Genomic DNA, 57141 nt, shown 5'->3' on the forward strand with positions numbered 1-57141 from the left:
ACAACCGCCCCGTCGTTTTGAGCGGGCTGCAAAGCTGGTTCGAGTCCCACGAGCGGCTTCGCGTGGCGGCGTGCGTCACCGCCGTCGATCAACTCCTGCCGACGCTGAACGCCGCGAACTACGACGTCATCGTGTTGAGCTGCGCGATCGCGGGTTCGCATGCCGGCTGCCTGTCGCTGCTGCGCGAACTGCGCCGGACGTTTCCGGATACGCCTGTCGTCGCGCTCACCGATGAAATCGACGCCCACGCGCTCGCCGACATTCAACGCGCGGGCGCCGCGGGTCTCGTGAGCATGCGCGAAAACGTGCGCGAATTCGAACGCGTGTACGAGCGGGCGCTGTCGGGCGCGACGCAGATCGTCTCGCCGCGCATCGCGGCGTACTGCGACCCGGCCGGCGCCACCGTCTCGTTCGATACCGCACCCAATTATCACGGCGTGCGCGTCAGCGTGAGGGAGTTCGTCGCGCGGGGCTGATTGCCCTCTTTCACGCTGTCGACATGTACCGGTGCGATGCTTTCGGGTTTATCTCCGGAACGGGCAACCCGATCAGCCGATGAGCGTCGATTTCGCCTTACGTCTTTTCGCCGCCTTCGCGTGCGGCGTCGCCATTGGTCTCGAACGGCAGTTGCGCCAGCGCACGGCGGGACTGCGCACCATCACACTCGTCGCGAGCGGCGCGTGTCTCTTCGTCACGCTCGGCATGCTGACGGGCAACGGCGTCGCGGGCGTCACGCAAATCGCCGCGTATGTCGTGTCGGGTGTCGGCTTTCTCGGCGGCGGCGTGATCATGCGCGACAAAGGTTCGATTCAGGGCATCAACACGGCGGCGACGTTATGGTGCTCGGCGGCCGTTGGCGTGCTGTGCGGCACGGGGCACTATGGTCCGGCCATCGCGGGAACGGGCGTGGTGCTCGTCACCAACACGCTGTTGCGCGAACTGAGCCGCGTCATCAACGCGACGCCCGTCTCCAGCGCGGATCTCGTGCGCGAATACGTTCTGACGGTCGTCGGGCGCGAGGAAGACGAAATCCACATTCGCACGCTGCTCTCGAACGCGATGGAATCGCAGCCGCTCTCGTTCCTGAGTCTGACGAGCGAGGACACAGACGGCGATCCGCCGCGCATCAAGGTGATGGCCACCGTGCGCATGCATCCGAAGGATCAGGCGAAACTCGAACGCATGGCGAGCCGCATGAGCATGGAGCGCGGCGTATCGAGCATAAGCTGGTCGGCGGCGGAGGTCGAAACCGCGCCAGAGTGAGCCTGCCTTCAGCGCTTCGCTTTCGCGGCATCGGCCCACAGCGGGATATCGGCACCGCCGGAAGACGGCAAGGCATCCTCGGATTGCGGCACGGCGGGCGCCTGCGTGTCCGGCGGCGGCAGATTTTCCAGCCCCGTCGCCAAAGCGGAGCCGTCCGCCGTCACGCTCTCGGCTTGCGATGGCAGCGCCGTGTCGCTGATCGCCGGCGGCGGCGCGACGGTCGAGTCGGAACTTCCGCCGCATGCCGACATCGCGAGACTCAGCGCGATCATCGTCATCGCCGATACGGCGAGCATCCGCATACGCCGATGCGCCGGCATGTTCCCGCGCATATCGTCGGCCTGGTTCGTCATGACATCCCTCCTGCGGTTCGTTGAGCGGCGCCCATAGCATCGAAGACGATGTCACGGGCGCGGTTTCGAAACGCAGCGCGCGAACTTCAATTTTTCCACGCACAGGTCGTTCTCGATGCTAAGTCGTCCGGCGTAGCGTCAACGAGGGTTCAGCGTCGCTATGGCGGGCTCGCGGCTCGCTCTCGTTCGTCATCCGCGTCGGAGGCTACCGGGATGCGCAGGACGCCGTATCGAAGCGGCATGGCGCTGCCCGTTGCGGCGAATTCATATCCTCGATCAACCAGCAGGTGATCACGATGACGACCTTTTCTCTGAAAACACCCGCGTTCGCCGCCGCGATGGCGTTCGGCATGGCAACGACCGCGTTCGCTCAACAGGCGCAGGTTCGCGGCGCGGTGACGGAGCTGCTCGTGCCGGAGCAGGCTGCGCGAGCCGCGCCCGACTCCAGCTTCGCCACCGCCACGCCGATGCTGCTGCCCACGCCGGGATTCACGCCGCCCACGGCGTCGGAGGCATTGCCTCAGGCGCCTTCCATCGATTTCGGTGCCGCGGGTTCGTCGCGTGGCGGAGCGGGAAGCGGCGCTCAGTCGGCCGTGCGCGTCGCGCCGGAACTGAAGGCCGGACCCAGCATGCCGGACGCGCAAACCCGTGAGTTCGGGACATCGGGACAGCCGTTCAACACGGCTCGCGTCGCCGCGCAAAACAACAGCACGCAGTCGTACTATCCGTTCAGCCCGACCGGCTGGCTGACCTACAGCACTCCCAGCGGAGGAATGCGCTGCTCGGCCTCGCTCATCAAGCCGGGCGTCGTGGTGACGGCGGCGCATTGCGTCGCGCTTTTCGGCAGTTCCCGGCTCTACAGCAACTTCAGGTTCGCGCCGGCCTATAACAACGGCGTGGCGCCTTTTGGCACCTGGAACGTCGCCGGCGTCTGGCTGATGACGTCGTACTACAACGGAACCGATTCATGCGCACAGCGCGGTGTCGTCTGTCAGAACGACATCGCCGTTCTGAGAATCGCGCCTCAGAACGGCGTCTATCCCGGCGCGCGGACGGGATGGTACGGCTACGGCTGGAACGGCTGGGGCCTCAACGCCTCGAAGCAGACGATCATCTCCCAGCTCGGCTATCCGCAGGGACTCGACTACGGCGTGATCATGGAACGCAACGAATCCCAGAGCTACGTTGCCTCGACCTTCTCCAACAATACGATCATCGGCACGGCGATGAATCAGGGATCGAGCGGCGGGCCGTGGCTCGTCAATCTGGGAATCGGCGCAGTCCATAACGGCATGAGCTTCGGCTCGTTCCCGGACCGCCAGATGGTGGTCGGCGTCACGAGCTGGGGCTACAACGGCAATCCGGCGATCAAGCAGGCGGGCGCCTCGCCATTCACATCGAGCAATATCGTGCCGCTCGTGAACGCCGCCTGTTCGGGGGCCGGAAGCGCGTGCTGATCCGTCGATACGACCGCCACGCATCGGCATGATGCCGGCGCGGTCGACGCGCGATGCCGTTCCGTGCACCGATGGAACGGCATCGCGCCGCTATCGTTCGGGCGCGAGCCGCACAGGTGTTTGCTCGCCGCTGCCGGCGCTGCCCGGCGCGCCGCCCGGCACGCCGAGATCGAGGCCGCGCGCCTGTTCGCGAGAGTCGGCCTCCGATGGCGGAGCCGTGTCCGGCTGAGGCAGCGGCATCGGCTGCGCGCGGGAGAAATCGAGTGGTGCGTTCGATTGCGACGACCCCGACGCCGAATCGGACTTCACGTGCTGACCGAAACCATTCGCACTTGCAGCACTTGCACCGAGCATCAGCAGCGCGAGCGGCGCGATTCTCGCGCGTGAGCCGAATGTGGCCATTGCAGTCACCTCATGCGTCTTCGAGGTCGCGGACAGCATCGTCCGCCTTTCGATACTGCGCGCCGTGCTCGCCGAGTGCAAGCGCGATCGCGCTTCTCCGTCGGCAATCGGGAGAATTAATGATTGACGCCTTCGTGCCGAAAGGCTGAAGCTTCGGAAATACTCCGTAATCAAGCTTCCAGTTTCATTACGCACGGAAAAGAGCGGTTCCTTCCGCCATGCGCCAGTTGCATGGTCGCGATAAACGGAGAACGACATGAGAAGGATACGAGGACTACTCCTGACACTTTCTTCAGGAGTATTAATCAGTTCGTGCGGCGGCGATGCCGGCTCCGATGTCTCCACGACGAGCGCGAAGAGCGTCGCCGGACAGCCATCGACGCAAACGGAAGCCACGGTCAAGGGATACGCGCTGTCGACGGTCATCTGGCGTCGCGTACCCATCGGCGCATGCTGGGATCTGAACAACGCCGATTACGCGCGCTACTCGGCCGAGCGCAACTGGAGCCGGCTCGCGGTCGAGGAAACCTGGGAGGCGCATTCCGGCGCGCGCTTCACGGGCTGGCAGCAATGCACGAACGATCCGAATTACTACGGCATACGGATTTCCGTCGAGGACAGCCCGCAAAGCGGGCCGCATACCATCGGCCTGGGCGCGATGCTGAACAACGCGCCGGGCGGCATGACGCTCAATTTCACCTTCAGGAATTGGAGCCAGAGTTGCCAGGGGCGCGAGGAATACTGCATTCGCCGGGTCGTCGCGCATGAATTCGGTCACGCGCTGGGTTTCGCGCACGAGCAGAACCGGCCCGATACGCCTTCGACATGCAAAGAGCCCGCGCAAGGAACGAACGGCGACACGATGATCGGCGCGTGGGATCTGGCATCGATCATGAATTACTGCAATCCAGAATGGAACGGCGACGGCAAGCTGAGCGCCACCGATAACGTGATGGCGCAGCAATTCTATGGACCGCCGCCGCTCACGCAGACCGTGTACACGCTGACGCGCGCCGAGGCTCCGGCGAAGGTCACTGCGTATGATCTCGTTTCGCGCGCCGCGAAGGCGACGATCGATCTGTCGCTGACCGGCGACTACAAGCGAGTCGATCAGATGTTCGCCAGCGCCGATGGAAAGCGGCTCCACGTGCTCCTGGAAAGAAGTCCGACATCGATCGATCTCGCCACCATCGACACCACGACGAATTCGGTCGTGCATGTGACGCCCATCGGTCCCTTGTTGACGACTTCCGCCTGGTACAGCCTCCAGCCTGCGTCGTCCGGCAGTCAGGTGTATGTGTCGAGCCGGAACGTCATCAACGTCGTCGATCCGGACACCGGGGCGCTCGTGAGGCAGTTGAAACTGCCGAAGGATTTCAGCCTCATCAGGCTGGCCACCGCCGGCAACGACGCCGAACACCTCTACGCGCTGGCCAACGAGCCGGGGTCGCGGCTGGAAGTTCTGCGCATCGAGACGGCGAGCGGATATATCGTGGGCGGCTATCCGGCGGGCTCGGCGCCGAACGCGACGCGCGATCAGTTCGCCGTGACGCCCGATGCGAAAAAGGCCTATTTCGTGGGCTTCGCGTCGCCGGCTGCCGTGGGCAGGCTGACGGAAATGGATCTCGAAAGCGGCTTTACGCGCGTGCTGACCGATCTGCCGGAGAAGAACGTGCATTTCCTCGCGGCGATCAGCAACCAGCAAATCCTTTTCGCCGACGACAACTTCAACGCCCCGAGTCCGGCCATCCTTTACGACACGACGAGCCGCGCGAAGACGACCTTGATGACTTCGTCGATGTCGATCGCGCTCCTTCAATACGACCCGCTCAACAAGTCGATTTTTCTCGAGGAGAACAGCGCGTGGTCCGTCCATCAGCTGACGCAGCGGACGAACGGCACGTACCGGGACACCGATCTCGGGCTGCGGTCATACGCGAGCGGCTCGGTGTATAACGGCGTCGCACCGTTCGTTTTCGTGACGCACTGAAGTTTCCTCGATCGGTGTTTCAAGGCGGACATGGCAGTGGCATCATTGACCGACGAAACCGCGCAGCACTCGCCCGGAGGTCGCACATGTCCGTCTTTCTCGAAGTCGAACACGTCACAACCTATCGCTACGACAAGCCTGTCGAGTTCTCCCCGCATCGCGTGATGTTCCGTCCGCGCGCGGCGCACGACATCCGCGTGCTGTCAGCCACGCTGGAGGCGTCGCCGCACAGCACGCAGTACTGGATGCACGACGTGTTTTCCAATTCCGTCGCGGTCGTCGAGCCGCGCGTGCCCGCCGATGTACTGGAATTTCGCGCCCGCTTCGTGATCGAGCATTTCGGCGTCAGGAATCTCGAATTGCCGGTGGCGGCGGAAGCGGAAAACTATCCGTTTCAGTATGCCGATGAAGACCGGCTCGATCTGGCGTCGTTCCTGCCGCCGCAATATCCGGAGGATCAGCCGATGTTGCGCGACTGGGTGGCGCAGTTTCTTCCGCGGCGCGGCACCACGCACACCCGCGACATTCTGGCGAACATCAACGCCGCGATCCGCAGCGACTTCCAGTACCAGTCGCGCGACGCGATGGGCACACAGCGTCCGTCCGACACGCTGAACCGGCGCGGCGGCACCTGCCGCGACTTCGCGTTGCTGATGATGGAAGTGGTGAGGGGGCTGGGACTGGCCGCGCGTTTCGTGTCGGGTTATCTGTACGATCAGGCGCTGGACACGCCGAACGCGCCGACGCTGCGCAGCACGGGACTGCAGCAGGGCGCGCGGCAGGTCGAAAGCCGCGACGAGCCGCTCGTGCTCGGCGCCGGCGCGACCCACGCGTGGCTGCACGTTTTTTTGCCGGGCGCCGGCTGGGTGCCCTACGATCCGACCAATTCGCTCGTCGGCGGCACCGATCTGATCCGGGTGGCCTATACGCGCAAGCCCGAACAGGCCGCGCCCGTGTCGGGCTCGTGGTTCGGCGGCGCGCAGGATTTCATCGGCATGGATGTCGGCGTGAGCGTGCGGCGGATCGAGCCGCCGGGCGAGCCGGCGCCGGCCGATGAACACGTCAGTTCATGACGGCGCGGAACTCTGCCCCATCCGCTCGCGTATCGCGCCGCAATGTCTCGCCAGATTGCCCTGCGTGGCGACGAAACCCTTGAGCGGCGTATCGATGTCATAGAACCAGATGTTCGCGACGAACCCGTACAACGCGGCATCGATGCCCGCCGGCGACGCGCCGAACATGAACGGGCCGTCGCCGAGCACGTTCGCGATCGCCTGAAGACTCGCGATCCCGCGCGCGTAGGCGGCGTCGGGCTCGTATCGGCCGATTCCCTGATAGCGATAACGCTCGAAGTTGTACTTGCGCGCGCCTTCCAGCGCCTGTGCGCCGATATCCGGATGCTGCGCGAGGAGCGCATCGCGGAACTGCGGCCAATAGCGGTCGTCGCGCCAGCGCGAGTACGACATCACCCAGTAGAGATCGTCGAGCGTGCGGCGGATCAGCAGATCGAGATCGCGCTGCGCGGGGCTGAGCGCGTCGTCGAGCTTGACGGCGTGTTGGCGCTTCAGATGCGCGATGATCGCATCGCTGTCGCCGATGGTCTCGCCGTCGTCGACGAGATACGGCAACTGGCCGCGCGGCGCGGCGCTCGTGTCGAGAACGTGGCGATGCTCGAACGGCAGGCCCGCGAGCTTCAGAAACGCGAACACCTTCAATCCGAACGGATTGTTGTCTTCGAGGCCGAACAACTGAGGATACGAGTAGAGCGTGATCATCGACGTCTCCGGGCGTCGCCCTGCAAGGACGCGCCAACTTCGCTACGATTCCCGATTGGCTTGCCTCTTCCCGTCACGCGGCGCTGCGGTTCCTCGCGCCGTCACACACGAAAAATACTATGCCCACGCCGCCTCATGCCATCGGTTTTACACTCGATCCGCTCGACCGGGTTTCGGAGAAGCGCGACGACGACGCCTTCATCGCCGGCCTGCGCGACGATCCCGCCACGCGCGCGCTGCTCTTCGTGAACAACGTGCCGCTTTTCAAGCGCGCGAACGGCCACGATCCGCTTTTCGGCGCGCAGGAAGCCGCATCGCTCGGTACGCCCTTGCAGACGGTTTTTCTCGGCCGCGACGCCGATGGGCACGCGCTTTTCGCCCATTCGTTCGATGGAGAGCCGCAAAGCCTCGCCGATGTCGAAGCCGTCGAACTGCGCCCCATCGCGATGCAGGGACTCGTGCCGCCGCCGCTCGTCAGCGCGCTCGGCGAAGCGCGGTCGATGCTCGACTGGCATCGACGGCATCGCTTCTGCGCGAACTGCGGCCAGCCGACCGATTCGGCGGGCGCGGGCTGGCGACGCATTTGTCCGAACTGCAAGGCGCAGCATTTTCCGCGTGTGGACCCGGTCGTCATCATGCTCGTCACCGATGGCGAGCGCTGCCTGCTCGGCCGTCAGCCGCAGTTCGTGCCGGGCATGTATTCGGCGCTGGCGGGCTTCATCGAGCCGGGCGAGACTTTCGAGCACGCGGTGTATCGCGAGGTGCTGGAGGAAGCGGGCATTCGCTGCACGGACGTGCGGTATTACGCGTCGCAGCCGTGGCCGTTTCCATCGTCGCTGATGATCGGATGCTTCGCGCGCGCGGCCACGACGGAGATCGTCATCGACAAGAACGAGCTCGAAGACGCGCGCTGGTTCACGCGCGCTGAAATCGGCGCGATGCTGGATGGCACGCACGAGCAGGAACTCTCGGCGCCGAAGCCGTTTGCGATCGCGCATCATCTGTTGAAGGCGTTCGCCACGGGCGAGCGGGATTGAACCTTGGCACTCGGTGCAGATTTTCTTCAGACACGGTGAACGACATGAACATGAAAAGCGGCGTGCAGATCTGGCTGATCCGGCATGGCGAAACCGAATGGAGCAAGTCGGGGCAACACACGGGAACGACGGACATCCCGCTCACCGATGAAGGACGCAAGCAGGCGCAGGCGCTCGCGCCGGTCCTTGCGTCACGGTCTTTCGATCTCGTGCTGACGAGCCCGATGGGTCGCGCGATCGAGACGTGCCGGCTCGCGGGGCTGGGCGATCGCGCAACGGTTGAGCCTGAGTTGCACGAGTGGAACTACGGCATTTACGAAGGCCGGACGACGCCGGATATTCGGGCGGAAGTGCCGGACTGGTCGGTGTGGACATCGCCGATTCCGCAGGGCGAAAATCTCGCCGATGTCGGCGGGCGGGCGCAGGCGCTCATCGACAAGTTGCTTGCGACTCAGGCGACGAATATCGCGCTTTTTTCTCATGCGCATTTTTCGCGTGTGTTTGGTGCGCAGTGGGCGATGGGGTCGCCTTCGCTCGGCGCGCATCTTGTGATGGATACCGCTGCGATGAGTGTGCTCGGGTTTGAGCGCGATGTGCGCGCCATTATCAAGTGGAATCTCTTGCCTTGAGGGTGGGTTTTGCTTTTGGCTTTTAGCGCGGGTTTCTTGTCGCTGGATTCCGTTTTGTTTTTGGTTTATTAGCACTGCCCCTGTGCGGGGCGGCAGTCACTTTCTTTGCTGCTGCAAAGAAAGTAACCAAAGAAAGTAGCTCGTTAAGGCCCGCGGTCACACGTAGTTTGGGTAGTTCTCTCGTTCGAGGCGGCACTCGCCTAAAGAGTGCCCTCGTAGGCCCCATCGGGCTTGGTTCGCGCACGGTCTGTCGCTTCGCACCACATAACAAATCGGTTCAGCACGAAATGGCTCCAGCCCGCTTCGCGGCCGACCGGTCAATCTGGTCCGCGCGTGCTTCCTTGCTAACACTTCCATCTCACTGCCTGTGCTGCACGTTGGTTTCCGTCGCACACCCCACGGCAGCGCGTAGCGCTGTGCCGATGCTATTTCGTGCTGAACCAGCGCCTTAAAACGACTAGCTTGTCAGACCGTGCGCGATCCAAGCCGTATGAGGCCTATGAGGGCACTCTTTAGGCGAGTGCCACGGGGGACGAGAGAACTACCCAAATTGCGTGTGACCGCGGGCCTGAAAAGCTGCTTTCTTTGGTTACTTTCTTTGCAGCAGCAAAGAAAGTGACTGCCGCCCCGCACAGGGGCAGTGCCAATAGACCAACACGAATACGGGATCCGGCGAAAAGAGGCAGGAACACACTTCACGATTCGAGGTCAAGCGGTGTCTCCTGAACGGTGCCGCCGTGATATCCGCTACTTGATGCTGAGTTGAATCGATGCGATCAGCTCGGACAGACCGAGCCACAGAATCTGCACGCCGATGCAGAAGATGATGAACGCGAAGAGACGCATCGCGACCCGCGTGCCGACGGCGCCGAGCAGACGTTCGAGATGCCCCGCGAAGCGCACGCACACGTAGATGCTCGCGCACAGGATGAGAAGTCCGACACCCACGCCCGCGAGATGCACCGGCTGCAACCCGTGCCGCGGCGAACCCGTGCCGAGCGCGATGGCCACCGCGATCGCGCCCGGTCCGACCGTGATCGGCAGCGTCAGCGGATAGAACGCCTTCGCGCGCAGCGTCGCGCCGCTGCGCGGTTTGGGCGCGGCTTCGGCGCCATCGTCGTCATCGGGCGCCTGGAGCAGACCCCAGCCCGCCATCGCGACGACGAGACCGCCCGCCACGCGCAGCACCGGAATCGAGATGCCGAAGAACGAAAGCACGTAAGCGCCGATCGAAAGCGACGCCAGCAGAATCACGAAACTGTTGATGCAGATGCGCCGCGCGAGCTCCGTGCGGTCGGCATCGCCGATATGCGGCAGCATGCTCAACACGACGAGCGCCGTCGCGGGCGGATTGATGATCGGGAACAATGCGGCGACGATCACGAGGACCGTCTTGGCGAATTCGTTGAGCATGCGCGTCGTTGTCCGTCGTTCGTCGTTCGTTGGCCTGCTGCAAGCCCGGACATTGTGCACGCTAAGCCGGCACGCGTGCGCGGAATCGCTCGATGTGTCAGGCAAACGGCGCGGTGACGATCAGCGCGCATTCAGTGAGAAACGAACCGAGCCCGACGCCGATCAGCACGCGCGCGATCACCGTCCACACGCGGCGATCGACATTGGCCGAGCAGCGCCAGGCGAGCATGCACCACAGCAGATACAAGGCCGAGCACAGCGCGAATACGCCCAGCATGCCGGGCCAGAACCAGACGGTGAGCAGCAGGAATGTTTCGGGCGTGACGCCGCTCGCCCAGAGGTCGAGGTAGACGAACCACCATGCAAGGTGAATCGGCACGCCCAACAGCCACCAGACTTTCCAGAAGCGTTCTTCTCCGCGCCAGGCCTTGCGCAACATGCGTCGTCGTGAAAGGGAAAGAGGCACGCATTTTACTCCGCGCGTGCCCCGCTCATTCCGCCCGTTCACGCCGACAGACTGCAGCGCTTCGCCTCCATGCGCGTGATGAGCCGCTGCAGCACGTTCTCCGCCGCGCCCGAGAGCCGCACGAAGCGAAAGCCGACGACATAACGCACATCGCCGCGCGGCGTGGCCACCGTGCGCGGCGAAACGAGTTCGAGATCGACGGGCAACGCCGCGCCCGGACCAAGATGCAGCACGACGTCGTTGAAGACGGTGCCGCGCTCCGTTTCCGCGAGACGCGGCATGTCCATGCGCAGCGCGATGCCGCCGAGCGACAGATCGTGCACTTCGTAGCGGAACGATTCGCCGTCGGCGAATGCGCCTTTGGCGTAGAAGGGTTCGAGAATCGGCGCCGGCACGCGGAAGTATTCGCGGCGTTGGAACTGATAAAGCTTCTCGGGGAAGGAGACTTCGAACGCCTGGCGTCCTTGGTACGTCACGGCATGTGCGGCGAGCGTCGTGAATTCGACGCGAACGCCCTCCGGCGCGCCCTTGAAATACAACTGCCGCGCTTCGAGCAGCGCGCGGTTGTCCGACTCGACGCCGCCCCAGTCGAACACGATGCGCCCTTCGCGCACGTCGACTTCCAGCAATTGCGTGACGATCTGACCGTGCCCGCTCGTCACCGTCAGCATGTCGCGGCGCTGCACGAGCGTGCGCAGAACGACGGAAATTTCAGATGGCGTGTGACGCGCGAAGCGTTCGTGGTCTTCCGCGAATTTTTCGATGTCGGTCGTGTGCGGCAACGGTTCGGCGAGCATGATGGTCCAATCTAATTTCAGTTTGGGACAGCGAGCGACGACTACCTGATTTCCTCATATCTTGCCCGAAAAGAATCGGTTCAGTACGTCAGTAACAAGTAGATTTCCACGGCAATTCAGCGTTTTGCAAAGCAGCAAACGCATTTGTCTTACATATCGCCTTCGAAAATGAGAAGGCCGGACGTCGGCAGCCCGGCCTTCTCGTCCATCATGCCGAGTGCATCATGCGAGCGCGCGTTGTCTGATCGGCGCGAGCGCTGCGCCGAGCCGTTCGCCCTGTGCCTCGCTGATCAGGCTCGTCAGAATCTCGCCGAAGCGCGGCTCGTCGACGCCCGAAACGATGTACTGCCACCGATACGCATCGACCAGCCCCGCATGCACGCGCGCTTCTTCATCGCCGGAGAGCGCGCGATCGAGTTGCGAAACGAAGTAGTGCGCATCGGCGGCGGCTTGCGCCTGCATCATGCCGTCGATGGTCGCGACGAGATCGATCAGATCGCCGATCGCCGTATCGCGCGCGTCGTCGTCGAGTCGCGCGTCCTCGCGTATCCACTCCAGTTCGTCGATGATCGCGTGCTGCGATTCCTCCTTCCAGTGAAACAGGAAGATGTCCTTGAAAAGCGGCGACAGGCTCGCGTCGCTCTCCATGCTCTGCCGGTAATGCACCTGCGTGACGATCTCGACGCAGCACGTCAGCGCGAGAATCGACCACGTCGACTTGCCGAGCACGAACGCGGCGACTTCGTCGGCTTGCGGGATGAAGCGATAACCCGGCGGCAGCGCCTGCGCCGCGAGCGCTTCGACGCGGCGAAACAGCTCCTGATGCTTCAACTCTTCATCGGTGAAACGGACGATCGCTTCGAGCGCGGTCTGATCGCCGAGCGCGTGATCGCGGCCGACTTCCAGCATCTTCGCGCCGACGAAACGCTCGATCATGCCGAACATATTGGCGTACGTGCGACCCTGAATCTGCGACATCAGGCGGCGTTCGCGCGCGTCGAGAAACGGCAGACGATTCACTTCGGAAAGCCCGTCGGGCATGAACTTGTGTGCGGGATCGAAGTGACGGCCGCGCAGGACATCGCGATCGATATCCCAGCGGATGCGGCGCGATACTTCGATGCACTTCGCATAACGCTGTTGCGAGGCGATCTTTCTGGACTGGACTTCTTGCTGAACAGCTTCCATGTGCAAACTCCGGAACGACTCTGCGTCGATGACTGTGATGAACGGGCGCGGATTGGCCACGCCCTGCGTCGAACAGGTCGGCGTAAGAAGTCATGCGTCGCGTCACCGTTCTGAGAATGATTCTCGGGAACGGCGCGGCTTCGCACATGAGGCGCATGTCCCGGTCGAGGGCCGGGACGCTGCAATCTGGCGGCAGGAACGGGGGACATGTGTCCCGGAACGGCTCAGGCGGCGGGTGCGTCGAAGCCCGCGCGCCGCGCGAGCACGATGGCCTGCGCGCGATTTTCGACTTCGAGCTTCGCGAAGATGCTGGTGATGTGATTGCGCACGGTCTTCTCGCTCAGCGCGAGGCGCGCGGCGATCTGGGCGTTGTCGCGCCCGCCCGCGAGCAATTCGACGATATCGCGTTCGCGCGGCGTCAGCGTCGAAAACGCCGGATCGACCGCCGCCGCCGATGGCAGGAACGCCCGCACTTCCTCGCGCCAGCGCTGCCACGCGGCGTCGACTTCGAGCGTCAGATGGTTCTCGCTTTCGAGCGGCACGAAGCGCGCGCCGGGAATCTGCCCCGCGAGCAGGCGGCTTTCGTCGAAGGGCACGCGCGCATCGCCGCTCGCGTGCAGCACGAGCGTCGGACATTGCACGCGCGGCAGCAGCGCGACCACATCGATGTCATTGAACACGCGCATGATGCGCGCCGCGTTGTGCGGCGTGGTCGTCATGCGTTCGAGTTCGTTGAACCATCGATGCTGCTCGGGCGTGCCGCCGGGAATGAACTGCGTCGTGAAGAACTGGCGAAACGCCGGATTCTGCTTGCCCCAGCCGAGTTCGGCGAGCTTCACGAGCATTTCGGCTTCCTCGCGCATCGCCGGATCGCACGTGCGTTTCAGGCGGCCGCGCGCATAGCCGCCGTGCAGCACGAGATGCGTGACGCGCTCGGGATGCGCGACCGCATACGCAATCGCAATCGACGCGCCCTGCGAAATCCCCAGCAGCGGAAAGCGCTCGAGGCCGCTCGCATCGACGACGGTTTCGAGATCGCGCAGCCAGGCATCGAATGAAATATCGCCGACGTCGTGATCGGACAGGCCGCAGCCGCGCTGATCGTAGCGGATCAGCGTGTGCCGGCTGCACAGCTCGAGCATCAGATGGCTCCAGACCGGGCTCGTGAAGTCGAGTTCGAGATGACTGAGCCAGTTCGCCGCCTTGATGAGCGGCGGCCCGGAACCGCAGGTCGCATAGGCGATGCGCACGCCGTCGCTCGCCGTGCAAAGACGGATCTGCTGCCGTGGCATGGACGGGCGCGGCATCATCGCAATGATGTGTATGTAGGGACTACGTACAAAACCGATGCACGCGCGGCGGCCCCGCGCGTTCGACCATGCTCGCGCGTAATGCTTTAGAAAGTCAAGGCCGGCGCGCCCCGCGCATCTGGCTTCGCAGGTCGCCGTGATGCATCGCGAGTGCGCGCAGCGATGGCCACATATGCATGTAGTGCACCATGAAGGTGTCGCGGGACTGAAGCTGATACGGCGTGTTGATGGTCGCGCAGTCGAGAAGATCGCGGTGGTGCGCCAGCCCGTGCCGCTCCAGCACCTTGATGAACGCGTCCTGATCGCCGCCGCTCGCGTACGTCGACGATTTATCCGCGATTGCCCCGATCGTCTGTTCGATGTCCTTCAGCACGTCGAGATTCTGCTGCGTGTTGCGAAAGCCCATGATGCCCGAGTTGAACTTCCAGCTCACATCCATCGCGATGACGCGGTCGCGGTCTTTCAGTATCGGTTCGAGCGGCTGCGCCTGATCGACGACCAGCACGTCCGCATCGATCCAGAAGATCCATTCGTGTTCCGGGAGATGGCGCAGCAACACCCACGGCTTCACCCAGTTGCCGCTCGCGCCGGGGCCCGCTTCGGGCGGCACATCGCGATAGAGATGCAGCGCATAGCCGTGCCGCTCGCAATAGCGGCGCAAGTTGCGCTCGGCGATTGCGCCGTATTCTCGGATATTCGGCGTGTAGAGCATCGCGAGCGCGATGGGCGCATGAGGGTTCGATACTTCGTAGCGCGCGTCATCGACCTCCGGCTGCGGCAACGCGAGAAACGGCTGACCGCGCGTCAGACAATCGTTGACGTGCTCGGCGAGCAGGTCGCGCAGATCGGCGAACACCGGCTGATTCTTCGGCGCGTCGGGGACATCGGCCAGCGCCAGCGCGAACGCGAACCACTCGGCCCACACCGGATGCACGTGCAACGCGGCCAGTACGACCGGCACGTATCCTTCGATCACCCCGCTGAAAGGCAGCGGTCCGAGCGCCTCCAGCAACGTCGTTTCGCTCGCGAGCGCTCCGCCGAACCTCGCGCCGCTGCAGATGCGCTCCACGTGTTCGCGCGCCGCGGCCGTGTTGCGCCAGAGCTGAAACGACGCCATCACTTCGTCGCGGGCGCTATCGCGATACGTGACGATCCAGTCGCGGCTTTCGTCCCGCATGAACGTTTCACAGGGAATATCGCGCAACAACAGGCAATCCTGCGTCAGCAGCAAAACGAGATCGCCCTCGGCGCACGCGCGCAATGTCTTCAACAGCAACTGGTATTTCAGCAGCAAACGCAGATGCGGCCAGCCGATCGTGCTGGTATCGACATACTCGTGCGAGTAGGCATGACGCGCGCAATAGCGGCGATGATTTTCGAACGATGCGCGAGCGTTGTCGTCGGCGAAAAAACTGATGACGTGGGTCGTCATGGCAATGCTCCGTGGTGCCGGGTCTCGGGGATTTTGTTCCCCACATCGGCACGCAAGCAAGCACAAGCACAGTTTGTTTCATCCCGCCGGGCAGCCGCCGCGATTGTTTCGCGCAACGACGGATTTCAACGCTTCGCGCGCAGCGGCAACGTCGCGATAAATTGATCGATGGCCGCGAACAGCGCCTGGCGGCGCACGCCGTCCTGCGCCTGAATCGACAAGCCCGCGAACAGCGTCATGCACAGCGCGGCGAGCGCCTGAACATCGGTGCGGGCGTCGAGCTCGCCGTTTTCGACGCCTTGTGCGAGCCGCGCCGCGACGATCGACGCGACCTTGCGCCTGCGCTTCTGCATCTCGGCGCGCAATTGCGCGTGCTCGCCGCCGACGGACATCGCGCCCAGAAAGATCATGCAGCCGCGCGGATTCGGCTTGCAGGTGAAGAGTTCGATGCTCGCGCGGAACATCGCGCGCAGCCCGTCGCGCACGGATTCATGCGCCTGCAACTGCCTGAGCGCCGCGCCGCCTTCCTCGTCCGTATAAAGCTCGACGGCCTCGCGGTACAGCGCTTCCTTGCTGCCGAACGCGGCGTACAGACTCGGCGAATTGATGCCCATTGCGTCGACGAGATCGGCCATCGAGCACGTGTCGAAGCCTTTCGTCCAGAATACTTCCATCGCGCTTCGCAATGCGGCTTCGCGATCGAACGTGCGCGGCCGGCCGCGCGTCTTGTGCTGCGTTTCCTGCATTTCCGTCGACATGTCTCGCTCCCTGCGCGTGTCAGCGATCGATTGCCGCACGCATCGCAATTCTGAATTATGTGTCGATCGTAACAAAATGGCTGGACCTTGTCGCGATCCGATGCTTAAATATCTGTATCGATCGCCACATAAATCTCAGAATCTTCTTAGGAGTGTCATCATGAGATCGACTTTGTCCGCGCTGGCCGCAGCGCTGTTGTTGTTGAGCCCGCTGGCGTCGTTCGCGCAATCCCCGGCGACGGCGGCATCGCCCGCGCCGTATTCCGTGTTCGTCGATCAGCCGACCGGCTTCACGTTCGTGAAGCTGCCGTCGGGATGGAAGTTCGTCGGCGCGGTATCGCAGGAAGAGGCGCAGCATGTGCCCGCCGGCGTGCTGAAGTCTGTGTTGCCCGCTGAACCCGCTCGGCCGATGAAAACGGCGTCGGTAAAATAAGCCGCGTCGCGCGCGGCGGCGATTGCGCGTGGTGCAGGCGCCGTCCTACGACTCGCATCCCTTCAGATACGGCGCCGGGTCCACCGGCTTGCCGTCCTTTCTCACCTCGAACAGCAACGGCGCCTTGCCCATTTCGGCGATGGTCTGTCCGCGCTTGACGTTGTCGCCCTCCTTCGCCAGCACGCGCTGGGTAAAGCCGTAGGCCGTCAACAGATGTTCGTCATGCCTGACGATGATGACCAGTCCATATCCCTTGATGCGGTTCCCGGTATAGACCACTCGTCCGTTCTTCGAGGCCTTCACGATGTCGCCGGGCGTGCCGTCGATCCGGATGTCCGGCGCGTTCCTGCCGCCGAACGCTCGCTGCACGGCGCCGCTCACCGGCCACGCCAGTTTGCCCGGCCCGCACGCGGCGCTGTTCGCCGCGGCGCGCTGCGGCGGGATCTGCGGTGGCTTGCCGTCGTCGGGCGGAGGCGCCACACGCAGCACTTTGCCGGGCGCGAGTTTGTCCGGCTGCTCCAGCCCGTTCCAGCGCTTCAGCGACGCCGTGTCGCGCCCGAATGCCGACGCGATGCCCGCGAGCGTATCGCCTTCGTTGACGCGGTAGTAGCCCGCCACCACGCGCGCATCGGCGTTCGGGTCCGGTGCGGGCTTCGCGCTCACGCACGCTGCAAGCAGGTAACTCGAAAGACAAGCCGATAGGACGAGCGCGCGCGCGCCGGACGCGCCGCTCGGGCGATGTGGGGTGTTCATCTGGATGCCGAATGCCGAATGCTTTGGAGACCGGGCAGATTAACCGCGACCCGGCTTCAGCAGCGCGACCTGTGACTGAAGGCGACGAAAATTTGACAACTTGTTACTTCAGCGGCGAACGATGCCATACGCATCGAGCAAGCCTTTCACGAGGTCCGGCGACACGTAATGCGGCCCATCGAAGAGATACGTCTTGTAGCCGCGATAGGCGTCGATCTGCGGCTTCAGTTCATCGACGGTTGCCGGGCGAAAGCCGCCGCCCACCTGCGGCCGGAACGCCTCCGCGATGATCCGCACACGATGCCGCCCGAGCTTCGCCGCTAGCTGATCCGCATACTCGCGCGCGATCTTCGGCTCGCGCGCATACACGCCGCATCCGTCCTGCAGCAGCACGCCGACATCCCGCGGCAGCCACTGATCGAGCCACTCCGCGATCGCCGCGCCGCCCACGTTCGCCCGGTCGTACACGCTGATCCACAGCGGCCGCGGCAACGCATCCAGCAGCGTGCGCAACGCGCTCGCGTTCTGCCATGTCGGATCGATCTCGACGGGAAAGTAGTAGCCCGTCACATGCACGGGCGGATGCACCTGCGCGAGCTGCATCGATTCGATGGCCAGTTGCACCACATTCGCGCGCGCCGCCGCCTCGTCGAAGCGTCCCGCGAGCCCGACGATCACATTGCGCGCCCACGGCTCCTGCGCGATGCGCTCCCAGTCCGGCATGCGCGCGGCCGCGGGCATGCCGCTGCCCGGCACGAACGACACGCCGTCCACCGCCGTCCATTGCACGATGAGTTCGCGCGCGCCGAGCCGGTCCCAGTCGCCGCGCGGATCGGCGTGCGCGTTGTCGGGCTGCCAGACGATGCCGTCGATGAGCCGCACGCGCGACGCCTGCGCATGCGCGGCGCACGGCGCGCACGCGAGCGCGATGAACACGGCGAACGAAGCAAGAAGCGAGCGCATCATCAGTATGAGAATACCGCGCCGAAGAACACGCCTTTTGCGCGATCGTCGCCCGCGACGCGAAAACGGTACTGCACCGTCAGATCGACGAACGAGCGCGGCGCGTCGTACGGACCGCCACGAAACCCGTAACGCGCCGCCACGCCCGCGCCGATGCCCACCGGCACGCTGTGATCCACCGCCGAATCGTAGTCCATGCCGACGACCGCATGCGGAAACACCGTCAGCCGCGGACTCACCGAATCGACGCGATACGTGCGGCCCAGACGCGCGTTCGCGGTCGCGTACGTCGAGTGATTGTCGATGTAATGGCCCGCCTCGCCGTACACCGTGCCCGTCCACCAGCTCGGCACGTCGAGGCGGCGCGTGTCGCCGAAACCGTTGGAATAGGCGGCGCGCGCGAGCCAGTCGGCGTGCACGTCGGAACCGATCGGGAAAATCTTTTCGATCGCGAATATCGCATTCGCCGATGCAAACGGCTTCACGCGCGCGCCGATCGCCGCCTGCAACGTCGATGCCCCCGACGGCCCGCCGCCCTTCACGCCGAAGTTCTCGTAGCCGCGCGCGTACACCTCGAACATGCGCTCGCCGAGGCTGCCGAACGGCCGCCAGTACGCTTCCGCGCCCGCCTGCCAGTTGTTCGAGAGACCCGGCGTCGGCGCGAACGCGAAGCCTTGCTGCGCGCCGTTGCCGCGATAGTTCACGGTCGCGCTGAAACCCCAGTTGCGCGTCGCTTCGGCGTGGGCGGCGCGCGCGTCGGTGAGGGCTTGCGGCGTCAGGGTTGCGTCGTCGTGATCGATCGCCCGTTCGAGATACTTCGCGCCTTCCTCGTTGCGATACAACTGGAGCGCCGCGTAACCGGCATCGGCTTCGGCGGATGCGGGCAGCGTGCCGGCGCGTTCGGCGCGCGCGAAATAGTCGAGCGCAAGCGCGTTGTCGCCCGCGCGCCGCGCGATGAACGCGGCTTGCGTATCGGTCATCGAATTCAGCAGATTTGCGTCGATGAGCGCGCGCGCTTCGTCCGACGCCTCGCGCGTGCGATTCGTCGCCGCGAGCGCATCGATCAGCGCAAGGCGCGGCTGCGGATCGTCGGGCACTTCGGCGATCGCCGTGCGCCAGTAGCCGATGGCCGCGCCGCGATCGCCGCGATGTTCGGCCAGGCGCGCTTCGCGGGTCGCGGCGAGCGCGGGATCGTGCGCATAGACATCGCACGATGCGCCGAACCGGTCTTCGCGGCACTCGAATGTGGGACGCGCGCGCGGGTCGATCTGCGCGGTTTGCGTCGCGCCCACGCGCAGCATCGTTTGCGCGCGAAGGCGGCGCAGGATGATCGCGGCATCGGCGTCGTCGGGCGTTTGCGTCGTGACGGGCGGCAGCGCGTCGAGCGCCGCTTGCGGGTTGCCTTGCGCGAGCCGCACGTCCGCGACGATCGCGCGCGCCACGCGGGCATCGCGGCTGGCGCGTGCGTTGTGTTCGTCGCGCGTGTCGATCGATGCGAGCGCGAAATCCGCGTCCTTCCCCTGCGCCGCGCGCGCATAGCCGTGCAACGCCCGCACCAGCGCATCGTCGGGATCGATCGCGATGGCATCGCTCGTCGCCATTTCCACGCCCGCGAGATCGCCGCGCGCGAACAGTATCTCGATGAGCTGCACGCGGAAGTCCATGCGCGCCGGCGCGTACATGACTGCCTTGCGCGCGAAGCCTTGCGCCGCGTCCAGATCGCCGCGCTCGCGCGCCGCATACGCCGACTTCGATTCGGCCGGCGCGAGCCTGTCGCCGATGAAGCGCCGCCGCTCGCGCAAGGCAGCGCTGTCGCCGAAGCGTGTCGCGGCATCGACGGCGGCGTCGTATGCGGCGGCATCGTCGCCGGATGCGGCGAGCGAGTCGATCAACAGATAGCGCAAGCGCTCGGCCTGCGGCGCGAGACGCACGGCTTCGCCGCTTTCGGCCACCGCCGTCGCGAAATCCTTCTTCGCATATGCGCGATACGCGGCGCGCGCCGCCTTCGACGCCGGCTCCGGCAGATCGCCCGGCACACCGCCCGCGCCGCCCGACGCGATCAGCACGTCGATCTGCCTGCGCCGCGCGGTCAGCGCAGGCAGCGGCCCGAGTTGCGCGATGGCGTCGGAAAGCGCGCGGCTCGCGTCCTTCAGACGCCCGCGCGCCGCGAGCGCATTCGCGAGCAGAAGACGCAGATCGGCGACGTCGGGCCGCTGGCGGATCGCTTCGCGCGCGCCGGCGATGGCATCGGCATAACGATGTTCGTCGTAAGCCGCGAACGCCTGGCGCGCGACGCGATACGCCGCGCCGCTCAACGGCAGCGGCAGCGTTTCGTCCGCGCACACGGCCAGCGACGCGCACAGGCACAGCGCGGCGATCGACGCATGACGCGCGTTCATCGAATGCCGGCCCGCGCGAGATAGCGGCGGCGCTGCTCCGCGATCGCGACCGTCAGCGCATCGGGCAGGATGACTTCTTCCGCGACCATGTAATCGCCGATGCGTCCATGCCGCTCCGGCCGATAGTCGCTCATCGCGGTCTCGAACGCGCTGCGCGTGACGAGGCCCATTTCGATCATGATGTCGCCGAGCAAGGGCACGCCTTGCGCGGCGGCGGCATCGGCGAGCGATGGCGGCGCGTCGTCATCGGCGTCGCCCGGATGAACCGGCATGCCGGCCGCGCGCAGCATCCGCAGGCCCGCCGTGATCTCGCTTTCGCGCACGATCTGCAACGCGACGCCGCGGCCCGCCGCCGCGCGCAATTCGGCGAGCGAGGCATCGTCGAGCAGGCTCGCGCAGACGAACACGGCGTGCCCGTTCGCGTCGATGCCCTGCGGCAGCGCGCGCAGCCGCACGAGCGTCTCGGGCGTCGCGATGGTTGTCAGCTCGATGCGCGCCGCGTCGAAATGACCGCGCGGCAAGTCCGCCTGAAACGCGATGGCTTCGGCGAGCGTTTCCTCGTCGAGCCAGCCGCGCGTGACGAGCACGCGGCCGATCGGCGCTTCGCGCGCGTGCTCGGTGCGCCGCGCTTCCTCGAGCCGCTCGGGATCGATCGCCTGCCACGACACCAGCAGCTCGCCGAGTTCCTGGCGCGTGTCGCGCAGGCCTTCGTCGCTGGGGAAATCGTGCATCGTCTTGTCCCACGCGAGCCGCCGCCCCGTCACCACATGCACGATGAAAAGCCGCCACGCGCGCGCCACCGCCATGAAGTTGATGACGTTGCTGATCACCATGCGCGGCACCGACAGCACGCCGTGCTCCCAGCCGTAAAGCCGCGTCGTGAAGATGATGCGCTGCGTGACGCGCAGCACGAGCGCGACCGAATTCGCGGCGAGCAGAAACTGCAGCCAGTGCGAATCGATGAACGGCGACGGAAAGAATTCGGTCGCGAGCCCGAAATACGAAGCCGTCGCGAAGAGCATGAACTGCACGGCGAGCAGATACGCGAGCATGCCGACGAACGCCGTCACCACGCCCTTGCGGTCGCGCATCAGCAGATAGCGGTTGGCGAGCGAGCCGCTCCAGCCGGTCAGCGCCCAGCCTTGCAAGCCGATGCCGAGCGTCCACCGCGCGCGTTGCCGGTACGCGGTGCGGAACGTGTCGGGGAAAAACTCGCGCACGCACAGCGGCATCGTCATCTTGATCTCGCGCTCGCGGCCGAGGCCGAACCAGCCCTTGCGGCGCGTCGTGAATTCGACGGGAAAGAGCGGGAAGATCGACTGCATGCCGAGCCGCGTGATGCGCGTGCCGATGTCGTAATCCTCGGTGAGGCTTTCGGTGTTGAACGGCTGCTGCGCCGTTTCTTCGACGAGCGCCAGAATCGCGCGGCGCGAAAAGCACGTGCCCACGCCCGCCGACGGCACCGCGCCCGCGAGACTTTCGCGCACGACGAGATCCTTCGCGTGCCATTCCGCGAACTCGTCCATGTACGTGCCCGCGACGAGCTCGAACCAGTGACGCTCCAGCGACGCCACCGGCAACTGGATCATGTCCTTGCGCGGCAGCAGATAGTTGAAGAACTTCAGCTCGACGGGATGCAGCACGTCCTCGCTGTCGTGCATCACGATGCCCGCGAATTCGACCCCGGCTTCGAACTCGTAATGCAGGATCGCCTGCACGAGCCAGTTGAGGCAGTCGGCCTTGCAGGTCGGGCCGTCGTGCGGCACTTCCACGCGATGCAGATGCTTGTAGCGATGCCGCATGCGCTCCACTTCGCGAATCGTCGCGGCATCGTTCTGATAAGTGCCGACGAACACCGTGTACGCGCGATAGTCGAGCACGCGCACGAGACTTTCGATCATCGCGGCGATCACGTCGTCCTCGTGCCACGCGGGCACCATGATCGCGATGGGCTGCTCGTCGCGCGCATACAGTTGCTCGATGGTGAGCGGCGCGTAACGGCGCTCCACCGTCACGCGGCGCCAGAACTTGCGCGTCCAGTACCAGATGTCGATGAACAGATCATCCAGGCTCGAAAGCAGGATGATCGCCGCGACCGTCGCGGCCACGTACTCGAGTCCCTGGTAGTACTCGGCGAGCAGGATCTCGCCGTACCACCGGAGCATCTCGGGCATCACGCGTCATCCTCGCCGCCGTTGCCGCGACCGTTGCCGCGACCGTTGCCGTTGCGATGTCTTCGCCGCGCGTGGCCCGCGAGCGCGATCAACGCGAGCAGCAGTACGACGAGCACCGCCGGAATGCCCCAGCGCGCCCAGTGCCGCGTGACCCAGTCGGTGCTCGACGCGGACTCGTCGGTCATCTCTTCGGGGTCGACCGTATCGAACTGCTTGAGCACGCCGGTTTCATTCACCACGGCGATATTGCCGCGCGAAAGCTGAAGCTTGTCGGTGAGCACCGGCGCCGCGCCCGCCGATCGATACACGACGCCGCTCTCGCCGCCCGCGCTCGCGACACTCACCACCGCGACGCGCGAAAGCCCCGACATGTCGAGCAACGTGTCGCCCACGGGCGATGTCAGCGCGAGACGGTCGCTTGAATACACGGCGGGATTCTTCTCGTCGGCGAGTTTGACATCGGCGGCGAGGAACGGGCCGTCGGGCCGGGCGGCATCGTCCGCGCCGCTCACTGCGAATTTCGCCGATACCGGCGCGATGCCCGCCGCGCCCGTCAGCACGGCGAGGCGCGGCACGCTGTTCAGGGCATCGTCGAGATAAGCGCGCGGCACGTAGACCGTCGCCGACGACGCATAGCGCGCCGCCATGCCCGCGAAAGTATGGTCGGGCGTGGCCTTCGCGAGCCGCAGATGGCTCGACGGCAACACCGCGACCGGATACGTCTGACGCGCCTGGCAACCCGCGTCGGGCTGACGGCGGAAGGTCACGCGCAGGTCGTTGGTGCGCGCGAGCGCGTAGCGCGGAATGGGCGCGACGAGACGCTGGCGCGCGCCGTCGACATTGATGAGCTTCGCGCCGATCATCACGTCGTTGAAGTAGACGGTGGCGGTCGCGCCGCCGTTGGAGAGCGTCGGCGATGCCGCGAGATCGAGCACCACTTGCTCCGGCAGGCGGCCGTTGCCCGACGCCGCCGCGAGATCGAAGCGCGCATCCCACGACGCGGCCGTCTGCACGTCGACGCTGCGCGGATCGCCGCCGAGATCGGACAGCGCGATGGTGTCGCCGCGCGTCTGCTGCGCCACGTCGATGCGATGCACGACCACGCGATTCGACACGTCGATGGGCCGCCAGCCGTGCGCCAGCGCGCCGATGCCGCGCGTATCGCCGACGACGATCATCGCGCGTCCGCCCACGTGCGCGACGCGCACTTCGCCCGGCGCGAGCGGCGCCGTCAGTTGCGAGGCCGTGCGCTTGCGCCAGGCGTCGAAGGCGGCGAGCGCATCGGCGGATGTGCTTGCGACTTCTGCGCGCAACGCGTCGAGCGCGCTATTTATCGACGTGCGCATCGCTTCGTCGGCGATGACCACGTCGGGGCCGAACGCCGCGCGTGCGCCCAGCGCGACGAGCGCGCCGCGTTCGGCATCGTCCTTGATCGTGTGCTTGGCGCCCGCCGCCAGCGCCGCGAACGCGGGAATTCCGCGCAAAGACGCGGGCACCTCGACGCCCGCGAGATCGACCGTATCGCCCACGGCGGGCAGCGTCTGCATCACGGGGCGTTTGCCGTCGCGTTGCAGGAGTGCGTCGGTGCGCCAGGCGGTATCGAACGCGTTCGTCGACAGCTTGCGGCCCGACACCGCGAGCACCGGCGCGAACGGCAGCGCGCTCCATGCGGTGCGCAGATCCTGCACGTCGGCGGGATTGAAGCGGAACGTGAGGCGCGTGGCCGGATCGACGCGCAGCACATTGCCGATGGCCGTCTGATCGGCGCACCCGGTCTCGCTGATCACCGACGCGAAGCCGAGGCCCAGTCGCACGAAGCCCGCGCTGCGCGGCGCGCCATCGACGCCGAGATTGAGCGACACGCCGCCCGCGTCCTGCGTGAAGGCGCGTGCGAGCACCGGCGAGCCGTCGAGCGAAAGGAGCATGGTCACGCGGCCGCCGTCGCCGCGCACGTAGCCGCCGTCGACTTGCAGCGTGGCATCGGAGATCGGGACGCCGGCGGGCACCGGCAGGAAGAACTCGCGGCGCGTGTCGGGCGCGTTCAGCGTGACGCTTTCGAGCAGGCCGAGTTGCCGCAGGGTGACGGTGCGCGTCTCCTGCACATCGAGGCCGAGCCGTCCGATCGCGCCCGCGATGTCGGTATCGCTCGTGGCAGCGCCGAGGGCGGCATACTGGAAGCCCGCGAAGCACGCGGCGAACAGCGCGATTGATGCCAGGACGGCGCGCAGTCCGCGCCGCTTGATGATGTCGTTGACCAAGTTGAGTGACTCGACGTTGACGCAACGTGGCGGATTGGCCGCGAAGGCACGTGCACGTCGCGCGCGATCGCCTCGATTGCGTGAAGCTTCCTGGCCGGAATAGTCAGGCTTATGCGGCATGAACGCTTCAGCCCCAAGGTCGCGATCCGGCCGTTGGCGCGACAGGTCTTGCGCTTACAACCGAAGGACTATGCGAAAGCCTCGCGCATGACGCCGACCACATCTTTTGTTCCGCGTGCCACGACGGGTCTGAATTCCTCGAAGGGACGGCCCGCGAGCGCCGCGACGATGCGCGCCGAGGCACGTCCATCGCCGTACGGATTGACCCTGCGAGAGAACGCCGCGCGGGCGTTCGCATCGTCGAGAAGCAGATGGACCGAAGCCGCGATCGCCTCGCTGTCCGTGCCGACGAGCACCGCAGTGCCGGCGTCGATCGCTTCGGGACGTTCGGTGACATCGCGCATCACGAGCACCGGCTTGCCGAGCGCAGGCGCTTCTTCCTGCACGCCGCCGGAGTCGGTCAGCACGACGGTTGCGCGCTGCAACAGCCGCACGAATCCGAGATAGTCCTGCGGCTCGATGAGAAACACGTTCTGCGCCCCGCCGAGCGCGCTGATGACGGTCGCACGCACGTTCGGGTTCAGATGGACCGGATAGACGATCTGCACGTCGGTACGTCGCGCCAGCCGCGCCAACGCGGCGCAGATATCGCGCAGGCCGCGTCCGAAGCTCTCGCGCCGATGACCGGTGACGAGAACCAGATGCTTCGAGTGGTCGAGAAACGGGAAGCGCGCATCGAGCGTTCTGCGCAGCGCGTCGTTCGCGTCGATGCGCTTCGTCACGGACTGCAGCGCGTCGATCACCGTATTGCCGGTGATGAACGCGCGCCCTTGCAGCGTTTCCACCGCGAGGTTCGCGTGCGAGCGCGGCGTCGGGGCGAACATCAGATCACTCACGACATCGACCACGCGCCGGTTCATCTCTTCAGGCCAGGGCTTGCTCATGTCGCCCGTGCGCAAACCCGCTTCGACGTGCGCGACCGGCACCTGCCGATGAAACGCGGCAAGCGCAGCCGCCGTCGCGGTGGTCGTATCGCCGTGCACGAGCACGCGGTCCGGCTGTTCGGCCGTAATGACGTCGTCGACCGACGCGATGATCCGCGAAGCCAGCCCGTTCAGGCTCTGGTTCTCCGACATGATCGCGAGATCGTGATGCGGCGTGATGTCGAACAGATCCAGCACCTGCTGCAGCATCGAGCGATGCTGGCCGGTGACACACACGATCGAACGAACGTCCGGCTCCGCCTCCAAGGCCTTCACGAGCGGCGCCATCTTGATGGCTTCGGGCCGCGTCCCGAATATGGAAAGTATTGTTTTTGGCTTCGTGTTCATTAGTCCCGACGACCGCACAATCTTTAACAATGCGATTGTATTCAGACGTTTAGGAACACCCGCCAGCTAAAATGTAAAAAAGTCTAACGAGAGCGTCGGGCGCGGTTTTGGCCAGCTTTTGTCGAGTTTTATGCGGTGATTTTTACCTGGAAAGTTAGCTTTCCCAAGATGTGAGGCGTCTCGAGCACCGTTCAATTCGTCTTAGGAAACCTTATCGATTTCGATATCGAGCAGCGCCGAGCTCATCGACTTGCCGTGCGCGTCGAGGGCCAGCGAGCGCGTGACGCCGCCGCCGAGCGCATGGCCCATCACGAAGTTGAACGCATGCAGAAGCGGCAACTCGTAACGCACGACATCGCCTTTCACGACATCGGCAAGATGCGCCTTCACGCGCTGGGGCGTCAATTGTTCACGCACATGCGCGTAATGCTTCGCATCGAAGCAGATGACGGACACGTTCAGCGTGTTGCCCTTGTCGCCGGTGCGGCCGTGCGCCAGTTCACGCAGTTTCATCGCTTGCCTCCACGAATTCGAATACGGGCTTCACATGCTCGCGCGGCAGCAATACGGACTGCACCGCGATGACCTCGCGCGTCGCTTTCGTCACGCCGCCGCCGCCCGCCGGGCCGTTGGTATAGAGCGTTTCGATCTCGTTGCCGATGCGCGCCGCTTCCTTCGCGCTCGACGCCCGGCCCGCCACGCGCACGCGGACTTCGTACGGTTCGCTGTGATTCGATGCGAGCGCGTCGCCATAAAGCGCGTTCACGCCGATCAGATCGAGGCGCAGCTCGCTCGTGTCGACGCCGGTGATCGCGAGCCGTTCGCGCGCGATATCGAGCGCGAGCCGCGCGCGTGCGACCGCGCCCGGACCGCCGTAGGAAATCTGCCCTTCGCCGATGTAGCCATCCACATACGCAACCGACGTCTTCAGCGTGCCGGTACGCGCGTGGCCGCGTCCGCCGCTCACACGCACGCGGTCCTGCGCTTCCTGCGCGACGCGCACCTGCGTGAAATCCGCGACCACATCCGGCTGAAAGTAGCGCGCCGGATCGTGAATCTCGTAGAGCAGTTGCTCCTTGCACGTCGCTTCGGTCACGCAGCCGCCCGCGTGCGGCACTTTCGTCACGACGATGGAACCGTCCGCGCTCACCTCGCCGATCGGAAAGCCGAGGCGCGCGAGATTGCCTACGTCCTTGTAGCCCGGATCGGCGAAATAGCCGCCCGTCACCTGACCCGCGCATTCGAGCAGATGTCCGACGACGGTCGCCTGGCCGAGCGTGTTCCAGTCGTCCATCTTCCAGCCGAATTCGTGGACGAGCGGCGCCGTGAACAGCGACGGGTCCGCGACGCGCCCCGTCAGCACGATATCCGCGCCCGCCGCGAGCGCAGCGACGATCGGGGCCGCGCCGAGATACGCATTCGCCGACACGATGCGCGCCGCGTACGCGCTAACATCGTCGCCGGATTCCTCGAAACGCAGAGCTGAGCGCAGGACGACATCGAGCACGTCGTCGCCGGTGACGGCCGCGATCTTCAGTCCGGCGAGGCCGAGTTCGCGCGCGATCTGCGCCGTCTTGCGCGCCGCCGCGCGCGGATTCGCCGCGCCCATGTTCGACACGATGCGCACGCCGTTCTTCGCCGCGACCGGCAGCACCGCGCGCATGCGCGCTTCGAGCAACGGGTCATAGCCGAGTCCGGGATCGTTCCGGCGCGCTTGCTGCGCGATTGCGATGGTGCGTTCGGCCAGGCACTCGAACACGAGATAGTCGAGCGCGCCGTGCTCCGCAAGCTCGACGGCAGGCTCGATGCGATCGCCCGAGTAACCCGCGCCCGCGCCGATTCTGATGGTGTCTTTCATGATGCTTTTCCTTTACAGCGGAAACACGCCCAGCACGACGCACGCGATCGTCATGACGACCGACGCGCCGAACAGCAGCGGGAACGTGAACTTCTGATGATCCGCGAGATCGATGCCGCACAAGCCGACGACGAGAAACGTGGCGGGCGTGAGCGGACTCACGGGGAAGCCGGTCGTCATCTGGCCGAGCAGCGCGGCCTGGCCGACATGCACCGCCGGCACGCCGAGCTGCGACGCCACTTCGGCGATCACCGGCAGCACGCCGAAATAGAACGAATCGGGATCGAAGAGCATCGAGAGCGGCATCGACAGGAGGCCGAGCACGACCGGAATGTGGCCCGCAAACGCCGGCGGCACGAAGCCGACCGCCGCCTGCGCCATCGCCTTCAACATGCCGCTGCCCTGCATGACGCCGGTGAACACGCCCGCCGCGAGCAGAATGCCGGCCATCATCAGTGCCGCGCGCGCGTGCGCATCGATGCGCTTTCTCTGCATGTCGACGTTCGGGTAGTTCACCATCAGCGCGATGCACAGCCCGACCATGAACATGATCGCGGGCGGAATCTTCTCGCCCATCACGACCATCGTGCCGAGCACGACGACGGTCAGCACGATGTTGAACCAGAAATTCTTCGGCCGGCGCAGCGCCTGTTCTTCGGGCGTCAGCTCGCGCTTCGGTACGGGAATCGCGCCGTTCGCGCTCGAATAGCCGAGGCGCTTTTCCTCGCGCCGGCCGAGCCACCACGCCATGCCGAAGACGAACACGAGACCGATGATCTGCACCGGAATCAGCGGATTGAAGAGCGCGGAAATCGGCAGATGCAGCGACGCCGATGCGCGGATCATCGGCCCGGTCCACGGCAGGAAGTTGATGCCCGCCGCCATCGACACGGCCGCGGCCAGCACGCGGCGATCCATGTTCAGGCGATCGTAGAGCGGCAGCATCGCCGGAATCGTGACGAGAAAACAGACCGCGCCGGAGCCGTCGAGATGGATCAGCAACGCGAGCAGCGTCGTGCCCATCACGATGCGCGTCGGTTTCGTGCCGACCGCGCGCAGGATGCGATCGATGATCGGATCGAGCGTGCCCGCGTCCGTGATCGTGCCGAAATAGAGAATCGCGAACACGAACATGCCGACGACCGGCGCGAGGCTCTTCAGTCCGTCGATGACGAACTTGCTCGTCGAAAGGCCGAAGCCGCCGATCAACGACGCCGCGATCGGCACGATGATCAGCGCAACGAGCGGCGACATGCGTTTGGAAAGAATCGCCCCGAGCAGGACGACGATGGTGGCCAGGCCGAGCAGCGGCAGCATGAACGTGTCTCCGAATCTTGTTTTTTGATGTGACCCAGAGTAAGTTCGGAGCGGCGATTACGCAATTAAAATGATTTGATTGCAGCTATCACGAACCATAATGGATCTGAATCTTCGCGATATCCGGGCGCTCGTCGCCGTGGCCGAGGCGGGCAGTTTCACGCGGGCGGCCGAACGGCTGCATCTGTCGCAGCCGGCGCTGACCGTGCAGATACGCAGACTGGAGGAAGCGGTCGGCGCGCGGCTCTTCGACCGCAACAGCCGCAATGTCGCGCTGACACCGACCGGACGCGAGTTGCTGCCGCTGCTGCGCAAATCGTTGCGCGACATGGAGAACGTGCTGCGCGATGCACGCGCGATGGGCATCGGCGAAAGCGGCACGATCCGCATCGCCTGTCTGCCGACGTTCGCGGCGAGCGTGCTGCCCGAGTTGATCATCGGCATGAAGCGCGAGGTGCCGCGCGTGGCGTTTCACATTCGCGACGTCGTGGCGAGCACCGTGAATGCGCTCGTGCGCAGCGAGGACGTGGATATCGGGCTGACCGGCGGCGAAGTGGCCGATCCGCTCATCGAAGTGCTGCATGCGGGCGTCGACCGGCTCGTCGCCGTGTGCCCGAAAACGCATGCGCTCGCGAAGAAGCGCCGTATCGCGCTCGACGATCTCGCGCGCACGCCGCTCGTGCTCACCGCGCCGGGCACGAGCGTGCGCGCTGTCGTCGATGCCGCGCTCAGCGAAACGCGCGAAACGCTGGACATTGCGTGCGAGCCGACTTACATGATGACCGCTGTCGCGATGGTGCGCGGCGGCCTCGGCGTGACGATCCTGCCCGAGACCGCGCGCGAGGTGCGCGCGGAGCCGGGACTCGTGGCGAAGCCGATCGACCATCCGGCGTTCGTGCGGCCAATCGCCATCGTGAAGAAACGCGGCCGGACCTTGCCTGCGGTGACGGAGCGCTTCGTCGAAAGCATGCGCGAGGCGATGAAAGCGCCTCGCTAAACCTCAGACTTACTTCGTCATCGACGCCATGTCGATCACGAAGCGATACTTCACGTCGCTCTTCAACATGCGCTCGTAAGCCTGGTTGACCTCGTCCATGCGGATCATCTCGATATCCGACGTGATGCCGTGCTTGCCGCAGAAATCGAGCATCTCCTGCGTCTCTGCAATGCCGCCGATGAGCGATCCCGCGAGCGAACGGCGCTTGAAGATCATGTTCATCACCGAAGGCGACGGATGCGGATGCTCCGGCGCGCCGACGAGCGTCATCGTGCCGTCACGCTTGAGCAGCGCCATGAACTGATCGAGATCGTGCGACGCGGCCACCGTGTTCAGGATGAAATCGAAACTGTTCGCGTGCGCCGCCATCTGCTCCGGATCTTTCGAGATCACGACTTCATGCGCGCCCAGACGCTTCGCGTCCTCGATCTTGCCCGGCGATGTCGTGAAGAGCACGACGTGCGCGCCCATCGCGGCGGCGATCTTGACGCCCATGTGACCCAGTCCGCCGAGACCCACGATGCCGACCTTGTGCCCCTTCTGCACGTTCCAGTGGCGCAGCGGCGAATACGTGGTGATGCCCGCGCACAACAACGGTGCGACAGCCGCGAGTTCGAGATTCCCGGGGATGCTCAGCACGAACGCCTCGTCGACGACGATGCTCGTCGAATAGCCGCCGAAGGTCACGCCGCCCGACTTCTTGTCCGGCGAGTTGTAGGTCTGCGTGAAGCTTTCCGGGCTCTCGCAATATTGTTCGAGGCCTTCCTTGCAGGCCTCGCACACGCGGCATGAATCGACCATGCAGCCGACGCCCGCAAGCTCGCCGACCTTGAACTTCGACACGTCCGAACCGACTGCGGCGACGCGCCCGACGATCTCATGACCCGGCACGACCGGATAGTTGGTGCCGCCCCATTCGTTGCGTGCCATATGCAGATCGGAGTGACACACGCCGCAGAACAGAATGTCGATGCGCACGTCGTTCGGGCCGACATCGCGGCGCTGGATTTCGAGCGGGCCGAGCGGCTTGTCGGCGGCGGATGCTGCATAGGAATATGCCTTCAGCATGGTGTGCTTCCCTCTTTGGTTTGTATCGTGTGAACAGGACCGGTGCTTGCTCCTGGCGGGAGCAGCGCGGTGATCGAACAGGTTGGCGAGATGTTCTTCTGTGTGCGGCAGCGAACGTTCGACATCACGCGCTGCCACCCGTTGCGAGCGACTTGCCGATCGCGCCAGTATTTAGGCGGCGATGCGCAACGTCGGTACTGTATGCCTATAAAAGATTATCTGCCGAATCGACAGCGCGCCGCGCGGGTCGTCGGAGAATTTGACAATCGACGCCGTGCGGACCCATGCCCGGCGACAGCAATTCGAGAGAGCGGAAAGATGAAACCGAAAGCAATCACGGCGAGCATCGGCATGCCGGGCGGCGCGGTCAGCGCTGAGTTCCAAATCGATACGGGGAGACTCAGGATCTTCGAACGCGACCTGCTGCGCGTCGAATTGTTTCCGCCGCAATCGTGGTTCACGGTGGCGTCGGTGGCAGGCAACAGCCGCTGGGGCACGCGGCCGCGTGAGGCGGACATTCATCTCGTCGTCGAGAGCTTCATTCTGCAGCGCTTCGGCATGAAGGCGTATGAGCGCGAGCCGTCCTGCGCGCAATGAGGCGCGCTAGCGCGAACGCGCGCGCCGCGTGCGCTGATAAAAGCTGTCCGGTTTGCTCTTCACCCATTCGACGAAGCTTCGCACCGCTTCGTGCGCGAGCAGCGCATCGACGGTCGAATAGCGTTGCGCCAGTTCCTTCTCGGTGAAGAGCGCATGCAGTTGCCGATGACAGATTCGATGCAGCACCGCCGTCTGCTTTCCTCCCTGCGATTTCGGCACGAGATGGTGCAGATCGCGTTCGGACGAGGGCACGGCGCGCCCGCACAACGCGCAGACCTCTTCTTGCGGCGGGTGAAACCACGGCTCGGGTGTGCGCTTCGCCATCGCGTTCCTCGTTCGTCATGCTTCGAGTGTACGCGCCGTCTTTCGACGATGTGCCCGGCCGTCTATCCGATAAGCAATCCCTAGTTTTTTGGATTCATCGCGCGCTACGCATCGGCGGCCGATAACCCGGAATCTGATGCAGCGCGCGGTCACACGCCGCCGACACGCCCGCGAGCCGCTCTACGCTCTTGCGCATTTCGGCCTGCGTGCGCGTGATCGACTCGCGCAACGCTTCCAGCCGCGGCATGATGCGCTCCACGATCGCGCCGCCTTCTTCCTCGCTGCCGAGCAGCGCTTCCGCGTCTTCTCGCGCTTCACGCAACTCCATCACCGAAACCCTGTTCTCCGCGAGCAGCCGCGCATAGTTTTCCGCCAGCTCGCCGAGTCCGATCGATCTCATGCGTTCGACAAAATCGCGTGTCGAATGCATGGCGAGTTCGCCCGCGTCATAAGCCATGAACTGGGCGTCCGCGATAGAAAGTGAAATGCGCCCTTCGGGCGTTGCGAATTCGAGTTTGGTCGGCATGATGCTGAATTCCGTAATCGAAGAAGTGACCAGATTCTAAAAAGCCAGCCGGGACGCGAAACTCGGATCATGACGAAAGCAATATCACACGCGTGAAACTCAGCTTTGCCTGCTCACGATATTTTCGTAATCCACACGGTTGCCATGAATTTAATCCTTTGAAACAGCAGCGCGATTGATTCGAATTTCGTCACGCTCTGTGTAAATGCATCTTAATCAATCATTGCACAACTCACGCCCCGCACATCATGGTTTTCGACTCGAAAAGGCAAAATCTTTATACCAACATTAGAAGCATCTTTCGTGCTGGCCATCCCACATTGCCAACCGAGATCTGACGCGCCCATGGGCGAGAAAGATTCGCGGTCTGGTCCTATCAAATGCTGATTGGCGGCCCGCCACATCATTAACGAGTGTCGCGATTAACTCAATAAAATGGACCTCAAGCCAATAAATAGAAACGATCGTTACGCAGACATCCCTGAGCTTTCTTCCGAATACCACGTAGCAGGGATCGTTGTATACGCCTGAATAGAAGCGTTGCAACAAATCACCCACGCACTCGCGGCACTGCCCGGCGCTCAGGTTCACGTCTCGAGCGGCGTCGTCAGTACCGCGCTCGTCTATCAGCATCACGAAGCCGACGATCCGCTCACCGAGGACATCGACGATGACGCTGACTCATCGCGCGTTCATTAAGCAGACGGCCGCCACCACGGCGGCCGCGTCCGCGGGCATCACGCTGCCCGGCATGCAGGCGCTCGCCCAGAGCGACGACATCACCTGCTCGAAAGCGCCCTGCCGCTTCTGCGGCACGGGATGCGGCGTGCTCGTCGGCGTAAAAGGCAATCAGGTGGTCGTGACGCAGGCGGACCCGCAAGCCGAAGTCAATCGCGGGCTCAACTAGCCAGGTGCCGGATCTCGCGCCGTACATCGCGCAGCAGGCACAGAAGAATATCGACAAGACGCGGTCGATTTTCGCGACAGGAAGTGCGGCTTCGCTCGAAGTGCGCGTGCGTCTGAGTCCGGCGCTGACACAACGCGTGCGGCCGACCGACACGGTTTTCGTCTACGCGCTCGCCGACGATGGATCGCGCATGCCGCTCGCGGTGCAACGCCTGAGCGCGAATCAGTTTCCGGCCACCGTCTATCTCGACGATTCCATGTCGATGACGCCGAGCCGCCGTCTCTCCGATTTCGCGCACGTCAGCATCGATGCGCGCGTGTCGGCGACGGGACAGGCGCGGCCCGCACCCGGCGATCTGACGGGATCGAGCGGACCGGTATCGACGAAAGACGCGGGCGTGATCGAGGTGACGATCGGCGAATTCGTGCGTTGAGCGCGCAGCTTAACGCGATTTCGCGACGTGGGGCTCGATCGACCTGGCGTTCTCAGCAATATCGAGATCCCAGTCGCCTTGCTCGTACCAGTCTTCGCCGAGCAACTCCGCTGGATGCTGCGTCCGGCTCGAACCGTTGCCGCAACGCATCGACTCCGGCTCGCAGCGAAATACGACGTTTCAGCTTTTCAACACGCCGACCGCGATGCTTTCGTTGCGCCCGTCAGCAGCAGTTCGATGAGATCGCGCACGCTGCGGATCGCCGCGCCGAACGGCAGCTTCTCGCGTCCGCGGAAGAACAGCCCATTGCCGACATCGCCGCGCAACGCCGCAGCAAGACGTGTATCGATGCAGAAGTGGCCGAATTTCTCGATGCCATCGCGCAGACCACACGCGCTCAGACATTCGAGCGCCGACGGACACGTCTGCTTGCGCGCGCCGATCTTCGTACGGATGCGTTCCTCGTTGCGCAGATAGCGCATGAGCCAAGGCGTCTTCACGGCACGCGCAGGCAGACCCGTCACGCTGATGAATTCGACGATATCGTCCGGTGTCGCCTCGGCCAGCACGCGTTTGAACTCGGGATGCGCGTCGCCTTCCTCGGTGACGGCGAACGGCGTGCCGACCTGAACGCCGTTTGCGCCGGCCGCGAGCCACGTGCGCACGGCTTCATGACTGTTGATGCCGCCCGCGACGATCACCGGCACGTCTTCGCGTTTCAGCCCCAGCGTTGCAAACGATGCGTCGAGTTCCGTCAGCACGCGATCGAAGCCGAAGCGCTCGTCGGTCATGTCCGCGATGGCGGCAACGCCGAGATGGCCTCCCGCGTGCGCCGGATGTTCGATCACGATGGCATCGGGCAAGCGACCCTTCTTCATCCATTTCTTGAGGACGAGCGTGACGCCGCGGCTGTCGGAGAGAATCGGAATCAGCGCGATATCGCAGCCTTGCGTGAGATCGGGCAAGTCGAGCGGCAGGCCCGCGCCCATCACGATGGCATCGGCGCCCTCTTCGCACGCCACGCGTACGTAATCGGCATGCGCGCTCACGGCCTTCATCACGTTGACCGCGATCATGCCGCGCCCTTCGGACAATTCGCGCGCCGCCTTGATCTCGCGCCCGAGCGCGATCAGGTTCGCGCGCTCGAGCGTGGGCCGCGATTGATCTTCGCGGCACATCGCGAGCAAGTCTTCATGATGATGACGCAAGTCGATGCTCGCGATGGTGCCGACTGCGCCTTCGCGCGCAACGCTGCCCGCGAGCCGATGCGCCGAAATGCCGACGCCCATGCCGCCCTGCACGATCGGCAGCAGATTGCGGCCGCGAATGTTGAGCGGCGCGAAAGAATGAGCGTGAAGGGCCATGAGCAACTCAGTTTGATGTGAATTCATGATGTACTGCGTGATGTGATGCGAGCTTCGATGCAGCGCCACGAACGCTCAAACGGCTTCCGTTGCGTGTGCCGAATCGTGCCCGACCGCGTATATCGCAACCTGCACGCGGCTCGTGAGGTTGAGCTTGCGCAGAATGTTGCGCACGTGGATCTTCACCGTGCTTTCCGCAAGCATGAGCGAACGCGCGATTTCCTTGTTGCTCGCGCCATGAGACAGTTCGCGCATGATGTCGCGCTCGCGCGTGGTGAGCGGATCCGCCGCCGTTTGAGCCCGAAGCGGCGCGGGCTTCGGAGCGCGCATGCTGGCGACGAGCTTCCTCGTCATGTCGTCGGCAATGACGGGTTGGCCCGCCGCCGCCCTGCGGATCGCGCTTGCCAGCGTTTCCGTTTCGATACCGGACAGCCCAGGCATGTTGAGATCGAGCAGAATCACATCCGGACGAAACTGCTTCGCGCGCTTGAGCCCTTCGAGTCCATCGGCTGCTTCACCGACGACTTCGAAATCGGATTGCCGCTGCAAAAGCGCGTGAACGCCCGAGCGAAACAGCGCGTGATCGTCGATCAACAGAATTCGGATGCTCATGACACAACTCGAAGCAGCTCTCGAAACGAGCGCGCGGGACCATGTTCAGACAGCCTGACGCGCCTGGGCCGGCAAGACGAGTTCGACGCGCGCGCCTCGTCCTGGCGCTCCGGTCAGCCGAAGCGTGGCGCCGAGCCTGTGTGCGCGCTCGCGCATGATGTGAAAGCCGACATGCGTCTCGCCAAGGACGGCCATCTCCTCTGGATCGTAGCCCTGACCACCATCCTCGACAAGGAGGCTAAAGTCGCCATCATTGACGATCGTCACAAGAACGTGTCGTGCCAGGTCTAAGAAGCGCCGCGCAATCCGCCTATCCACCGCGCGGATGCAGCGGCGCTGTGTCGCGAGTTCATGCGGTGTAGTCCGGTCGGACTAGCGCGTTCGACTTCACGCATTCTGAGACGCCAGCGCGATGCAACTCGCCGGGCCGATCGAAAAATGAATGGTCTCCCCGACCGGCGTCTTGTGCGACGGACGCACGCGCGCCAGCACGATCTGTTCGCCGATTCTGATCTGGAAATCGAGTGTTTCCCCGAGAAACGCTTTCGCCGCGACCGTGCCGGTGTACACGTTGCGCGCGCCGACGTCATCGAGCGATTCGTGCACCATCACGTTTTCCGGGCGCACGGAGATCACGACTTCGTCGCCGGGGCGGCACGACACCGCATTGGCCACCGCGATCGGACCGGTCGACGATTCGATCAGCACGTTGCCGTCGTCGCCTTCGCAATCGCGCACGCAGCCATCGATGAAATTGGTCGTGCCCACGAAGTCCGCGACGAACTTGCAGTTCGGCAAATCGTAGATTGCGCGCGGCGCAGCCTTCTGCACGATCTGGCCGTCCTTCATCACCGCGATCTCGTGCGACAGCGCCAGCGCCTCTTCCTGATCGTGCGTCACCTAAATGGTCGTGATGCGCAAGTCGCGCTGCATGCGCGAACCGCCAACAGGCCGCTCCAGTCCGGCGATGGAGCGCAATGTCGTTGTCTTGCCGCAGCTAGCACGGCGAGCGCTCTGTGCAACGAAGCTTTTGTTGATCCGTGCGAGCGGCTTCGATCAACCGTCTGTTTATCTCGCAGGCGCTAGCGTCGTCAAAGATTGTCAAGTTATGGCCGACGGGTCAACGCCGGAAAACAGCACGCCGTTATCCGCGATGACCAAGCCTCGCGTCGCCCGATTAATTTGAGATAAAACGATGCTCAACACATTCAAACTCGCTGCTCTTGCTGCTTTTGCGCTGGCACTTAGTGGCGTCGCATCCGCCAAGGATGCCGGCCGCCACAGCAGAAAGTCGCATCATCAATCGCAGCAACATTGGGCGAAGCATCACGGCTATCGAGGCGCCCCTATTCGTCAAGATGTGTCCGCGAAGCATGATGCGTTCGCCGGAAACAACGGGAATCGCTGATCCGATTCTCTCCTGACATGGCGCGCTGATCGTGCCATCGCAACGCCCCGCTTTCCATCGCGTCGTTCACGCGACTTTCAAGACGTTCAGATGACTACTTCCTTCCACTCGCGCCGCCTGGCGTGCGCAGCGTATCTCGCCGTTGCATTCAGCTTCGTGCTTGGCGGATGCGCCAGCGAGACGTACGAGCACAGCGCGGCGCGGCCGGTTTTGCAAACGAGTCCTCTCGATATCTCCACGCCGCCCGCCGGGTTCTACCGCGTCAAATCCGGAGACACGCTCGCTTCGATCGCAGCCGCCTATGGCCGCGACGCGACAGCCATCGCAGCCTGGAACGGTCTGTCAGCCAACGCGTCCCTGACGAACGGCCAACTGCTGCATGTCGGTCCGCCGTCGACATCCCTTGCCGGTTCCGAACGTTCCGCGCAACAGAGCACGAACGCAGCGTCCTGCCGCCCCGATGCATTCTCGTGGCCGGTCAAAGGTCCAGTCCTGAAGCGTTTTGGCGCCGATGGGCTAAAGGCCGTCCTGATCGGCGGCGAAGCGGGAGACACGATCCGCGCGGCGCAAAGCGGACGCGTCGTCTACACCGGCGACAAGATCGCAGGCTACGGCAGCCTCGTGATTCTCAAGCACGGCAATCAGTACCTGACTGCGTATGGCTATAACCGAAGCATTCTCGTCAAGGAAGGCAGTGACGTCGCGAAGGGGCAGGCCATCGCTACGCTGGGCGAACAGCCGGGTGGCCGGCCCGCGCTGCTTTTCGAAGTGAGACGGGATCGTCAGCCTGTTGATCCGCTGCCCTATCTGTCCGACTGCGCCTCCTGAACCCGCACGCGCTCAGTCAGGTTCATCGCTCTCGAATAAAACGCCACACTGCAGGTAGAACATGCGTCAACTGCGCACTCAAAGCGCCCTCGTCTGTGCCCTTCTGATCGCCGGATGTGCCGCCCCTTTCTCGCAGCAAAGCAGCGCACGCACCTCGACCAATGGATTGAAGAGCGCATCGCACGGTCAGGATCAGTTCTTCAATGACGATGCGGATTCGCCCGACGAGCCGCCCGCGACACGGACGGCTCGCGGCTTTCATCAGACCGGGGTTGCATCCTGGTACGGTCGCGGATTCCAGGGTCATCGCACCGCCAGCGGCGAACGCTTCGATATGCACGCGATGACGGCCGCGCATCGCACGTTGCCGCTCGGATCGTGGGTGCGCGTCACGGTTTTGGGCGGAAAGCGGTCGGTTCTCGTTCGCATCAACGACCGCGGCCCCTTTGCAAGCAACAGGATCATCGACCTGTCATACGGCGCCGCCGCCGCGCTCGGCATTGCGCGACGCGGCTCCGCCAGAGTCGAACTGTCGCCCGCCGCCAGATCGCATATTCAGTCATAGCCCTCTCGACAGCGCCACCTCAAGCATCGGACATCATGACCCGCCGTTTCTGCATCCTGCTATTCGTGTCGACCTACCTTCTCGGTTGCTTTTTGGCGGCGAACGAGCTCAAAGAAAGTCCGGTCTATGTGATCGATGCGACGTTGTCCATCTTGAGGGCGTCGAGCCGCGACGCCATCGCCGATGCGAACCAGCATCGCCGCGACGAAATCGAGCGATTCAATCTCATCCGATATTCCCGGCCGTCGCCTGTGCTTTAACCCGAAGCGCTCGACCCGGCACGCGCCGCGCCTCAACCGCTGAAGAAGCTGACGTCGCGCACCATCAGCGCGCCTGGCGACGTGGTCGCGGCGATCCATCGGGTGCTGATCGACGGTTACGCGATCAGCGACGAGAAACTCGAACTCAGCATGCGCGCGATGGCCGTGCCGGTGAAGAACCGCATGGGCAGCGTCGAGGCGGCGGTGAGCGTGAGCGTGGAGGCGATGAAGCGCGACTTCCTGCGGGTCTTGCAACAGGTCGCCGCGCGGCTCGAACGCGCGCTCTGATCACACTTTATGACACCCGCGACGACCTTCCTTCGTTGTAGACTCCTTTACCCCTTAGGACCCAAGCCGAAAGGGTCCGATCCAGCGCGACAGTCCGTCGCATCAGCTTGATCTGAAACAAAATTTCAACCATTCGCGCCATCGCGAAAAATCGCGCATGGCATGATCACGACGCGGCGCAAAGCCGTGCAACGGCGTTCTCCCCGGGACGCTTCGATCATAGAAACCAGCGAATGCAATGAATGAAAATAGCCAACGTTTAGCAGTGCCATTGTTATCGGGGTTGATAGCCAGTCTTTGTCTTTCGGGATGCAAGCTGGAGGTTTTGGACTCGAAAGGCGTGGTCGGCGCGGCGGAATCGTCGCTGATCGCCACCGCGACTTTCGCCATGCTTCTCGTCGTCGTCCCGGTGATCCTGCTCACCCTGTTTATCGCATGGCGCTATCGCGCGTCCAACACGAAGGCCACGTATGCACCGAAGTGGGCGCATTCCACGGCCATCGAAGTCGTTGTCTGGGCGATTCCCGCAGTCATCATCCTGTACCTCGGCATCCTGACGTGGAAAACGTCGCACGAGCTCGATCCGTACAAGCCGCTGCAATCCGACGTCAAGCCGATCAACGTCGAAGTCGTGGCGCTCGACTGGAAGTGGCTGTTCATCTATCCGGACCTGGGCGTCGCGTCGGTGAACCAGCTCGCGTTCCCGGTCGGCACGCCGGTGAACTTCCGCATCACGTCGGATTCGGTGATGAACTCGTTCTTCATCCCGCAACTCGGCAGCCAGATCTACGCGATGGCCGGCATGCAGACGAAGCTGCATCTGATGGCGGATCACGCGGGCGACTTCGCGGGCATCTCGGCCAACTACAGCGGCAAAGGCTTTTCCGACATGAAGTTCCGCGCACTGGCCATGTCCAATGCCGACTTCGACGCGTGGCTGAAGAAGGTCAAAACCGCGCCCGAGAACCTGAGCATGGACGTCTATGCCGGCGTCGCGCAGCCGAGCGAGAAGGTCGCGGTGCGCTACTTCTCGACCGTCGATCCGAAGCTCTTCAACAACATCGTCGCGAAGTACAACTACGGCAACTCGGTCGTAGGCGCAAATTGTGTAACCAAGGGGTAAGCCATGTTCGGCAAACTAACGCTTGAGGCGATCCCGTATCACGAGCCAATCATCATGGGGGCGACCGTCTTCATGGCGATCCTCGCGCTCGGTACGGTCGGCCTTATCACCAAACTCGGCAAGTGGGGCTGGCTCTGGCGCGAGTATCTGACTTCGGTCGATCACAAGCGCATCGGCGTCATGTATCTCATCGTCGCCGGGCTGATGCTCGTGCGCGGCTTCGCCGACGCGGTCATGATGCGGGCGCAGCAGGCCATCGCGCTCGATTCGCCCGGCTATCTGCCGCCGCATCACTTCGACCAGATTTTCTCGGCACACGGCACCATCATGATTTTCTTCATGGCCATGGCGCTGCTGGTCGCGTTCTTCAACCTCGTCGTGCCCCTGCAGATCGGCGCGCGTGACGTGGCGTTCCCGTTCATCAACTCGCTGTCGTTCTGGATGACGGCCGTGGCCGCCATCCTGATCAACCTGTCGCTCTTCATCGGCGAGTTCTCGTCGACGGGCTGGCTCGCGTATCCGCCGCTCTCCGAGACGCAGTTCAATCCGGGCGTCGGCGTCGATTACTACATCTGGGCGTTGCAGTTGTCCGGCGTCGGCACGCTGCTGACCGGCGTGAACTTCTTCGTGACGATCGTGAAGATGCGCGCACCCGGCATGACCTGGATGAAGATGCCGGTCTTCACGTGGACGGCGTTCTGCTCGAACGTGCTGATCATGGCGACGTTCCCGATCCTGACCGTGGCGCTCGCGCTGCTGGCGCTGGACCGCTACTTCGGCATGCACTTCTTCACGAACGACGGCGGCGGCAACCCGATGGTCTACCTGAACCTGATCTGGGCCTGGGGTCACCCCGAGGTCTACATCCTGGTTCTGCCCGCGTTCGGCATCTATTCGGAAGTCGTTTCGACGTTCTCGAAGAAGCCGCTCTTCGGCTACAAGACGATGGTCTGGGCGACGTGCTGCATCATGGTGCTGTCGTTCCTCGTGTGGCTGCACCACTTCTTCACGATGGGTTCGGGCGCGAACGTCAATGCCTTCTTCGGCATTATGACGATGATCATTTCCATCCCGACCGGCGTGAAGATCTTCAACTGGCTCTTCACGATGTACCGTGGCCGCGTGACCTTCACCACGCCGGTGCTGTGGACGGTCGGCTTCATCATCACCTTCACGCTCGGCGGCATGACCGGCGTCATGATGGCGATTCCGGGCGCGGACTTCGTGCTGCACAACAGCCTGTTCCTGATCGCGCACTTCCATAACGCGATCATCGGCGGCGTGGTGTTCGGCTACTTCGCGGGCGTGCAGTACTGGTGGCCGAAGGTGTTCGGCTTCAAGCTCGACGAAAAGCTCGGCCGCAACGCGTTCATCTGCTGGTTCGTAGGCTTCTTCGTAGCCTTCGTGCCGATCTACATCCTCGGCTTCATGGGCGCGACGCGCCGCCTGAATCACTACGACAATCCGGCATGGCAGCCGTTCTTCATCGTGGCCGCTGTCGGCGTGGGCATCATCGCGCTGGGCGTGGTGTTCCAGGTCCTGCAGATCGTCGTCAGTGTCATTCGCCGCAATCAGCCTGCCTATCGCGACGTCACCGGCGATCCGTGGGATGCCCGCACGCTCGAGTGGACGATCAGCTCGCCGCCGCCGGTCTATAACTTCGCGAATACTCCGGCTGTGCGCGAACTCGACGATTTCGCCGATGCCAAGGAACACGGCCGCATCGATACGCGTCCGTACCGCGACATCCACATGCCGTCGAATACGAGCGCGGGTCTGGTGATCGGCGTGTTCGCGCTGGCCTTCGGTTTTGCCGCCGTCTGGCACATCGTGTGGCTGGCAGTCCTGGGCCTGGCCGGTGTCCTCGCGACGGCGATCGGCTACAGCTTCCGCGAGAACGCGGGCTTCATCATCCCGGCCGCGACCGTGAAGTCGACCGAAGAGCGCAATCGTCCGCCGAAGGCGCCTGCGAAGACCGAGACGGCTCGCGAACTCGAACTGGAGGCAATGTAATGTCGCAATCGACACTCTCCGCGCAACCTGCGCACGGCCATGAGCACGAGCACCAGTCGCATTCGGTGTTCGGCTTCTGGGCCTACCTGATGACCGACTGCGTGCTGTTCGCGTCCTTGTTCGCGACCTTCGCGATGTTCGCGATGCAGACCGTAGGCGGCCCGACGGGCAAGGATCTGTTCAAGCTGGCCGACGTCGGATACGAAACGGCGCTGCTCCTTACGAGCAGCCTGACCTTCGGTCTCGCGATGATCTCGGCGACGCGCCGCAAGTCGGGCGCCGTGCTCGCGTGGCTCTTCGTCACGTTCCTGCTCGGCGCGGGCTTCCTGTGCCTGGAAATGCGCGAGTTCTCGCATCTGATCGCCGAAGGCGCGGGTCCGCAGCGCAGCGCGTTCTGGTCGGCGTTCTTCACGCTGGTCGGCACGCACGGCTTGCACGTGACCATCGGCATGATCTGGCTGGTCGTGCTCGCGGTGCAGATCCTGCGCAATCCGCAGATGAGCGAGCGCGATCTGCGCCGCCTCGCCTGCCTGAGCCTCTTCTGGCACTTCCTCGATATCGTCTGGATTTGCGTGTTTTCTTTCGTCTATCTTGGGAGCATGGTCTGATGGCACATACGCATTCCGAATCAAGCGACTTCCCGCACGTCACCGTGGGCGGTTATCTCATCGGCTTCGCGCTGGCTGTCGTGCTGACCGTGGCGTCGTTCTGGGCCGCGACCTCGGGCGCGTTCACGGGCGAAAGCGCGATCGTCGCGCTGGCCGTGCTGGCCGCCGTGCAGGTAATCGTGCATGTGGTGTTCTTCCTGCACGTTAACGCGTCGAAGGGACAGCGCTGGCATGCCATGTCGTTTGCTTACACCATTCTCATGTCGCTGGTGATCATCGTCGGCACGGTGTGGGTCATGCATAACGTCCACATGCTGATGATGGCGCGGTAACACGCTCCACTTCATCGAGTGATCCAAGGCGGGCCTGCGGGCCCGCTTTTTTTCGTCCGTCGAAACCGCGAATCCTGCACGAATTCATCAGCCGGTGAAGAATCTTGACAATTCGCACAACGAGGCACACCATCTGTCCATAATCTGATTTTATAATCCACAATATGGACAAGGAGACACGATGAGCGCGCCAAAGCCCGCGGCGGACGCCATGACGCCGTATCAACTGCCCTTCCCCAAAGAAGCCCAGAAAGAGATCGTCGTGCCGAGTGCCATTCCCGCCGACGAACGCGAATGGGTGCCGCAAGCCGAAAACGTCTGGTTCCGCCCGCTGTGCCTGAACGTATCGACCGGTTATTGGATGAATCTCCTGCGCGTGCGCAAATCCGGCGTGCTGTCGCGCCACCGTCATCCGCAGGCGGTGCACGGCATGGTGCTCAAAGGCCGCTGGCGCTATCTCGAACATGACTGGGAAGCGACCGAAGGCAGCTACGTTTTCGAGCCGCCAGGCGAAACCCACACGCTCTATGTGCCGGAAGACGTCGAAGAGATGATCACGTATTTCCAGGTGAACGGCGTGATGTTCTATTGCGATCCGTACGGCAACTACACCGGTTACGAAGACGTCTTCACCAAAGTCGACATGTGCCGCAAGCATTACGAATCCGTCGGTCTCGGCGTGGATTTCGTCGATCAGTTCATTCGCTAGCATCAGCCCAAACCCAACCTCTAACAGACTCAAAAGAGCATTCGGAGGAGACACCATGCTGGAAAAATCACCGCGCCTGAAGCGCATTCAGTGGATCGCGCTCACGTTCCTGACCCTCGCGGGCATCGTGAACTATCTCGATCGAAGCACGCTCTCGATCGCCAATCACTCCGTCACGCAGGAACTCGGCCTCTCCGCCTCGCAGATGGGCCTGTTGCTCTCCGCGTTCTCGTTCGCGTATGCGTTCTCGCAGTTGCCCATCGGCGTAATGCTCGATCGCTTCGGCGCGCGCATCATGCTTGGCCTCGGCATGTTCGTGTGGTCGGTCGCGCAGCTCTTCGGCGGGCTCGTCACGAACCTGCATCAGTTCCTCGCGGCGCGCATCGCGCTCGGCATCGGCGAGGCGCCGCAGTTTCCGGCGGGCGCGAAAGTCGTATCGGAATGGTTCGCGCAACGCGAACGCGGCAAGCCGACAGGCATCTTCGTCACCTCGTCGACGATCGGACCCGCGCTCGCACCGCCGATTCTCACCGTCCTGCTGCTCTCCTTCGGCTGGCGCAACATGTTCGTCATCATGGGTGTGCTCGGCATTGCGGTGTCGATCGGCTGGTACATCGTCTATCGCAACCGGAAGGACGTGAAGCTCGAGTCGCAGGAACTCGCGCATCTGACCGAAGGCGAACCGGCGCAGCGCGCGGAACGCAACATGACGTTCGCGGAATGGCGCGGCCTGTTCGGCAAGGCGACAACGTGGGGCATGATTTTCGGCTTCATGGGCGTGATCTACATGGTGTGGCTGTATCTCACGTGGCTGCCCGCGTATCTCGAACACGAACGCCATCTGACGATCGCGAAGACCGGCTGGGTCGTGACCATTCCGTATCTCGCGGGCACGCTCGGCATGCTGTCGTCGGGCTTTATCGCCGATGGCCTCATGGCGCGCGGCGTCGCACCGATCCGCAGCCGCAAGTGGCCGATCTGCTCGGGGCTCATCGGCGCTGCGCTGTTCACCGTGCCGGCCGCGTTCACGCCGAATCTGACGCTCGCGATCGCGTTTCTGTCGGCCGCGATGTTCTTCGTCAACATGGCGAGCGGCGCGGCCTGGGCGCTCGTTTCCGTCGCCGCGCCGCGCCACATGGTCGCGTCGCTCGGCAGTATCCAGAACTTCGGCGGCTACTTCGGCGGCTCGTTCGCGCCGTTCATCACCGGCCTCGTCGTCGACAAGACGCATTCGTTCGTGAACGCCTTTCTGATCAGCGCAGGCGTCGCGTTCGCGGCGGCGCTCGTGTACATGTTCGTCGTGCGCTCGCCGATCGAAGATGCCGGGCATCAGGCCGAACCCGTTCCCGCCGTATGAATTCCACCGATATGACTTTTCAAGCTGACCTCTTCAAGGGCAAGACCGTCGTCGTGACCGGCGGCACGCAAGGCATCGGCGCGGGCATCGCGCAGCAGTTCGCGGCGCTCGGCGCGAGCGTGATCGCGGCGGGCCTGTCGCCGGGCGATATGCAAGGCATCGAAACCATCGAACTCGATGTCGCCGATGCCCGCAGCACCGCCGCGCTCTTCGCCAAGCTCGATTCGCTCGATGTGCTCGTCAACTGCGCGGGCGTGATCCGCCGCGGCGACGAGCACGACATCGAAACGTTCGAGCGCGTGATCGCCGTGAACCTCAACGGCACGATGCGCATGTGCTCGGCCGCGCGGCCGTTGCTCGCGAGCAGCAAAGGGTCGATCGTCAACACGGCGTCGATGCTGACGTTCTTCGGCGGCGGGCTCGTGCCCGCGTATAGCGCGAGCAAGGGTGGCGTCGCGCAACTGACGAAGTCGCTCGCGATCGCCTACGCCGCCGACGGCATCCGCGTGAATGCGGTCGCGCCCGGCTGGATTGCGACGCCGCTGACGCAGGCGCTTCAGGACGACGGCGGCCGCTCGCAAGCGATCCTCGAACGCACGCCGATGAAGCGCTGGGGCTTGCCGGAAGACGTCGCGCGCGTGACGGCGTTTCTCGCGTCGCCGGCGGCGTCGTTCATGACGGGCGCGATCGTGCCGGTCGACGGCGGCTATCTCGTGGCATGATGCCCGCATCATGCCTTCAGACATCGCTTCCCTCGACGCCGCCAAAGCCACCGGCACCGCCGCCTTCTCGAAGTTCATGGCGGTGCTGCAACTCATCGCCGATGCCGGCGAGCCGCCGACCATCGCGCGTCTCGCCGCTGCAAGCGGTTATCCGCGTCCGACGGTGTATCGCATCGTCGGGGCGTTGATCGCGGAAGGTCTGGTCGTCGAAAGCGCGCGCGGCGCATGTTATGCGCTCGGTCCGCGTCTGATGTCGCTCGCGAGCCGAAGCTGGGAACGCTCCGATCTGCGCATCGCCGCAACCGATGCATTGCAGACGCTGCGCGACGCGACGCAGGAAACCGTGCACCTCGCCGTGCGCAGCGGCTCGGAGATGGTGTACATCGAGAAGCTCGAAAGCCCGCATGCGGTGCGCATGGCATCGCGCATCGGCACGCGCGTGACGTTGTATTCGAGTTCCGTCGGCAAGGCGTATCTGTCGACGCAATCGCCCGCCGAGCGCGACGCGCTCTTGCAGGGCATCGCGTTCGAGCGCTTCACGCCGAATACGATCATCGAGCGTCCGGCACTCGACGCCGAACTCGACGCAACGCGCGAACGCGGTTACGCGGAAGATCGCGAAGAGAACGAAGCGCAGATCTTCTGCTACGGCTGCGCGATCGTCTGCGCGAACGGCGCGACGCTCGGTTGCGTCAGCGTCAGCATTCCGCTGTTCCGGAAAAGCGCGACGCCGCTCGAAACCTACATCACGCCGCTCACGGACGCGTGCCGCGCGATCGCGGAGCGCATGAGCCCCGGCACGCGCTGACGCAAACGCATCACCAGATATAGCGCGCGCCGAACTGCCCCTGATAGCTGCGATATCCGCCGTTGCCTTGCTGATAGCCGAGGTTGCCCCAGACGCGCCATTGCTTCGAGAACTGCCCCTGCGCGCCGACCTTCACTTCCATGCGGTTGTTCGGACCGTCCTGCGACACGACGACATTGTTGAACGCAACCGAGTTGCCGTTCGTGTCGTGCCACCAGTTCAGTTCGACGAACGGCAGCCAGCCCGGCGCCGCATCCGATCCCGGCGCGTGAAAGAGGCGCACGCCCAGACGTGTCGTGAGGTTGTTGACGGTATCGCTGTGCACGGTGGTGCCGTTCGCTTCGGTGTGGTCGTCGGCGCCATAGTTCGAGTAGATCAGTTGCGCCTGAGGCTCGATCAGCACCGGTCCCGTCGACGTCCGCGCGACCGGAAACGCCCATCCGGCTTCCACCGATCCCGCCACATAGCGGCTTCCGTAGCTTTCGCCGTTCAGCATCGAGCCTTTGACCGTGTTGTCGAAATGCGCGTACTGGAACCATGTATCGACGTAAGGTCCGTCCGGCGCGAAGACATTGCGCCGCCACGTCGCGTACGCGCCCACGCTCGCGCCGTTCACGTTGCCGCGCGCGGTGGCGGCGTTGTTCTGCGCGGTGGCGTCGGTCGTCGTGGAGCCATAGCCCGCCATCACGCCCGCCTGCCAGTGCTGGCCGTTGCCCGCGCGATGCAGCAAGTCGATGCCCGCCTGCACGATCGCCGTATCCGCCGATTCGCCGATGCGCCCGCTCGCCGCATCCGCATCGGTGTGGTCGGCTCGCGTGCGCACCCATGCCGTCGATTCGTTGCCGGTCATGCCGGGCATCGCGTAGGGATCGGCGAATCCGGCGCGATCGTGCAGCGTCATCACGAACATGGCGCGCGCGGCCGCCTGATTGCCGAGATAGCCGCCGGGCTCGGGGCGCAGAACCGGTGACGGCGATGGTGACGGCGACGGCGACGGCGCATTCGTTGCCGATCGCAGATACCAGTCGCCATCGCCGGGTGTGGAGACGCCGCCCTTGAACAGGCTGTACTCGTAGGGACCGGCGACCGCGCGGCCGTTCAGCGTGAAGACGCCGTTCGACGCGCCGTCCACCTGGACGAGCTGAATGCCGTTCGTCGTGGCCGCGCCCGCGCCGCCCGCATTGGCGATGGTGACCGCCGTCTGCCCCACCGTGCTGCCATGCACGACGAGCCGGTCGGTCGCCGAGTTGTCGCCGCCGAGCACGGTGCTCATCGTCATCTGGCCGTTGTTTCCGGTGTAGTCGCCCGCGACGACGAGCGTGCTCGCGGGCGTCGGACTGCTCATCCGGATGGCGCCGTTGTTGACGAGCGCGCCGCCGATCGTGAACTGGCCGGCCGGCCCATTGGCGAAGCCCGGCGCGGCATCCGCGACGGCCAGCACGCCATTGTTGACGACCGCGCCGCCGACGCCGCCATAGCCGCCGAACGTCGCGCCCTGCGCAACCGTCACTTGCGGCGTGTTCGCGAGCCGCGCGCCGTCGGCGAGCACGAGCGCGCCCGCATTCACCGCCGTCGTGCCGCTGTAGGTCTGCGTGTTCGTCAGCGTGAGCGTTCCGCTGCCGGACTGCGCCACGCTTCCCGTCCCGCTGATGACATTCGGATAGCTGAGCGCGTCGCTGCGATTGAAGACGAGCGCGCCGTTATCGACGATATCGCCCGCGACAAGGCCGCTCGCGCCGCCCGCGCCGAGTTGCAGCGTGCCTGCGCTGATCGTCGTCGGGCCGGTGTAGGTGTTGTTGGCGGACAGCGTCAGCGTGTTCGCGCCCGTCTTCGTCAACTGGCCGCTGCCGCTGATGATGCCGTCGAAGGTCGAATCCGCCGTGTTGTTCGCGGTCAGCGCCGCGCCGTTCAGCGTGACGCTGCCGGCGCCCGTGAGGTTGTTGGCTTGCTGATCGAACGCGTTCAGGTCGAACGTCGCGCCCGGCGCCACCGCCAGTTGCGAACTGCCGGCGATCACGTTCGCCGCGCCCGCGCGCAATGTCCCGGCGTTGACGAGCGTCGCGCCGGTGTAGGTGTTCGCCTTCGACAACTGCAACGTTCCCGCGCCCGCTTTCGTGAGCGTCTTGCCGTCCCATTGGGTCGCGGCGTTGGGCGATTCGTCGGCGAGCACGGCGTCCATGTCGAAGGAATCGTCCGCGCCGGTCAGCGTGAAGACGCCGTTTGCGTTCTGCGGTGTCGTGGTGTGCGCGCCGTACCACGTCAGGCCGATCCCGACGACGTAATTCTGCGGCGTGTAGGCCGAAGTCAGCGTCAGATAGTCGACGGGGGTCGTCGTGCCGCCGATGCGCGTGTTCGCGAAGGTTCCGCTCAGGTTGCCGGGTGCAGCGGTGTGGATCTCGGTGAACACGCTCGACGCCAGTTGCGATGCGCTCGCCGTCGCCGATGCGCTGTAGCCCGCCATGTTGAACGTCGCGCCGGGGCGGATCGTCGCCGTGTTCGCGTCGATGACCGGTTGTGCCGTGCCGATGACATTGTTCAGCGTGCCGTTCATGACGAACGCGTTGCCGACCGCGAGCGTGCTCTGACGCGAGAGCGCCGTGGTCGCACCCGCCGCCGTCGCGTAGTTGCCGGTCGTCGTGAAAGCGCCGTTCTGGAGGAAGCGCACCGTGCCGGCATCGACGGAAACGGAACCTTGCGACGAACCCGCTCCGCTCAGGATCGCCACGCCGCCGCCGGTCTTGACGAGCGCGCCCGCGCCGCTGAGCACGTTCGCGAAGCTGCTGTCGTTCGCGAAGTCGAGCCGCAGCAGCGCGCCGTTCGCCACCGGCCCGCTCCCGAGCGACGCGCCGTTCGACGCAACGAGCGCGCCCGCATCGATCGACGTGCCGCCTGCATACGCGTTCGCGCCGTTCAGCGTGAACGTGCCGCTGCCCGTCTTGGTCAGGCTGCCGGCCCCGCGGATCACGCCGTCGAAGTGCGTGTCGATGTTGTCGTTCACCGTCAGCGCCGCGCTGCCCAGCGCGATGTTGCCCGCGCCGTTCAGGTTGTTGACCTGTTGCGCGAAGCTGTTCAGATCGAACGTCGCGCCGCTCGCCACGCTCACATTGCCGCTCGCGGCGATCGCGTTCGCGATGCCCGCTCGCACCGTGCCGGCGTTCACCAGTGTCGCGCCGGTGTACGTGTTCGCGCTCGACAGAATCAGCGTACCCGCGCCGTTTTTCGTGAGCGTCGTGCCGTCCCAGCCGCTGGTGAACGGCCCGGCCTGATTCGCGAGCACGACGTCGGCGTTGAAGGTATCGGCCGCATTGGCAAGCGTGAAGACGCCGTTGCCCTTCGACGGACCCGCGAGCCACGTGAGACCGAAGCCCACGTTGTAGTTCAGGTTGTCGCTGCTTTTCGCGCCGGCAAGCGTCAGATAGTCGACGGGACTCGACGCGCCGCCGAAGCCCACGCTCGCGAAATCGCCGGTAATGCCGCCCGTCGTGTGAATCACGTTGAACTGCGAGCTCGTGAGTGCGCTCGCCGTGTTGGGCGCGCCCGCGCCGAAGCCGCTCACGTTGAGCGCGCCGTTCAGCGTGGCCGTACCGGCGGTGATGACCGGCTGCACGCTGCCGAGCGCGACGGTCAACGCCGCACCCGGCGCCTGCGTGAAATCCGATGCAACGGCGAGCGATGAATCGGCGGCGACGGCCGTCGTCGCGCCGGCATTCGTCACGTAGCTGGCCGCGTCGAACGCACCCGCCTGGTTCAGCGACAGCGTGCCCGCCGCCACGCCGACCGCGCCTTGCGCCGAGCCCGCGCCCGTCAACGTGGCCGCGCCGCTGCCGGTCTTGAGCAACGCGCCCGTGCCGCTCAACACATTCGCGAACGTCGATGGATTCGCGAAATCAAGTTGCAGCGTCGCGTTATTGACGACCGCGCCGGTGCCGAGTGCGTTTCCGTTCGTCGCGGTGAGATTGCCCGCGCTGATCGTCGTGCCGCCGGTATAGGTGTTCGCGCCGCTCAACGTCAACGCGGCGCTGCCGGTTTTGGTCAAGGCTGCCGCTGCCGCTGATCACGCCGCTGAACGTCGACGCGGCGGAATTGTTCGCGGTGAGCGCCGCGCTGCCCAGCGTGACCTTGCCCGCGCCGCTCAGATCGTTGGCCTGTTGCGCGAAGCCGTTCAGGTCGAAGGTCGCGCCCGACGCCACCAACAGTTGCGAACTATCGGCGATCACATTTGCCGCGCCCGCGCGCAACGTGCCCGCATTGACGAGCGTCGCGCCCGAATACGTGTTCGCCTTCGACAATTGCAGCGTGCCCGCGCCCGCTTTTGTCAGCGTCTTGCCGTCCCAGCTCGTCGCGGCGTTGGCGGAGTCGTCGGCGAGAACGGCGTCCATGTCGAAGGAATCGGTGGAATTGACCAGCGTGAAAAGACCGTTGGCGGTCTGCGGCGTCGTGCCGTGCGCCGCGTACCACGTCAAACCCAGCCCGACGACGAAGTCCTGCGGCGTATACGTCGATGTGAGCGTCAGATAATCGACCGTAGGCGACGTCCCGCCGATTCGCACCGTCGAGAACGTGCCGCTCAAACCCGCCGCCGCGGTCGTGTGGATCGCGGTGAATGCGCTGTTCGCGAGTTGCGACGCGCTCGCCGTCGCCGCCGCCGAGTAGCCCGCGATGTTGGCGGTCGCGCCCGCGCCGATCGTCGCCGTGTTCGCCGTGACGGCCGGTCCCGCGTTCGCTGCGCTCATGTTCAGCATGCCGTTCGTCGCGAACGCGCCTCCCACGTTGAGCGTGCTCTGCGCCGAGAGCGTCGTCGCCGCGCCCGCCGCCGTCGTGTAGTTGCCCGTCGTGCTGAACGCACCGCTCTGCCCGAACGTCAGTGCGCCCGCGTTGACGGTTACCGTGGCTTGCGTCGAGCCCACGCCCGTCAATGTAGCCGCGCCGCTTCCGGTCTTGAGCAGCGCGCCGGTGCCGCTCAACACGTTCGCAAGCGTCGATTGACTCGCGAAATCGAGTTGCAGCGCGGCGTTGTCGACGACCGCGCCCGTGCCCAGCGCGTTTCCGCTCGTCGCGATCAGATTGCCCGCGCTGATCGTCGTGCCGCCGGTATACGTATTCGCGCCGCTCAACGTCAACGCGGCGCTGCCGGTTTTGGTGAAGCCGCCGCTGCCGCTGATCGCGCCGCTGAACGTCGTGGCGGCCGACTCGTTCACGGTGAGTGCTGCGCTGCCCAGCGTCACCTTGCCCGCGCCGCTCAGATTGTTGAGTTGTTGCGTGAAGCCGTTCAGGTCGAGCGTCGCGCCGCTCGCCACGCTCACATTGCCGCTCGCGGCGATCGCGTTGGCGATGCCGGTTCGCAACGTGCCGGCGTTCACCAGCGTCGCGCCCGTGTAGCTGTCCGCACTCGAAAAAATCAGCGTGCCCGCGCCGTTCTTCGTAAGCGTCTTGCCGTCCCAGCCGGTCGTGAACGGTCCGGTCTGATTCGCGAGCGCAACGTCGACGTTGAACGTATCCGTCGCATTGGCGAGCGTGAACACGCCGTTGCCCTTCGACGGACCCGCGAGCCACGTCAAACCGAGTCCCACGTTGTAGTTCAGGTTGTCGCTGCTCTTCGCGCCGGCGAGCGTCAGATAATCGACGGCACTCGACGTGCTGCCAAAGCCCACGCTCGTGAAATCGCCGGTGATGCCGCCCGTCGTGTGAATCACGTTGAACTGCGTGCCGGGCAGCGCGCTCGCCGTCGCGGGCGGGGCCGCGCTGAAGCCGCCCACGTTCAGCGTGCCGTTCAACGCCGCCGTGTTCGCGGTGATGATCGGCTGCACGCCGCCGAGCACGACGTTCAGCGTGCCGCCCGACGCCTGCGTGTAGGCGCCGGACACGGTCAGCGACGATCCCGCGCCGATCGCCGTCGTCCCGCCCGCGTTGGTCTCGAAGCTCGCGGCCCGAAACGCGCCCGCCTGATTCAGCGCGAGCGTGCCCGCATTCACCGCGACGTCGTTTTGAATCGAGCCGACGCCCGTCAGCGCGGTAATGCCGCCCGCATGCACGAGATTTCCCGTCCCGACGATGACGCCCGCGAACGTCGACGCATCGCTGCGATTGAACTGAAACACGCCGTTATTGACGACATTGCCGGTCAGCGCGCCCGATCTGCCGCCCGCGCCGAGCTTCAGGATGCCGCCCGTCGCCACGGTCGTGCCGCCGCCGTTTTGCGTGACCGTGCCGCCCAGTTCAAGCGTGCCCGCAACGTTGAGCGCCGCCGGCGACGCGCCGCCGAGCGTCACGTCGCCGTCGAGCGTCCACGAGCTTCCGGCCGCCGACGTCAACGACGCGTATCCGTTTCCCGATGTCGCATCGAAGGCGCCGTCTTCCGTCCCCAGCCCGGTCAGCGTGATGGTGTTGCCCGTTCCGTGACTCGTGATGGCCGGCGTGCTGCCCCCTCCGTTCAACTGCGAACCCGTGCCGAGCGTCACCGTGTTGTTCGCGCCGGCGAGCAGAACCGCCGGTCCGCCCGTGCTCGAAATCGCGCCGCCATTCACGAGCGTGCTGCCCTGCTGAAGCTGCACGCCAGGATCGGTCGTGCCGCTCACGATGACGCCGGAATTGCTGTTGTTGACGATCATCGGGGTTGTCGAAATGCCGAGCACGCCGCCGTGATAGCCGCTGATCAGGCCGTCGTTGTTGACGGTCACGGCTCCCGTGCCGTCCTCGGCTTTGACCGCGGTTCCGTATGTGCCGTCGCCCGTGCCCGACTTGATCGATGCGCCCACATGGTTGTTGACGGTGACCGCGCCGGTCGTCGCGAGATACACGCCGTCCGGCGTCGTGGAGATCGGACCCGCGACCGCATTATTGACCGTGCCGAAATTATCGACGGTCCCGCTCGCGTCGCCGTCATATCCGATGCCGTGACTGATACGCGCGCTGATATCGCCGTAATTGGTCACGTTGCTGTTCGCACCCGTGCCGAGCTCCACGCCATAGGTGTGACCGAGCAAGGCCCCGCCGACGTTGTTGATCAGCTGTCCGTTGACGGCAAAGCGAATCGCCGCTGCCTGATTATCGGTTGAACTGATTATGGTGCCCGCGTTCGTGAACACGACGGGCGCGATGCCCGTGACATCGACGGCATTCTGGAGCGTCGTCGTGATCGTCGTGCCGGCGTTGACCTGATAGGCGGTGTCCGTCGAAACGGTTTGCCCCGTCGTGCTTGAATTCAGAACCACCACCGAGCGAGCCGCCGAGGCGAAGACCATCAGCATGACCGCAGCCAAAGGCCTGAGCGTCGTATTGAACGACGCACGCCGATCCGTACGATTGCGAGGTTCGTTCATTCGGCTGTTTCCACCCTTGTCTGATTGAGCGAAGCGGACAGAGTCATTCTAGAAAGCGCATTTTGAAAAATCACGCTGCAGGCGCATGTTTCATGCATATAGCGATGAAATTCATGCGAGCGCTTTCAAAGACGAAAACAAGGGGAGATTTGTTGCAGATCGACGTCGACGGCCTTCGCCGAACGAAGCCGGATTGATTCGATATGCGAAAGACTCAGCGCTTCAGCGTGGAAGCGTCGGCGCGCTTCGCGATGAGCGAAGGCAGGCGCGGCAGCGTATGCGGCCAGTGTGTCGCTTCGTGTGCGAAACGCGCCGCCACGCTTCGCAAACTGAATTGATCCGCTGCGAGCCGCACGATGACCCTGCGCGCGATCTTCCAGACATCGACATCCGGCGCGATATCCTGCGCGACGCGCTCGATCCGCTCCGCCGCCCGCGACAGCAACACGGCCCGCGATGCGATTCGCCCATGCGACGCGCTGAACATGTGCTCGGCGGGCGCCTTGCCGATCGCGCCGAACAGATGCGCGATGCCTGCGCTTCGCCGCGAAGCCGGCGACGCGAAACGCTCGGCCTCGCGCCGATACGTCGCTTCGACGCGCACCTCATGATGCGTGACGTTCGACTCGGGCCGGCCGTGTTCGAGATGCGCGCGCGCCGCCGCCTTGTGATCGCCCTCCATCAGCGCCTGCGACACGCCGACGATGAAATCGCGCTCGTGCGCCGCGAAGATCATCATCGGGTTATCGGATTCGAGGACGATCTGGCCGCGCGTCTGCGGCTCGATGCTCACGCGCGCGCCCGCCGCGTCCAGTCCCGCGTGATACAGGCCGACGCCGAGCGCCATTTCGAAGAACGCTTCGATGAGCGTCGCGAGCACATCGGCGCGATCGAGTCCGCACGCCGCGAGCGTGTCCGCATCGGACAGCGCGGCCGTTTCGATTGCACGCGTGGTCAGCACAGCATCGTTGCAATAGTCCCAGAGGACTTCGGGCACGGCGAGGCGATCGTCGTCGCGCAGGCGAAAGCGCAGATAGCTCTGATCCGCCGCGCGCTGGCGCAGGTCGATCATCGCGTCGACGCTTTCGCGCGCGCGGCGCACCCATTCGACCGGATGCAACTCGCGCGCCTTCGCCGAGCGCCGTTCCGCGAAACGCGCCGCCGCGAGCGCGAGGTCGAGATCGTCTTCGAGTTCGGCGTGCGCATCCGCGCGTAGCAGCGTGACGCGCACGGGCATCGTGCCGATGCGCGCGACATGCGTCTGCTCCGCGACGCCCGAGCGCAACGGCACGTCGCACAGATCGGTGAGTTCGAACGCAAGCGTCGCGGGAAACGCCGCTGCGCACGCCGTGCGAAAGCGCGCCGCATCGTGGGGCGTGAAGAGGCCGTCGAGTTCGGAGAGCGCGACGCGCACCGCCGTTTCCGCGAGCGCGGGATGACGCGCGAGCGCGCCGGACGCGTTTTCCAGCACGCGCGACAGTTGCGAAAGCGCGGGCACGCCGGCGCCGAGCGGTGCGGCGCGCGCACCATGCGACGCGAAAAAGCGCGCCACGCGCGTCATTGCCGCGCCGTCATCGGCTTGATGCGTCTGATGGCTTTCGTGCACGAACGCCCGGCCCAGCCGCCAGAGCGTCGCGAGTCGTCGGACAAGCAAATTCAGGCTCGCTGAAAGTGAATTGAAACCGCGGAAAGACTGCAATGCCGTTCAGCATGGCATCCGGATTGCTCAATGTTTAACACGATTCAGCCGCCCCTGCACGCGGACCAGTTCAGGCCCGCTGTCTGACGAACAGCAGTATTCACTTCGCTATCCTAGGCAGGTTCATTTTCATGGGATTCATCCATGACGTTCGAAAAGGCATTGCATCGAGCACTCGTCGAGCGAAGCGGCGTGCGCAGCTTCGTCGTCGCGCATGAAGGGCGCATCGTGTTCGAGCATTATCGGCACGACATTGCGCCCGACAGTCTGCAAGACATCAATTCGGTCACGAAAACGGTCGTCGGGCTCGCGATCGGCGCGGCGCTGCACGAAGGCGTGATGCTGCCGCTCGACACGCCCGTCAGCCGCATCCTGCCGCAACTGTGCGAACGCGGTTTCGACCGCCGCGTGCGGCGCATCACGCTGCGTCATCTGCTGACGATGACAGCGGGCTTCGA

Annotated in this window: 53 protein-coding genes and 3 pseudogenes (2 of these 56 only partly in view); 26 read left to right on the top strand and 30 right to left on the bottom strand. The window is 64.5% G+C overall.

The genetic code is table 11. The features are described from left to right. Nucleotides 1–476: the 3' portion of a response regulator gene (locus AWB76_RS06695; RefSeq protein WP_061159331.1), read on the top strand. Its footprint begins 37 nt before the window's first position; only the last 476 of its 513 coding nucleotides appear in the window; its start codon lies off the left edge, out of view; its stop codon occupies nt 474–476. A 79-nt stretch (nt 477–555) separates the two neighbouring features. Beyond that, the gene (locus AWB76_RS06700; protein WP_061159332.1) at nt 556–1263 is read left to right on the top strand and encodes an MgtC/SapB family protein; all 708 of its coding nucleotides are present in this window, start codon (nt 556–558) and stop codon (nt 1261–1263) included. A gap of 8 nt (nt 1264–1271) precedes the next feature. Here AWB76_RS06700 and AWB76_RS06705 read toward each other — a convergent pair whose 3' ends face one another. Beyond that, on the bottom strand, nt 1272–1616 hold the full coding sequence (locus tag AWB76_RS06705; protein WP_061159333.1) for a hypothetical protein: 345 nt from the start codon (nt 1614–1616) through the stop codon (nt 1272–1274). A gap of 296 nt (nt 1617–1912) precedes the next feature. On the opposite strand from AWB76_RS06705, the gene AWB76_RS40070 reads away from it, so the two are divergent. Next, nucleotides 1913–3073 (top strand): trypsin-like serine peptidase, encoded by a 1161-nt coding sequence (locus AWB76_RS40070; RefSeq protein WP_244173241.1) that lies wholly within the window; start codon nt 1913–1915, stop codon nt 3071–3073. A gap of 90 nt (nt 3074–3163) precedes the next feature. Here the strand turns inward: AWB76_RS40070 and AWB76_RS06715 are convergent, their stop codons facing one another. Next, complete coding sequence (locus AWB76_RS06715) at nt 3164–3475, bottom strand: hypothetical protein (RefSeq protein WP_157696071.1); 312 nt, start codon at nt 3473–3475, stop codon at nt 3164–3166. A 256-nt stretch (nt 3476–3731) separates the two neighbouring features. Between AWB76_RS06715 and AWB76_RS06720 the strand changes: the two genes are divergently transcribed. Both AWB76_RS06720 and AWB76_RS06725 read left to right on the top strand, forming a co-directional pair. Next, nucleotides 3732–5465, top strand: a complete 1734-nt coding sequence (locus AWB76_RS06720; RefSeq protein WP_061159335.1) for a M12 family metallopeptidase — start codon at nt 3732–3734, stop codon at nt 5463–5465. A gap of 86 nt (nt 5466–5551) precedes the next feature. After that, nucleotides 5552–6538, top strand: a complete 987-nt coding sequence (locus AWB76_RS06725; RefSeq protein WP_061159336.1) for a transglutaminase family protein — start codon at nt 5552–5554, stop codon at nt 6536–6538. Here AWB76_RS06725 and AWB76_RS06730 read toward each other — a convergent pair. Next, nucleotides 6533–7240 carry a glutathione S-transferase family protein gene (locus tag AWB76_RS06730; protein WP_061159337.1) on the bottom strand — a complete coding sequence of 236 codons (708 nt, stop codon included), beginning with the start codon at nt 7238–7240 and terminating at the stop codon, nt 6533–6535. The genes AWB76_RS06725 and AWB76_RS06730 overlap by 6 nt on opposite strands. 119 nt (nt 7241–7359) lie before the next feature. Here AWB76_RS06730 and nudC point away from each other — a divergent pair, with 119 nt between their 5' ends. Next, nucleotides 7360–8277, top strand: coding sequence for an NAD(+) diphosphatase (gene nudC / locus AWB76_RS06735; protein ID WP_061159338.1), 918 nt, complete (start codon nt 7360–7362; stop codon nt 8275–8277). A 44-nt stretch (nt 8278–8321) separates the two neighbouring features. After that, complete coding sequence (locus tag AWB76_RS06740) at nt 8322–8906, top strand: histidine phosphatase family protein (RefSeq protein WP_061159339.1); 585 nt, start codon at nt 8322–8324, stop codon at nt 8904–8906. Nucleotides 8907–9653: 747 nt separating this feature from the next. Here the strand turns inward: AWB76_RS06740 and AWB76_RS06745 are convergent. The 7 genes from AWB76_RS06745 to AWB76_RS06775 form a co-directional block, all read right to left on the bottom strand. Further along, nucleotides 9654–10319, bottom strand: coding sequence for a MarC family protein (locus AWB76_RS06745; protein WP_061159340.1), 666 nt, complete (start codon nt 10317–10319; stop codon nt 9654–9656). 97 nt (nt 10320–10416) lie between these two features. Further along, on the bottom strand, nt 10417–10758 hold the full coding sequence (locus AWB76_RS06750; RefSeq protein ID WP_061159341.1) for a hypothetical protein: 342 nt from the start codon (nt 10756–10758) through the stop codon (nt 10417–10419). A 65-nt stretch (nt 10759–10823) separates the two neighbouring features. Beyond that, complete coding sequence (locus AWB76_RS06755) at nt 10824–11582, bottom strand: flagellar brake protein (RefSeq protein WP_082864363.1); 759 nt, start codon at nt 11580–11582, stop codon at nt 10824–10826. A gap of 222 nt (nt 11583–11804) precedes the next feature. Next, entirely contained in the window at nt 11805–12770 is a 966-nt protein-coding gene (locus AWB76_RS06760; protein WP_061159342.1) for a hypothetical protein, read from the bottom strand. 224 nt (nt 12771–12994) lie between these two features. Further along, entirely contained in the window at nt 12995–14080 is a 1086-nt protein-coding gene (locus AWB76_RS06765) for an alpha/beta fold hydrolase (RefSeq protein WP_096031260.1), read from the bottom strand. A gap of 94 nt (nt 14081–14174) precedes the next feature. Then, the gene (locus AWB76_RS06770; protein ID WP_061159344.1) at nt 14175–15512 is read right to left on the bottom strand and encodes a glycosyltransferase family protein; all 1338 of its coding nucleotides are present in this window, start codon (nt 15510–15512) and stop codon (nt 14175–14177) included. A gap of 125 nt (nt 15513–15637) precedes the next feature. Then, nucleotides 15638–16270 carry a TetR/AcrR family transcriptional regulator gene (locus AWB76_RS06775; RefSeq protein ID WP_082864364.1) on the bottom strand — a complete coding sequence of 211 codons (633 nt, stop codon included), beginning with the start codon at nt 16268–16270 and terminating at the stop codon, nt 15638–15640. A 160-nt stretch (nt 16271–16430) separates the two neighbouring features. Between AWB76_RS06775 and AWB76_RS06780 the strand changes: the two genes are divergently transcribed. Next, the gene (locus tag AWB76_RS06780) at nt 16431–16703 is read left to right on the top strand and encodes a hypothetical protein (protein WP_061159345.1); all 273 of its coding nucleotides are present in this window, start codon (nt 16431–16433) and stop codon (nt 16701–16703) included. A 45-nt stretch (nt 16704–16748) separates the two neighbouring features. On the opposite strand, the gene AWB76_RS06785 is transcribed toward AWB76_RS06780, so the two are convergent. The 9 genes from AWB76_RS06785 to AWB76_RS06825 form a co-directional block, all read right to left on the bottom strand. Further along, on the bottom strand, nt 16749–17456 hold the full coding sequence (locus tag AWB76_RS06785; RefSeq protein ID WP_063936304.1) for a peptidoglycan DD-metalloendopeptidase family protein: 708 nt from the start codon (nt 17454–17456) through the stop codon (nt 16749–16751). A gap of 108 nt (nt 17457–17564) precedes the next feature. Further along, nucleotides 17565–18422: an alpha-amylase family protein gene (locus AWB76_RS06790; RefSeq protein ID WP_061159347.1), complete on the bottom strand. Its 858-nt coding sequence runs from the start codon at nt 18420–18422 to the stop codon at nt 17565–17567. After that, nucleotides 18422–20818, bottom strand: a complete 2397-nt coding sequence (locus AWB76_RS06795) for a bacteriophage N4 adsorption protein A (RefSeq protein ID WP_061159348.1) — start codon at nt 20816–20818, stop codon at nt 18422–18424. The genes AWB76_RS06790 and AWB76_RS06795 overlap by 1 nt, the downstream gene beginning before the upstream one ends. Then, nucleotides 20815–22992 (bottom strand): glycosyl transferase family protein, encoded by a 2178-nt coding sequence (locus tag AWB76_RS06800; RefSeq protein ID WP_374729912.1) that lies wholly within the window; start codon nt 22990–22992, stop codon nt 20815–20817. Before AWB76_RS06800 ends, AWB76_RS06795 begins: the two co-directional genes overlap by 4 nt. Further along, nucleotides 22992–25250, bottom strand: coding sequence for a cellulose biosynthesis cyclic di-GMP-binding regulatory protein BcsB (locus AWB76_RS06805; protein WP_061159445.1), 2259 nt, complete (start codon nt 25248–25250; stop codon nt 22992–22994). Before AWB76_RS06805 ends, AWB76_RS06800 begins: the two co-directional genes overlap by 1 nt. A gap of 188 nt (nt 25251–25438) precedes the next feature. Then, nucleotides 25439–26641, bottom strand: coding sequence for a non-hydrolyzing UDP-N-acetylglucosamine 2-epimerase (gene wecB / locus AWB76_RS06810; RefSeq protein ID WP_061159349.1), 1203 nt, complete (start codon nt 26639–26641; stop codon nt 25439–25441). A 201-nt stretch (nt 26642–26842) separates the two neighbouring features. Beyond that, on the bottom strand, nt 26843–27154 hold the full coding sequence (locus tag AWB76_RS06815) for an AtuA-related protein (protein WP_061159350.1): 312 nt from the start codon (nt 27152–27154) through the stop codon (nt 26843–26845). After that, nucleotides 27141–28499 carry an acyclic terpene utilization AtuA family protein gene (locus AWB76_RS06820; RefSeq protein WP_061159351.1) on the bottom strand — a complete coding sequence of 453 codons (1359 nt, stop codon included), beginning with the start codon at nt 28497–28499 and terminating at the stop codon, nt 27141–27143. Before AWB76_RS06820 ends, AWB76_RS06815 begins: the two co-directional genes overlap by 14 nt. Nucleotides 28500–28511: 12 nt before the next feature. After that, entirely contained in the window at nt 28512–29816 is a 1305-nt protein-coding gene (locus tag AWB76_RS06825; protein ID WP_061159352.1) for a CitMHS family transporter, read from the bottom strand. 100 nt (nt 29817–29916) lie between these two features. Here AWB76_RS06825 and AWB76_RS06830 point away from each other — a divergent pair, with 100 nt between their 5' ends. Further along, nucleotides 29917–30813, top strand: coding sequence for a LysR family transcriptional regulator (locus AWB76_RS06830; RefSeq protein ID WP_061159353.1), 897 nt, complete (start codon nt 29917–29919; stop codon nt 30811–30813). 9 nt (nt 30814–30822) lie between these two features. Here the strand turns inward: AWB76_RS06830 and AWB76_RS06835 are convergent, their stop codons facing one another. Next, nucleotides 30823–31881: an NAD(P)-dependent alcohol dehydrogenase gene (locus AWB76_RS06835; protein WP_061159354.1), complete on the bottom strand. Its 1059-nt coding sequence runs from the start codon at nt 31879–31881 to the stop codon at nt 30823–30825. 69 nt (nt 31882–31950) lie between these two features. Between AWB76_RS06835 and AWB76_RS42015 the strand changes: the two genes are divergently transcribed. Beyond that, nucleotides 31951–32478 (top strand): hypothetical protein, encoded by a 528-nt coding sequence (locus tag AWB76_RS42015; RefSeq protein ID WP_244173242.1) that lies wholly within the window; start codon nt 31951–31953, stop codon nt 32476–32478. A 6-nt stretch (nt 32479–32484) separates the two neighbouring features. Here the strand turns inward: AWB76_RS42015 and AWB76_RS06845 are convergent, their stop codons facing one another. Further along, nucleotides 32485–32802, bottom strand: a complete 318-nt coding sequence (locus AWB76_RS06845) for an HNH endonuclease (protein ID WP_061159356.1) — start codon at nt 32800–32802, stop codon at nt 32485–32487. Between the two features lie 94 nt (nt 32803–32896). Then, nucleotides 32897–33328: a hypothetical protein gene (locus AWB76_RS06850; RefSeq protein WP_061159357.1), complete on the bottom strand. Its 432-nt coding sequence runs from the start codon at nt 33326–33328 to the stop codon at nt 32897–32899. 540 nt (nt 33329–33868) lie between these two features. On the opposite strand from AWB76_RS06850, the gene AWB76_RS42020 reads away from it, so the two are divergent. The 3 genes and pseudogenes from AWB76_RS42020 (at nt 33869) to AWB76_RS06860 (ending at nt 34668) form a co-directional block, all read left to right on the top strand. Then, a complete protein-coding gene (locus AWB76_RS42020; protein WP_157696072.1) occupies nt 33869–34027 on the top strand; it encodes a hypothetical protein in 159 nt (52 codons plus the stop codon). Continuing rightward, nucleotides 33999–34232, top strand: a pseudogene (locus tag AWB76_RS06855) (hypothetical protein); the annotation flags it as partial. The gene AWB76_RS42020 and the pseudogene AWB76_RS06855, both read left to right, overlap by 29 nt. 7 nt (nt 34233–34239) lie before the next feature. Next, nucleotides 34240–34668 carry a c-type cytochrome biogenesis protein CcmI/CycH gene (locus AWB76_RS06860; RefSeq protein ID WP_244173243.1) on the top strand — a complete coding sequence of 143 codons (429 nt, stop codon included), beginning with the start codon at nt 34240–34242 and terminating at the stop codon, nt 34666–34668. Between the two features lie 9 nt (nt 34669–34677). Here AWB76_RS06860 and AWB76_RS06865 read toward each other — a convergent pair. From AWB76_RS06865 to AWB76_RS06885, 5 genes and pseudogenes are all read right to left on the bottom strand, one after another. After that, nucleotides 34678–34833: pseudogene (locus AWB76_RS06865) on the bottom strand (DUF3079 domain-containing protein); the annotation flags it as partial. 23 nt (nt 34834–34856) lie between these two features. Further along, nucleotides 34857–36032 carry an NAD(P)H-dependent flavin oxidoreductase gene (locus tag AWB76_RS06870; RefSeq protein ID WP_061159446.1) on the bottom strand — a complete coding sequence of 392 codons (1176 nt, stop codon included), beginning with the start codon at nt 36030–36032 and terminating at the stop codon, nt 34857–34859. 75 nt (nt 36033–36107) lie between these two features. After that, on the bottom strand, nt 36108–36644 hold the full coding sequence (locus AWB76_RS06875) for a LuxR C-terminal-related transcriptional regulator (protein ID WP_061159359.1): 537 nt from the start codon (nt 36642–36644) through the stop codon (nt 36108–36110). A 45-nt stretch (nt 36645–36689) separates the two neighbouring features. Next, a pseudogene (locus AWB76_RS42845) lies at nt 36690–36926 on the bottom strand (ATP-binding protein); the annotation flags it as partial. A 105-nt stretch (nt 36927–37031) separates the two neighbouring features. Further along, nucleotides 37032–37544, bottom strand: a complete 513-nt coding sequence (locus tag AWB76_RS06885) for a TOBE domain-containing protein (RefSeq protein ID WP_244173245.1) — start codon at nt 37542–37544, stop codon at nt 37032–37034. A gap of 295 nt (nt 37545–37839) precedes the next feature. Between AWB76_RS06885 and AWB76_RS40725 the strand changes: the two genes are divergently transcribed. The 12 genes from AWB76_RS40725 to AWB76_RS06945 all read left to right on the top strand — a co-directional run bounded on the left by AWB76_RS40725 (nt 37840) and on the right by AWB76_RS06945 (nt 47665). Next, nucleotides 37840–38052: a hypothetical protein gene (locus tag AWB76_RS40725; protein ID WP_157696074.1), complete on the top strand. Its 213-nt coding sequence runs from the start codon at nt 37840–37842 to the stop codon at nt 38050–38052. A gap of 90 nt (nt 38053–38142) precedes the next feature. Beyond that, complete coding sequence (locus tag AWB76_RS06890) at nt 38143–38880, top strand: peptidoglycan DD-metalloendopeptidase family protein (RefSeq protein WP_061159361.1); 738 nt, start codon at nt 38143–38145, stop codon at nt 38878–38880. A gap of 61 nt (nt 38881–38941) precedes the next feature. Continuing rightward, nucleotides 38942–39445 carry a septal ring lytic transglycosylase RlpA family protein gene (locus AWB76_RS06895; protein WP_061159362.1) on the top strand — a complete coding sequence of 168 codons (504 nt, stop codon included), beginning with the start codon at nt 38942–38944 and terminating at the stop codon, nt 39443–39445. A gap of 308 nt (nt 39446–39753) precedes the next feature. Continuing rightward, entirely contained in the window at nt 39754–39993 is a 240-nt protein-coding gene (locus AWB76_RS06905) for an IclR family transcriptional regulator domain-containing protein (RefSeq protein ID WP_279616388.1), read from the top strand. Between the two features lie 238 nt (nt 39994–40231). Further along, nucleotides 40232–41116 carry a ubiquinol oxidase subunit II gene (gene cyoA / locus AWB76_RS06910; protein ID WP_061159365.1) on the top strand — a complete coding sequence of 295 codons (885 nt, stop codon included), beginning with the start codon at nt 40232–40234 and terminating at the stop codon, nt 41114–41116. A gap of 3 nt (nt 41117–41119) precedes the next feature. After that, a complete protein-coding gene (gene cyoB / locus AWB76_RS06915) occupies nt 41120–43129 on the top strand; it encodes a cytochrome o ubiquinol oxidase subunit I (protein ID WP_061159366.1) in 2010 nt (669 codons plus the stop codon). Continuing rightward, a complete protein-coding gene (cyoC, locus tag AWB76_RS06920; RefSeq protein WP_061159367.1) occupies nt 43129–43737 on the top strand; it encodes a cytochrome o ubiquinol oxidase subunit III in 609 nt (202 codons plus the stop codon). Before cyoB ends, cyoC begins: the two co-directional genes overlap by 1 nt. Continuing rightward, nucleotides 43737–44069, top strand: coding sequence for a cytochrome o ubiquinol oxidase subunit IV (gene cyoD, locus AWB76_RS06925; protein ID WP_061159368.1), 333 nt, complete (start codon nt 43737–43739; stop codon nt 44067–44069). The genes cyoC and cyoD overlap by 1 nt, the downstream gene beginning before the upstream one ends. Before the next feature lie 181 nt (nt 44070–44250). Then, nucleotides 44251–44778, top strand: a complete 528-nt coding sequence (locus tag AWB76_RS06930) for a 2,4'-dihydroxyacetophenone dioxygenase family protein (RefSeq protein WP_061159369.1) — start codon at nt 44251–44253, stop codon at nt 44776–44778. A 55-nt stretch (nt 44779–44833) separates the two neighbouring features. After that, nucleotides 44834–46135, top strand: a complete 1302-nt coding sequence (locus AWB76_RS06935) for an MFS transporter (protein WP_061159370.1) — start codon at nt 44834–44836, stop codon at nt 46133–46135. An 11-nt stretch (nt 46136–46146) separates the two neighbouring features. Continuing rightward, nucleotides 46147–46857, top strand: a complete 711-nt coding sequence (locus tag AWB76_RS06940; protein ID WP_061159447.1) for an SDR family NAD(P)-dependent oxidoreductase — start codon at nt 46147–46149, stop codon at nt 46855–46857. Nucleotides 46858–46867: 10 nt separating this feature from the next. Then, nucleotides 46868–47665, top strand: a complete 798-nt coding sequence (locus tag AWB76_RS06945) for an IclR family transcriptional regulator (RefSeq protein WP_061159371.1) — start codon at nt 46868–46870, stop codon at nt 47663–47665. Between the two features lie 10 nt (nt 47666–47675). Here the strand turns inward: AWB76_RS06945 and AWB76_RS06950 are convergent, their stop codons facing one another. The 3 genes from AWB76_RS06950 to AWB76_RS06960 all read right to left on the bottom strand — a co-directional run bounded on the left by AWB76_RS06950 (nt 47676) and on the right by AWB76_RS06960 (nt 56638). After that, nucleotides 47676–51677, bottom strand: coding sequence for an autotransporter outer membrane beta-barrel domain-containing protein (locus AWB76_RS06950; RefSeq protein ID WP_244173252.1), 4002 nt, complete (start codon nt 51675–51677; stop codon nt 47676–47678). After that, nucleotides 51571–54984, bottom strand: a complete 3414-nt coding sequence (locus tag AWB76_RS06955; protein WP_061159372.1) for a beta strand repeat-containing protein — start codon at nt 54982–54984, stop codon at nt 51571–51573. Before AWB76_RS06955 ends, AWB76_RS06950 begins: the two co-directional genes overlap by 107 nt. A 214-nt stretch (nt 54985–55198) precedes the next feature. After that, complete coding sequence (locus AWB76_RS06960; RefSeq protein WP_061159373.1) at nt 55199–56638, bottom strand: AarF/UbiB family protein; 1440 nt, start codon at nt 56636–56638, stop codon at nt 55199–55201. Between the two features lie 189 nt (nt 56639–56827). Between AWB76_RS06960 and AWB76_RS06965 the strand changes: the two genes are divergently transcribed. Continuing rightward, on the top strand, nt 56828–57141 hold the beginning of the coding sequence (locus AWB76_RS06965) for a serine hydrolase domain-containing protein (protein WP_061159374.1). Its footprint extends 604 nt past the window's final position; only the first 314 of its 918 coding nucleotides appear in the window; it begins with the start codon at nt 56828–56830; its stop codon lies beyond the right edge, outside the window.

The organism is Caballeronia temeraria (genome assembly GCF_001544795.2).
Taxonomy (GTDB): Bacteria; Pseudomonadota; Gammaproteobacteria; order Burkholderiales; family Burkholderiaceae; genus Caballeronia; species Caballeronia temeraria.

Coding starts and splice junctions, on each gene's coding strand:
- AWB76_RS06700 (WP_061159332.1), top strand. CDS start 556: ATGAGCGTCGATTTCGCCTTACGTCTTTTCGCCGCCTTCGCGTGCGGC.
- AWB76_RS06705 (WP_061159333.1), bottom strand. CDS start 1,616: ATGACGAACCAGGCCGACGATATGCGCGGGAACATGCCGGCGCATCGG.
- AWB76_RS40070 (WP_244173241.1), top strand. CDS start 1,913: ATGACGACCTTTTCTCTGAAAACACCCGCGTTCGCCGCCGCGATGGCG.
- AWB76_RS06715 (WP_157696071.1), bottom strand. CDS start 3,475: ATGGCCACATTCGGCTCACGCGCGAGAATCGCGCCGCTCGCGCTGCTG.
- AWB76_RS06720 (WP_061159335.1), top strand. CDS start 3,732: ATGAGAAGGATACGAGGACTACTCCTGACACTTTCTTCAGGAGTATTA.
- AWB76_RS06725 (WP_061159336.1), top strand. CDS start 5,552: ATGTCCGTCTTTCTCGAAGTCGAACACGTCACAACCTATCGCTACGAC.
- AWB76_RS06730 (WP_061159337.1), bottom strand. CDS start 7,240: ATGATCACGCTCTACTCGTATCCTCAGTTGTTCGGCCTCGAAGACAAC.
- nudC (WP_061159338.1), top strand. CDS start 7,360: ATGCCCACGCCGCCTCATGCCATCGGTTTTACACTCGATCCGCTCGAC.
- AWB76_RS06740 (WP_061159339.1), top strand. CDS start 8,322: ATGAACATGAAAAGCGGCGTGCAGATCTGGCTGATCCGGCATGGCGAA.
- AWB76_RS06745 (WP_061159340.1), bottom strand. CDS start 10,319: ATGCTCAACGAATTCGCCAAGACGGTCCTCGTGATCGTCGCCGCATTG.
- AWB76_RS06750 (WP_061159341.1), bottom strand. CDS start 10,758: ATGTTGCGCAAGGCCTGGCGCGGAGAAGAACGCTTCTGGAAAGTCTGG.
- AWB76_RS06755 (WP_082864363.1), bottom strand. CDS start 11,582: ATGCTCGCCGAACCGTTGCCGCACACGACCGACATCGAAAAATTCGCG.
- AWB76_RS06760 (WP_061159342.1), bottom strand. CDS start 12,770: ATGGAAGCTGTTCAGCAAGAAGTCCAGTCCAGAAAGATCGCCTCGCAA.
- AWB76_RS06765 (WP_096031260.1), bottom strand. CDS start 14,080: ATGATGCCGCGCCCGTCCATGCCACGGCAGCAGATCCGTCTTTGCACG.
- AWB76_RS06770 (WP_061159344.1), bottom strand. CDS start 15,512: ATGACGACCCACGTCATCAGTTTTTTCGCCGACGACAACGCTCGCGCA.
- AWB76_RS06775 (WP_082864364.1), bottom strand. CDS start 16,270: ATGTCGACGGAAATGCAGGAAACGCAGCACAAGACGCGCGGCCGGCCG.
- AWB76_RS06780 (WP_061159345.1), top strand. CDS start 16,431: ATGAGATCGACTTTGTCCGCGCTGGCCGCAGCGCTGTTGTTGTTGAGC.
- AWB76_RS06785 (WP_063936304.1), bottom strand. CDS start 17,456: ATGAACACCCCACATCGCCCGAGCGGCGCGTCCGGCGCGCGCGCGCTC.
- AWB76_RS06790 (WP_061159347.1), bottom strand. CDS start 18,422: ATGATGCGCTCGCTTCTTGCTTCGTTCGCCGTGTTCATCGCGCTCGCG.
- AWB76_RS06795 (WP_061159348.1), bottom strand. CDS start 20,818: ATGAACGCGCGTCATGCGTCGATCGCCGCGCTGTGCCTGTGCGCGTCG.
- AWB76_RS06800 (WP_374729912.1), bottom strand. CDS start 22,992: ATGCCCGAGATGCTCCGGTGGTACGGCGAGATCCTGCTCGCCGAGTAC.
- wecB (WP_061159349.1), bottom strand. CDS start 26,641: ATGAACACGAAGCCAAAAACAATACTTTCCATATTCGGGACGCGGCCC.
- AWB76_RS06815 (WP_061159350.1), bottom strand. CDS start 27,154: ATGAAACTGCGTGAACTGGCGCACGGCCGCACCGGCGACAAGGGCAAC.
- AWB76_RS06820 (WP_061159351.1), bottom strand. CDS start 28,499: ATGAAAGACACCATCAGAATCGGCGCGGGCGCGGGTTACTCGGGCGAT.
- AWB76_RS06825 (WP_061159352.1), bottom strand. CDS start 29,816: ATGCTGCCGCTGCTCGGCCTGGCCACCATCGTCGTCCTGCTCGGGGCG.
- AWB76_RS06830 (WP_061159353.1), top strand. CDS start 29,917: ATGGATCTGAATCTTCGCGATATCCGGGCGCTCGTCGCCGTGGCCGAG.
- AWB76_RS06835 (WP_061159354.1), bottom strand. CDS start 31,881: ATGCTGAAGGCATATTCCTATGCAGCATCCGCCGCCGACAAGCCGCTC.
- AWB76_RS06845 (WP_061159356.1), bottom strand. CDS start 32,802: ATGGCGAAGCGCACACCCGAGCCGTGGTTTCACCCGCCGCAAGAAGAG.
- AWB76_RS06850 (WP_061159357.1), bottom strand. CDS start 33,328: ATGCCGACCAAACTCGAATTCGCAACGCCCGAAGGGCGCATTTCACTT.
- AWB76_RS06870 (WP_061159446.1), bottom strand. CDS start 36,032: ATGGCCCTTCACGCTCATTCTTTCGCGCCGCTCAACATTCGCGGCCGC.
- AWB76_RS06875 (WP_061159359.1), bottom strand. CDS start 36,644: ATGAGCATCCGAATTCTGTTGATCGACGATCACGCGCTGTTTCGCTCG.
- AWB76_RS40725 (WP_157696074.1), top strand. CDS start 37,840: ATGCTCAACACATTCAAACTCGCTGCTCTTGCTGCTTTTGCGCTGGCA.
- AWB76_RS06890 (WP_061159361.1), top strand. CDS start 38,143: ATGACTACTTCCTTCCACTCGCGCCGCCTGGCGTGCGCAGCGTATCTC.
- AWB76_RS06895 (WP_061159362.1), top strand. CDS start 38,942: ATGCGTCAACTGCGCACTCAAAGCGCCCTCGTCTGTGCCCTTCTGATC.
- cyoA (WP_061159365.1), top strand. CDS start 40,232: ATGAATGAAAATAGCCAACGTTTAGCAGTGCCATTGTTATCGGGGTTG.
- cyoB (WP_061159366.1), top strand. CDS start 41,120: ATGTTCGGCAAACTAACGCTTGAGGCGATCCCGTATCACGAGCCAATC.
- cyoC (WP_061159367.1), top strand. CDS start 43,129: ATGTCGCAATCGACACTCTCCGCGCAACCTGCGCACGGCCATGAGCAC.
- cyoD (WP_061159368.1), top strand. CDS start 43,737: ATGGCACATACGCATTCCGAATCAAGCGACTTCCCGCACGTCACCGTG.
- AWB76_RS06930 (WP_061159369.1), top strand. CDS start 44,251: ATGAGCGCGCCAAAGCCCGCGGCGGACGCCATGACGCCGTATCAACTG.
- AWB76_RS06935 (WP_061159370.1), top strand. CDS start 44,834: ATGCTGGAAAAATCACCGCGCCTGAAGCGCATTCAGTGGATCGCGCTC.
- AWB76_RS06940 (WP_061159447.1), top strand. CDS start 46,147: ATGACTTTTCAAGCTGACCTCTTCAAGGGCAAGACCGTCGTCGTGACC.
- AWB76_RS06945 (WP_061159371.1), top strand. CDS start 46,868: ATGCCTTCAGACATCGCTTCCCTCGACGCCGCCAAAGCCACCGGCACC.
- AWB76_RS06955 (WP_061159372.1), bottom strand. CDS start 54,984: ATGAACGAACCTCGCAATCGTACGGATCGGCGTGCGTCGTTCAATACG.